The organism is Sporosarcina sp. P1 (assembly GCF_002743155.1).
GTDB classification, from domain to species: Bacteria; Bacillota; Bacilli; order Bacillales_A; family Planococcaceae; genus Sporosarcina; species Sporosarcina ureae_B.
Window position 1 is genome coordinate 1 of the sequence record NZ_PDYS01000010.1, and the last position, 57671, is coordinate 57671.

The window sequence follows — 57671 nt, forward strand, 5'->3', positions numbered from 1 at the left end:
CATCCAGTTTTTTATACAGGTTCGGCAAAACCCATTAAACGTACGGATTTGTATTACCTATCTTCATTATACTGGACGAGCTACCTTTCCGTCATGGCAGAGATTGCGAAGCAATCATATAGTTTTTTATGTGTAATTATACTTGGTTAGCTTGATGCAATTGAGCAAATGTACCATTTTGGCGCAATAAATTTTCATACGTTCCTTGCTCTTCAATACCATCTTCGGTCATCACGATGACTTGATCGGCATTACGAATCGTTGTGAGACGATGCGCGATGATGAGTGTAGTACGATTAACGGCTAATTCTTCCAGTGATTGTTGAATAATGCGTTCCGTTTCGGTATCAAGTGCGGAAGTCGCTTCATCTAGAATGAGAATCGGTGGATTTTTTAAGAACATCCGAGCGATTGCCAGGCGTTGTTTTTGACCACCTGATAGTTTTAATCCACGTTCACCAATTTGCGTGTCATAGCCATTTGGCATACTACTGATCAAGTCAGTAAGATGGGCTTTTTCTGCCGCTTCAAATACTTCCTCGTCTGTCGCATGTAATTTACCGTACGCAATATTATCACGAATCGTTCCTGTAAATAAGAAGACATCTTGTTGCACGATCCCGATTTGACTGCGCAATGATTTCTGCGTCATTTCTCGAATATCTATTCCATCAATTGAAATAGACCCTTCATTGACTTCGTAAAAACGAGGGATGAGTGAACAAATAGTCGTCTTTCCAGCACCCGAAGGACCAACGAACGCAATGGTTTGTCCAGCGTGAATCGTTAAGTCGATATTGCGTAACACAGGTCGCTCGACGTCGTAACCAAATGTCACATCGCGAAATGTAATATCTCCATGTAGCTGATCAACGACTAGTGCATTTTTCACATCTTTAATTTCTGGATCTTGGTTAATTAATGCACGGAAACGACTAAAACCTGCCATCCCTTTTGGATATAACTCCAGCAAGGCACTTATTTTATCGATAGGCTTAATCAAAATATTGCTGAATAAAATAAAGCTGACTAATTCACCGTATGTTAATTTATCATTCACTGTGAACCAAGCACCGACAATTAAAATAACCAGTGTGACAAGGCGCGTGAGCATATACATCGAAGACGTAGCCCACGCCATGACTTTATACGCTTTTAGTTTAGCTAAGCGGAACTGATCATTGTCTTGTTGGAAACGACGTAATTCAAAATCTTCATTTGTAAATGATTTCACAACGCGTGAGCCGGACACAGAATCCTCAACCCGTCCATTGACATCTCCGATATTTTGATACATTTTATGCCACGCTGCATTCATCTTCTTATTAGAGAAGGCGACGACAACTGCAAGCAACGGAACCATTACGATGGCGATTAAAGCAAGCTCAGGGTTGATCGTATACATGATCCCAAACGCACCTAGAATGGTCATGACCGCAATGAACGCATCTTCAGGCCCATGGTGAGCTAATTCACCAATATCGAATAAGTCCGTCGTGATGCGTGTCATAATATGGCCCGTTTTTGTATTATCAAAAAAACGGAAAGATTGTTTCTGTACATGTTCGAACAATTCACGGCGCATATCGGTTTCAATGTTAATTCCGAGTTTATGCCCTAAATAGCTAACAATATAATGAAGAAACGTACTCACTAAATAGACGAGCAATAGTAAAAAGCTGACGGTGATAATTCGATTCCAATCTCCTGACGGCAAGAGTCCATCGATAAACCACTGAACGGCAAGGGGGAAGGCCAGTTCAAGAAGGGCTACGAAAATGGCGCTGAAAAAGTCGATCAAAAACAAGCGCTTATGTGGCTTGTAGTAGGAGAAAAATTGTGTAATCATGTAGTAATTCCTTTCCGTTGATGTATTAGTAGTATAAGAGAAGACTGAAGAAAAATCATCTTAGACGGGTGTCATTAAAGGTGAAATAAATAATTGAAGGAACTTCACACACAGTCAAACGTACTGCCATACGATATATTCTGCTATAGGGGTTATTTGTCCCTGCCCTGGTTTTGAACGGTGTAGCACCCAGTGGCGTGACGTTTTTTAAAAAATATAGTGTGTTAAAAACAATTTGGTGAAACATACTGAAGGGATTGGCTGTTTGCGTAAATGAATAAATCGCCTAACACATGTAGTTGTGATAAATGAACAGTTCTTAAAACAGTTCAGGATGATAAATGAATAGTGCGACATGGGAGGTTTCAGACATGAAAATCAACAGAATAGATCATGTCAGTATAAATGTACATGATCTAGCGAAGGCAAAAACATTTTTTCTCGATTTAGGGCTTGAAGTACATGCGGAATGGGAATTGGATGGGGAGCAGTTAGACAGAATAGTGGGTCTTACTCATGTGAAAACGGCGTGTGTAGCATTGGGGATGCCGGACGGTCAGACGTGGATTGAACTAGTAAAGTTTTATTCGCCGTCAGATGATAAAGGTATACAGAAACCTTCTGCAAATACGCTAGGTATCCGACACATTTGTTTTGCCGTTGAAGATATTGAAAATATTATTGCGAAATTAAAAAAGAGCGGTAAGGAAATCTTTAGTGAAATACAGCAATATGAAGAGAGTTATAAGCTATGCTACATTCGTGGTCCAGAGGGAATTATTTTAGAGCTGGCGGAAAAAATCAACTAAATGTCAAATGAGAAGTTAAATGATCTCGATCTCCAAATTTAAAGAAGTCTTCTAAAAACTATCGTATATCAATGAATAAGCGCAAAGTAGACACTTTGTTGATTGGAGTGGAAGATGGTGACTCCTGCGAGTTCACCGCCCTTGAAACGGAAATCAACGGTTTCTTAAGACTGTTCTGCTATCGGATTGTATTGATGAATTGAATTAGTGACGTAAATCTGCTAATATTCGCAAGAACGTACATTCTTATTTTGAAAGTGAATAGGAGGATTATGATGAAAAAACAAAGGAAGTTAGTATTATTTATTGCTCAAAGTTTAGATGGTTATATCGCAACAAAAGATGACTCACTTGATTGGTTATTTAATGTTGAGGGGGAAGGAGACAATGGCTATTCGGAGTTTTTCGAAAAGATAGATACAGTTTTAATGGGTAAAAGGACATATGATTGGATTATGGAACAAGAAAAAGGACAATTCCCATATTCAAATAAAAATAGTTACGTTTTTTCCAGGTCATCTGTAACGGATACAAAAGATGTTACATTTATAAACGGGGATATTGTTAGCTTTACTAATAATTTGAAAAAAGAAGAAGGTAAAGATATCTGGATAGTTGGTGGTGGAGATATCCTACATACATTTTTAAAAGAGAAGTTAGTCGATGAACTGATCGTAACCGTTGCACCCACAATTATCGGAGAGGGAATTCCTTTATTTAAACCAGACGATTATGAACTCGATCTTTCCCTAAGAGGTACTAGAACTTTCAATCAATTTGTTGAATTACATTATACAGTAAATAGATGAGTACGATTGTTTTACTGTTATCGGATGCAATCTACAACCCATTCAGTAATAGGCGCGTTTAACGTGGAGAACGATGGAGTGTAATTTACTTGATTGGGAGAAATTAGGGCGAATTCTATGAAAGAAAAGTAAGCCTACTTATAGTGGTTATGGTTGTAATTGTGCGTTCGTTAGTAGAATATTTAATTCCTGAAAGAAGCAGTATTGTATTTGGTGTAATCGCTGGATTGTCAGCCTTAATCGGCGGTTTGTTAGGTAATAAACTTTTTCCGATCTTGAAGGTTCACCGCACGCCCTCCAAACGCGTCCGGCTGCAGCGCAGATCAACGGGTTGCAACCATCGTCTCGTTAAAGGGCGCAATTGTAGCACTATGTACATTTTATGTATAAGAACTAGTGTATTAGCAGAAAATTTGATAATAGGACAACTAACACATTTCAGAACAATGCCAGATCGTCTGAATAAGTATGTCACTAAAGTAAATGAAATAGGTGAGCCAATTTGGGAGACGAAAATAGAGAAAATCAAACGATGCAAGTGATGAAAAAAGGAAGTTTAACTGCTTTTCTTAAAGAATCTCTTAAAGGGATATCCCAAATCATTTATATTGAAAACACGGTAACGGGTCTTCTGATTTTATTAGCTATTACGGTATCTTCGTTTTCATTAGGGGTTATTGCAGGTTTATCCGCCATGATTGGCACATTGGTTGCGAAAGTAGGCGGTGCAGATCAAACATGGATCAGTAAAGGTTTGATGAGCTATAATTCTGTGCTTTCCGGATTAGTACTACAAACATTTTTAACGGGACCGAACGCCTGGATTGTGGCATTGGTAGGAGCGGCGATCACCGCGATATTCACAGCGACGTTAATGTATTTCTTAGGCAACTTCGGCATCCCGATCCTGACGTTACCATTTATCTTATCCACATGGTTTATACTGCTTTCATCTTATAAACTCGATAGTATCAAGTTAAATGAGTCACTGGTTCCTCAAAGTGTAGCGAATTGGGAACTGCATGTAGAAGGCGAAATTGATCTGTTCCAAGCAATTTTCAATGGAATCGGTCAAATCTTTTTTCTTACTGAAACCATACCCGGTCTTTTATTATTCATAGCAGTTTTTTGGGCTAGCAGGAAAATGGGCATATACGCGGTCATCGGAAACGTGGTCGCTTGCGCAACAGCTCTTGCTTTAGTCGGAGAACATACGTTGATCATGCTAGGGTTATATGGCTACAACGCTATTTTGACCATTCTAGCCGTATCGGTCGTGTATAACACGAAGGAAAATCGCTATGCACCGATTACAGGTGTGCTGGCGGCATGTATTACAGTTCCTCTCATGGCTAGTGTCAGTATTTGGTTATTACCGTTTGGACTTCCCGCATTGACGATGCCGTTTGTACTGAGCACTTGGTTAATACTAGGGGCTAGAAAAGTTCTACCGAATTTATAATGGCTCCATAGTGAAAAATATAAACCGTTAGACAGGACAAATGCATACGAACATGAAATAATGATAAAATGTGGTAAATCTAGTGAGAAAAAAGGAGAGACTAATGTTTACATTAAATAAGAAAATGCTTGTACTTTTTATGGTACTTGTGTTGATTGTGGCAGGTTGTAGTAAAAAAGAGGATGTTATTAAAGAAGCAACTCCAACTCAAGAGAATCGCCTCATTTATGCTTCTGAAGAAGAGTTCGAAGGGCTAAACCCGATCCTCGAAGAAACGAACTTAGATGCATTATTGTTTCGTGGAGTCATGCGATTTGATGAAAATAATAAAGTAGGTACGGACATCGCAGACTCGTTCGATGTATCAGAGGATAAACTTACGTATACGTTTACGTTAAACGAAGGTATTACATTCCATGATGGGAAAGAACTTACAGCGGAAGATGTAGTGTTCACGATAGAAAGTATTATGGATGATCAAAACGCTTCATTTTTGAAATCTGATTTTGAAGAAGTGGAATCTACCAAAACGCTGGATAAATATACTGTAGAAGTTACATTAAAACAACCATTTACCCCTTTACTAGACAAGTTAACTGTACCCATCCTTCCGAAACATGCTTTTGAAGGAGTCGATATGAGAACGGCGGACTTTAACAGCCATCCGATTGGTGCGGGACCATATAAGTTTGATAATTGGGACCGTGGCAATGCGTTGACACTACAGGCCTATAGCGACTTTTTTGGAACGAAGCCTTCGATTGAAAAAGTGATATTCAAGTTTATTCCGGATAGTAATGTCCGTGCACTTCAGTTGAAGTCGGGTGAAGTGGATGTTGCACTTTTGGATCCTGTACAAGTTGAAAACTTGCAAAAAGAAGAGAACTTGACTATTTACGATATGGAATCGTCCGATTACCGTGGCATTTTGTTCAATATGAATTTGGACTTTTGGAAAGATGTTAATGTGCGTCGTGCGTTTAGTTATGCAACCGATCGAGAACAAATCGTAAAAGGTATTTTAAAAGGACATGGTTCTGTTGCTTATTCACCATTGCAAAACCATGAATTCCATAATGATCAAATAGAAAAGTACACATATGACGTGGAAAAAGCGAATGCGCTGTTAGATGAAGCAGGTTGGATAGAAAAAGAGGACGGTATTCGTTATAAAGACGGAGAAAAACTATCCTTTACGATTACTACACCGGCAAGCGATACTGTTCGTACGAATATGGCAAATTACGTTGCCGAAGGGTTTAAGGACATCGGTGCGGATGTAAAAGTAGCTGCACTTGACTGGAGCGCGATTACGATTGAAGACGCAGATGCGTTCATGGTGGGTTGGGGCAGTCCCTATGACGCGGATCATCATACGCATATATTGTTCCATACGAATGAATCGAGCATAAATAGCTCCGGTTACAACTATGGTAATTATTCGAATGAAAAAGTGGATGAACTACTTACAAAAGGACGTACTACGACGGATCCGGATGAACGGAAAGCCATTTATATGCAGTTCCAAGAAGAATTAGCGAAGGATCCGGCATTCGACTTTATAGCCTACGAAAATGCAGTGTATGGTATAAACAAAAATGTGAGTGGTGTGAAAGAACGAACGCTAGGTCATCATGGATCTGGTTTCCTCTGGAACGTCGAGGAGTGGAAGTGGAATGATCAGTAAATGGGTAGGGAAGCGAATGGTGATGGGGATTGTAGTCCTCTTCATCGTTAGCTTCCTCTCTTTTTTCATTATGCAAGCAGCGCCTGGAGATCCTGCTGCGGCTTTTTATGGAGGCAATGCGCAGACCTTAACCGCAGCCGAAAAAGAACGCATTACCCGTGCGTATGCATTAGACCGTCCGGTAGCCGAGCAGTACGTTGCCTGGCTAGGTGAAACAGTTAAAGGGAATTTTGGGGTTTCTTCCAAAGAAGGTAGACCCGTTTCCGAAATCATCGTGGAACGGCTACCGAATACGTTACTATTATTTAGCGTAACGATGTTTTTTATTGTCATGGGTTCTCTTTGGCTTGGCACCGTGGCGGGTATGAAGGCAGGTTCTATGTGGGATAAAGGACTTTCCACATTTAGTATCGCAACGTCTTCCATACCTGCCTTTTGGCTTGGTATCCTGTTCATCTACTTCTTTGCTGTGAGTCTAGGGGTTCTTCCTTCTTCTGGTTCGGGCGATGTAGATGGTGATGGCGGTGTTATCGATAAAATTCGTCATCTCATCATGCCTGCGGGTGTGCTGATTGTAACGCATGTAGGGATTTATGCACGTTTTCTACAGGAAAGTATCAAGATAGAAAACGGTCAATACTATGTGAAGGTGGCACGCGCAAATGGTGTAATGGAAAGGTTCATTCGAAATGGAATCGTGCGTAACGCCTCCATTCCTTATTTGAATTACATCGCTATGACCATTCCGTCGTTCTTTGGTGGTTCTATTATTGTGGAATCATTGTTTGCTTGGCCTGGATTAGGGCAATTGACGGTCAAAGCAGTCGCAACGAAGGATTACCCATTGTTAATGGGCAGCATTATGGTGACGGGCATCCTAGTCGTGATGACATTATTTATTGTCGATCTCATTATGTACGCTATGGATCCGAAGTTGCGTAAAGGAGGTATCCGGTAAATGAAGTTACGGAAAGCACTTTTATTTTGGTGCAGCCTTCTTGGATTGATTATCTTATTGACGGTATTTTCAACTATACTGGCCCCATACAGTCCGAATGACATGAACATGGATGAAATATATAGTGCCCCGAGTAGTGATCATTGGTTAGGAACAGATCATTTAGGTCGGGACGTTTTTTCGCGGTTATTAGAAGGTGGGAAAGTGACGTTAGCCGTCGCAAGTGGTTCTGTTATTTTGTCGCTAGTGATTGGAATTGTCTATGGCGGTATTAGTGGATATTTTGGCGGTGTGATCGATACCGTTATGATGCGATTATTGGAAGCTCTGATTACCATTCCAGCTCTAATTATCATTTTGGCATTTCAAGCATTTTTGCAAGGCGGTATGTGGGGCATGGCGCTTCTCATTGGGTTGACAGGATGGATTGTTACCGCAAGAATAGTCCGTTCGGAATTCATTCGGCTCAAAGAAGAAGAGTTTGTTAAAATGGCTAGCATGCTAGGGACACCTGTTTGGAAAATTCTATGGGGTCATTTGCTACGCAACAGCCTACCTGCCATTTTTGTCGTGACGTTATTTAATTTTGCGAGCGCGATTTTTATGGAAGTATCACTTAGTTTTCTCGGCATCGGTATACCGCAATCGATTCCATCATGGGGGAATATGTTGTACTACGCGCAAAACGATATTTTAATTGGCGCTTGGTGGATTGCATTATTTCCAGGCATTATGATTTTCTTGACTATTCTCGCGATTAATTTTATCGGAGAGGCGTGGAAAAATCCGGAGCGGAGGCGTGTTCATGATTGAAGTAAGAGACCTCTCTATTACAATGAAAGGTAAGCACATTACGCATCACGTTGAGTTCACTATAGCGCGTGGAAAAATCACGTCGCTGATTGGAGAAAGTGGTAGCGGAAAGAGTATGACGGTATCCGCTGTGCTTGGTATGCTACCAACAGATGCCAAAGTAAGCGGATCCGTCATGTACGAAGGTCGAAACCTATTGGATATATCTGATCAGGAGATGGAAAGCGTGAAGAAGCAAGATATTTTCACGATATTCCAAGACGCATCGAACAGTTTTAATCCGTCCGTGAAAATGAGGCATCAACTGTATGCATTCTCGGGGAAACGTGTTGGCGATACGTTACAAGTATTTGATGAAAAAATGCTTTCAATTTTAGACAAGTTGGGCCTATCCTGGGAAGTTGTCGAGCACTATCCTTTTCAATTATCAGGCGGAATGTTGCAAAGATGTATGATTGCGTGCGCATTTTACGTGGAACCTGCTTTACTCATTGCAGACGAGCCTACATCTGCACTGGATATGGTGTTGCAAAAAGAATTCATTGAATGGCTCATTCGTCTCAATGAAGAACGGGGTACGACGATTCTTCTCATTACTCATGACCTGGACATCGTCGCTGAAGCCGCTCATGAAATGGCCGTTATGCAGCAAGGAAGCATTGTGGAAACGGGGAAGGTGGAAACCGTTTTCTCGAATCCCCGTCATGCCTACACGAAGCGGTTGTTGGAGAGTAGATTTTAGGAGTGGACGCCAGATGTTAGAAGTATCGAATGTTTCTAAGAGTTATTACAATGGACGCCAGACGAAAAAAGCGTTGAATGGAATAGATTTAACTGTGAGTAAAGGGGAAGTTGTAGGTTTAGTAGGAGAGAGCGGTTGTGGAAAGAGTACGCTCGCGCGTGTCGTGATGCAACTTGAATTAGCCGACAGTGGTTCCATTGCATTCAATGGTAAATTGGTTACACGGAAAAGCCGGAAATCATTTTATCAAGCAAACCAATTAATTTTTCAAAATGCATCGGCAGCGCTGAATCCTTCCTGGACTGTGCGCGAAATATTGCTAGAGCCTCTTCGCCTGATGAAAGGAGATCGTGAAGCATATATTCGACGAATGCTTGGAAGAGTCAAATTATCGGAAACGCATTTACATAGATATCCTTCACAATTGAGTGGCGGTGAGCAGCAACGTGTCAACTTGCTTCGTTCATTGTTAGTCGAACCCGATTTGCTCATTTGCGATGAAATCGTATCCAATTTGGATCGATTGACTCAAAGGGAAATCATTGACCTGCTTCTAGAGCTCAACCGAGAAATGGATATGTCGATTTTATTCATTGCGCATGATCTGCAGGCTGTCATGTATGCATGTGATCGAATATATGTGATGAAGGATGGACGAGTGGTGGACGAGAGTGCGAAAACAGATGGAGTATTTCACTTTTCTCATTGCTATGCGAGGCAACTATTCGACTCTGTATTAGGGAATCGAATGAGAGAGTAGAGTACTACACGGATGTACTGTATTTGTTATCTATTGACAGTTTCTCACGTTCCCGCTCATAATAAATGGCATACGGAATGCTTGATAAGCATACCGTTGATGTAGTGAAAGTCAAAGTGTTGGCGGAAAGTGTGGTAAATGAATAATATGGCATTCAACTTACTATGTGGAGGAGGATTTACATAATGGAAATGATTAACCAATATATTAACCAAACGTTCGTATCAACTGATCAAGTTCTCGAGGATGTGCTGTTATCTATCCAAGAAAATGGTATGCGCCCGATCTCGGTTTCTCCAGCTTCGGGCAAAGCGCTGACGATGCTCGTTTCGTTGACTGACGCAAAAAATGTTCTTGAAATTGGTGCGCTTGGCGGATATAGCGGTATATGTCTTGCGAGAGGATTGACGAAGGAAGGGCATTTGACTTCAATGGAACTAGAGGAATCATTCGCAAAGTTAGCCAACTCTAATTTAACGAAGGCAGGCTTTGGCGAACAAGTAACGTATAAAACCGGACCTGCTTTAGACAGCTTAGAAGCGTTGAAAGCAGAAGGAAAAACGTTTGATTTCTTTTTCATTGATGCGGACAAAGAAAATTATCGAAACTATTTAGATCGCTGTTTAGAGCTTGCTGAACCGAATGCGGTGATCGTAGCCGATAACGTGTTGGCGGGTGGTACAGTAGCCGACGCGTCCATACAAGGTAAACACTTTACGGACAATATGCGGGAGTTCAATGAATACACAGCACGGCATCCTCGTTTGACGTCAGTATTGTTGCCAATCGGTGATGGATTGACGATATCGCAAGTTAAACGGCTCCGGTCGTAGAAAAGTCCAAGTATATAGCTAGCCTGAAGACGGAACTTTACCATCTTCAGGCTAGCTTTTTTCATTTGATATATACGTGAGCACTCATTGTAATGGTCGGAGTAGAAAACTATACTATTTTAAAACGACATGTTAATATAACGAGGACAATGATTATCCACGATTACGAAGAATAGATGTATCGAATAAAAAGAGTAAGAAAAGGTGATGATATCATGCATATGAAAACCGGAGTGGAACAATCTTTGTATGCCATTCTTATCTTAAACATGTTGCCGCAACGAGCCGTATTACCAGGAGAAGCCATTAGTCAACAACTTAACGCATCGCCAACTTATACCCAAAAGATCTTACGGAAATTAGTCAGCGCGGACTTGATTACTTCTGTCCCTGGAGTGAAAGGTGGATTCAAGTTAAGAAGAAAGCCTGAAGAGATTCGTGTCTATGATATATATCTAGCGATTGAAGGGAAACAATCACTCTATTCTTCAACTGGTGTTTTTCATGACTTGCTGGATTTAGAAGAAGATCGTGACTGCGCATTAACGGCTTTGATGGCAGAGGCTGAAAATTCATGGAAATCGATTTTAAAACGCGAAACGGTGGCGTCACTTTATGAAAAAATAAATACAGAATACAATCCGAAAGTACAAGCACTGCAAGAATGGCTAAAAGAAAAAATGGTGTGACAAGTTAGTAGGATTGCGAGATAGGTGGAGTTACGATGAATACATTTCAAACGCATCAAGGGTTCGCTCGAACATTTTCGGAAAATAAGCTCACACTAGGCCTTACATTTCCTATGGATCGAGCAACCGATTATCGGATGCCGATGGATATAGCTGAGCAGATACAGCTCGCCAAACAAGCAGAAGAAGCAGGATTTGCGGCATTATACGTGAGAGATTCACCGCTTTACGATCCAGACTTCGGAGATACTGGCGTGAAGCACGATCCTTTTCAACTTCTCGCATACGTAAGTGCGCATACAAGTAAAATAGCGCTAGGAACCGCAAGTGTCGTCACAACGTTGCGGCATCCGCTTCACTTGGCTAAGTCAGCTGCTTCATTGGATGATCTATCCAAACAGCGCTTCTTACTAGGCGTTGCAACGGGTGATCGCCCGATCGAATTCCCTGCGTTTAAAGTGAATCGAGATCGACGTGATGAATTGTTTAGAGAATCTATAAATGTAATGAAAACCGTTTGGAAAGAATCATTCCCTACGATTCAGTCTGAACGTGTAGGATTGGAAGCAGGCGATGTGATTCCGAAACCAATATTGTCGAACATTCCTATTTTAGGTACAGGATATTCTGGACAATCGCTAGAGTGGTTGGCTGAGAATACAGACGGTTGGATATTTTACGCCCAAGAAGCAAATCGTCAGCAAGAACTAATCAAGCGTTGGCGTCAAGCGACAACCGAGTTTAAACCATTCATACAGCCATTAACGATTAATATATCGAAGAAACCGAATACGTCGCCTAGACCCATTCCAATAAAAGTTGGTTTTACATCCGGTCATCAGTTTTTAATCGATTATCTGTATGCATTGCAAGATATCGGAGTAAACCATGTCGTTCTGGCGATTCGAAATGAAGATCGTCCAATAACAGACGTGATACAGGAGTTGCAAGAGTTTGTCGTTCCGCACTTTAAGGCACATACTACACATTTATGCGTATAGAAAATGAAAAGGAGCATTATCAAATGATTAATCAACTAGGTCGTATCAATGAATTAGCAAAAAAACAGCGTGAGGAAGGCTTAACAAACGCGGAAGTAGTCGAGCAGACTGTATTGCGTCAAGATTACTTGCGCGAAATCCGCGGACAAGTCATCGGTACATTTTCAGGTTTAACAGTCATCGATCCACTTGGCAATGATGTAACACCCGAAAAATTACGAGAAACAAAGCTTAACTAAACGTTTGGGGTTATAGGAAGGGTGAATAGAGTGAATGATTATTTAGTAAAAGCAGTCGCTTATCAAAATCAAGTACGTGCTTACGCCGTGAATTCAACTACAACAGTAGCGGAAGCACAGCGACGACATGCGGCTTGGCCAACAGCTGCAGATGCCCTCGGACGTTCCATAACGGCTGGTGTAATTCTTGGCGCTATGTTAAAAGGAGACGAGAAATTATCGGTTAAAATCAATGGTGGCGGCCCACTCGGTACCATTATCGTGGATTCCAATGCGAAAGGTGAAGTGCGCGGCTACGTCTCGAATCCTCAAACCGACTTTGAAATGAACGAAGTGGGAAAGGCAGTCGGGACGAATGGGTTGCTAACCGTCTCAAAAGACGTCGGGCTGATGCATCCGTTCGTAGGACAAATCCCTCTCATTTCCGGGGAAATTGGAGAAGACTATACATCGTATCTATCTAAATCTGAACAAACGGCATCTGCTGTCAGAGTAGGCGTATTAGTAAATTCTGATTATACCGTAAAAGCTGCGGGTGGTTTTATTATTCAACTTATGCCGGGCGCAGATGAAGACGTGATGAAGATCATTGAAGAACGAGTGAAAGTAATTGCACCACTTTCTTCGATGATCGCGAAAGGAACTACTCCAGAACAAATACTTGAGCACATATTAGGTTCGGATCATGTCACTGTGTTAGAAAGTATGCCCGTTCAATTTCAGTGTCAATGCTCTATGGACCGGATCTCTAATGCGATTATCAGCTTAGGCAGTGAAGAAATCCAAGACATGATTCAAACCGACGGACACGCCGAAGCGAATTGCCACTTTTGCAATGAAACCTATCACTTTGATACGGAACATTTAGAAGCACTGAAAAGAGCAGCTTTATAAAGGGATGAATAATGAGTACCTGTCTGAGAAAAGGTCATGTGTGCGTAGTCATTCATGAACATTCTTATACAGGTGCTTTTTCGATTGAGTTAAGGAAGATACTGCGTGTTTGATATAGATGTACTTACTATTTAGAGCTAGGATAATAATTGAACTTTTATCTCAACACAAAAAATCACCAATCGAACTAGTAAGTGATGGTATGAAACCTTTAAAACATTCATTCGTATGTAAAGTAAGTTCATAAACATGAACATCTTATTAAGGTAATAGACGTATGGAGTATTCTACAGGAAAAGAGGTAGGGAGATGGAGTACTGGGATATAACGGAAAACCCTTCAGAAGAAATCTATAGAAAACTGATCAACGCACTCTGCGATCATTCGGATACATTTTATTTCATCACACGGAAAGAACTGACCTATAATCAGGATATATTGGAGCAATTCAAACCGTACACGTTGGAAACTTATAAAACAAAAGAGTGGGCCAATACCATAACAAAAGGTCCAGCTGCAACTGTTTTTGTTGTAGAATCAAACGACAAAACATGCAAGTTATTAAAACGCCACGCGCATACGTTGTACGACTGGGTGGCACCTGATTTACCTGAAGATCTAACCTTTATGAAGAATAACTTTGCTTGGTTTTCCTGCACGACACATGAAGAATTTAGCAGTTTTTCAATCCGATCCGACCACTACAAAAAAATCATGCATAACATTGAAGGTTTGAAAATACAAAAGTCCGAATAACTCGAAGTGGAATGCGAAAAAATACCTGTACTACAAAACCGACATGAATGTGAACCGATTCATGAAAGTTTCGTGTACAGGTACTTTTTTATTGCGCGATTTGCGTGGTCTTTTTCTGTGAAAATCCACCAAGGAATAGCTTTCCGTGCGGCAGAAATTTGTGTATGATAATCGAAATGAAGATGGGAATGAATATACCGAATGCGGTGAACCCCACAATACCATACGTAAAGTAATCATTTAATAAAATATCCGTGAAGATATGTAAATACATAATGGTTAAGGAATGCTTTTCAATTTTTTGTAGCCAATTCAACGATAATTTAGCTGCTATGAGTTGGAACACACCAACTAACACGAGTGTGAAAGAAAGCGGGATGATCAAGTCTAAGAAGAAATGGTCATAGCGTAAAAATTTCATACTCAAGTGATAGTCAATGACATGATAATGATCAAGAGTTATAGCCGTTATACTAACGAGCAATCCTGCGAGTAACCATTTTTTCGGAATGTTCATCCAAAAACTTTTCAAATAATATCCGATTGAGAAATAGACGACTGCCATAAGTGCAACATCGATGTTCCAAATCATCGGGATCGTTTGCGCCGCAGTAGATGGAGCACCACCAATGACACGCATCGCGAACAGGCTTTCAAAGTGGGCGATACTATAAAAAATAGCTAAAATAATCAGTTGTTTCGTACGGCTAAAGTTTTTAGTCATCCATAAGAAAAACAAATACGTAAAGAATAGGGTAGTAACAAACCAAAATACACCATAAGCCCCACGTGCAAAACGTCCGCCGACAACAAGTGTCCACATATCATGTAAATACCATGATAAGTCGGAATTCCCCGAACCAATCTCTATCCCATAACGAATCAGTGTAATGCTTACTAAGAAAAACAAATAGGGGACAATTAACTGCATAAACCGTTTTTGAATCGAGAGTTTTAGTAAGCCTTTTTCCACTACGGGCTTAAAAAATAATCCGCTTAAAATGAAGAAGGCCGGCATATGAAACCAGTAGATATACTTAACAAGTGGAAAATCCAACTGTCCAGGATAATGTCCAATGACCACAAGAATCATTAAAAAACCTTTGGTGACATCTACCCAAGATAAACGTTTCTTATTCATAATCAAGCTCCTCAAGAAAACTAACGTATATCCATTGTACAGCTTTTCGACAACTTTGAAGCGAATGTAACAAAATTGACTTGAGAATGTAAGCTAATTGGAAATACATTGAAGTATTGTAATGGTTGAGTATGGATGCTTAAATAACATGGAAATATAGATAAAGTACCTGCGCTTGAAACTACGTGAAATGTATCCCCGCAAGCATTTCGAACGCAGGTCCTTTTTCAATTCTCTTGTTCTCTAGCAAACTCCATAAACATCCGTAATTTCGTGGCTGCTTTTCCGTAGACGGTTTCTTTGTCATAATTTCCTTGATCATCGGGATGTCCTGCTGGTGTACCAGTTAAAATTTCTATTCCTTCTTCAATCGTTCGCACTTTATAAATATGGAACTGTCCATTGCGAACAGATTCAATGACTTCATCATTTAGCATCAAGTTTTTCACATTTTGATGGGGGATGAGTACACCTTGTTTTCCTGTTAATCCTCTACTTTTACATACATTATAAAACCCTTCAATTTTCTCATTCACGCCGCCAATCGGCTGAATTTCTCCGTTTTGATTGACAGAGCCAGTGACGGCTAATCCTTGATTGATAGGAATTTCTGACAGGCTAGAAAGAATGGCATACAATTCTGTGCTTGAAGCGCTGTCACCGTCAACACCGCCATAGGATTGTTCAAAAGCGATATGTGCGGTCAGTACCATTGGATACTTCTGCGCGAACTTTTGCCCTAAATATCCTCCTAATATATACACACCTTTATTATGCGTGTTCCCGCTCATTTGACTTTCTCTTTCAATATTGACAAAACCTTTCTTCCCCATAAACGTTGTAGCGGTAATGCGGGATGGTTTGCCGAAATGATATTGACCTAAATCATAGACCGCCAAGCCATTTACTTGTCCAATTTTCTCTCCTGTTGTATCAATCAGAATACTTCCTTCTTCAATACTCGCTTGGATTTTTTCTTCATATAAATTTGAGCGATATTTCTTTTCCTGAATAGCTTTTTCGATATGCTTCGCTGAAACGAGGTCGTCTCCCATAATACTTGCCCATGCATCCGCTTCGTATAGTAATTCTACTTGTAAATTAAAACGAGTGGATAATTTATTTTGATCACCGGCGATACGTGAGCTGTATTCAATGACTTTGGCAACAGCTGTCGGATCAAAATGCCGAAGCCCATGTTTTTTGCAATGTGTATGAATGAAACTAACTAACCCCGCAATATTATCTTGGTTGTATTTCATTTCTACATCAAAGTCTACGCGAATTTTGAATAATTTACGAAAATCTTCATCATGGTGATAGAGGGCTTGATATATGTCCATATTCCCAATAATAATGACTTTTACATTGAGATGAATCGGATCTGGATTGACTGATGCGGTAGCGATAATACTGGCATGTTCGCCTATATTCTCAATTTGTAATTTATGGATTAATAAGGCTCTTTTTAACCCTTCCCATGCTTGGCTTTTCGAAAAAATATCTTTTGCTTGAATGAGAAGATACCCGCCATTTGCATCATGTAGGTAGCCAGGTTTTATTTTCGTGAAATCAGTACTCATGACGCCCATTCGATTTTCGTATTCTACTTTGCCCATCAAGTTATAAAAAGTAGGATTATCTGCAGATATGACGGGCATGCCTTTCGTTTCGCTATTATCAACTAGCACATTTATCGTATATTTTTTTAGTGCTTGATTTTCGTCTTTGAACAGACTGCCAAGCTGCTTTTCGTCCTTTTTAGAAGCAGTGGATAAAAATGCCTGAAAATTATTCACGAGATCTTTTCGCACCGTTTTAATATAGTGCATTACTTCAGGACAGTCTTTGTAGTTCTTTCTTAATTCCTCAATATGAAAATCAATTGTCGTAATGGCTGTTTGATGGTCAAAGCCGGCCAATGATTTCTTCAAGTCCTGTTCGAAACGGAGTATGGTTTTCGTCGCTTCCAATATAATTTCTTGTAATTTGGCAGAGTTACTTTCGATAGCCGCTCGTTGTTCTTCGTTCAATACATGATAAGCTTCTTCACTTAAAGGATTCCCATCTTCACCAATAGGAATGGTAGCAATCGTAGAATCGGACTGCTTAAGTACAAAGCCGTTTTCGGTAGCTATTTCATTGGTCCGTTTATACACTTCGTCCACTTGGTCTTTATATTTTCGAATGATCGAGGAACGGTTCTTTAGCCGGTTTTCTTCATTAAAGGCAGTAGGGATATCTGCTTTTAAATCTTGCAACAGGTCTTCCATCGACTTTTGAAGTTGCTTACCCAATCCAACAGGAAGTTTTAGCACTTTAGGTTTGTACTCATCTTCAAAGTTATTTACATAACACCAGTCAAACAGGGTAGCTTCTTTTTCCGAAAAGTCATTAACGACGGTCGTGACAAAAGAAGTTTTACCGACGCCTTCTATTCCAGCGACGTATAGATTGTATCCGGGTTTATCCACATGTAGGCCGAAGTTCATCACGGACCGTGCACGTTGTTGTCCCACAATATTTGTAAGCTTGGCTACTTGTTCTGTTGATTCGAATGAAAACCTGGAGTAGTCCACCGCTTTTTTTAATTCTTCCGGATGTAACTCTGCTTGCCGTTTTATGGAGTCTTCATTGAAATTTTCCAATTAACTCACCTCACTCATTATTTTGCCGTTATGTTGTACATACCCTTAATGAGGTAATTACACGCAATAATCACATGAAAAACTCATTAATTTTTTTTGACTCTCGATGTATGATATTTCGAAAACTGCTCATTCTATTGTCAGAAGGAGGTGGACAACATGCCAAACAGCAATAACAACAGCAATTCAAACCAGCTTTTAGTTCCAGGTGTACAACAGGCGATCAACCAGATGAAGGAAGAGATCGCGAACGAATTCGGTGTAAACCTTGGACCAGACTCCACATCGCGTGCCAACGGATCCGTCGGCGGAGAAATTACAAAGCGATTAGTGCGTCAGGCTCAATCACAAATGAACGGTTATACGAAGTAATCGGTTCTATCCATCCAGATTAGCATGTGAAAAATCAATGTCACTATACGCTTTGATTTCTCAAAAAAGAAAAGACGACAATTCATTCGAATGTGAATGATTGTCGTCTTTTTGTATTGAAAGAAGTACTTTGATAAATAAAATTAAGCTTGTTTTAGAATCATTGCGATTTACATCTGCATTTCGGATATACTTTATTGCTCGGATGATCAAGCTAGATATTCATCTATTGAATAGTAATGAAGTATCTTAGTCTGCAAACATTTACATAGGTGAAACTATATACAGTTGAATAAAAATAATAATGAAAAGTATTATCAAAATAGATTAATTATTCAGTAAATGGTATACTAAATATAAAACACTTGGAGGGATGTACAAATGAAACACTGGATACGATTTGTTGTCGTTGTCCTGTTTATTGGTCTGCTATTCCCCAATGTACTAGTATCAAAAGCAAGTGCGCTAGATGATGTTAAAGGCGATCACCATTTTGTAAATAGTTTTACTGCTAAAGACGGAAGTAATTACTATGTAAACAGAGGACATCTCGAGGAATTAGCGGTTGGGATATATAAGGTAAGTAATGATATGAAAAAGTTCCGATTGATCAAGCAAGGGAACTACACGAATATTCAACTATATAAAGATACGATCGTCGTATTCAATGATGATCTAAATAAACTACAACGGTTTTCGTTTGATGGTACACTCATCAGGGAGTATCCGCAAGTGACCAGCAGTAATTTCTTGATTGATCGGGATAAAATGTATTATCACACGGGTAAAAACGTATATGAAATCAATATCAATGGACAAGGAAATAAGTACCTATATACGTCAGAAGGCACGATTCAAGAGTTCACCGTTCACAATGGCTGGCTCTATTACGCATACTTAATACCCGCTGTTCCTCCTCCATATGACTATTCAATGAGTTTTGCACGATTCAAACTATCCAATCCACAACAAGTCGTGCCGATCATTAGTAAAGTGAATTCGATTGATTCAATTATTGTAAGAGACGGCTATATTTATTCAGTTATCGATCCACAATCTACTATGAATGCTAGGTATTTGTATCGCACGGATTATAGTGGTAATAGGTTAAAACGCATCTCCAATGTCGATTCAACTGCAGTATTTATTGGCACAAAATATATCTATTTTGTAGATAATACTGGAACTTATAAACAGTATTTCTATCGAATGGATAAAGACGGGAAGAATGCTGTGAAAGTGGGGGATTTAACAGGTTCCAAGCTTAGCGCAGAGTATCATAATGGAGCATTTTATTTTGAAATTCAAAATGTTCAACAAAATACTTTTTTTCTTCGTAGAATACTACAGACGCGCTGAAGTGCCAATTTTTATATAAGTAAAACGACTAAAACCTCCTTACCAAAGTAGGGAGGTTTTGTGGTGTTGCATGTTATTTCAGTTGAAAATCATATTTTTCACCATAACCTAATACGACTACTTCAGTGCGGTCATAATCCCTTAGTAATTTTTCGAATTCTTGATCTCTATCTACCATATTTTGGACCACGGGGAAAGCTTGTAGTAATTGTTCGTAACTCTCTTTTGATACCGCAGTATCCGCAGTAGGGAAGGTATGACTTGGAATGACCACATCTACATTTAGAAAATTACGAATCGCATAAGCTGCTTCTCTTGGTCCCATTGTAAATTGACCGGAAGAGGATAGTATAGCGACGTGGGGCTTGTATAGCTCATCAATTAGTTTCAAATCATAGCTTAGTGCGGTGTCTCCTGAATGATACAGTGTGGGTCCATCTGTGAACTCAAATACATAACCGGAAGCTTCGCCTGCATAAATAGGAGTGCCTTCGGTTTCGCCGAATGAAGAACTATGTTTTGCGGGTACCATCGTGACATTCACATCTTCTAGTGGAATTGAGCCACCTAAATTAAGTGGGAAAATATTTTGAAATCCTTTTTGCAACAGAATCATTGCCAATTCATAGGGAGCAACGACTAAAAGTTGTGGATTTACATCCATCATTTTCTGAAGTCCACTTGTATGATCAAAATGTCCGTGAGTTAAGAAAACCGCATCAATAGTGTGAAAAAACTCTTCGGTAATGAATTCTTTTGGGCAACCAGGATTTAAATCAAAGAAAGGATCAATCAGATAGTTCTTATTCATCCGGCTGGATAGTAAGTACATCGCATGACCAAGTCTAGTAACTTTGATTTCCTTCACCTCCGGGGTATTCTGAATATACTGATATTATAATGAGTTTTATGATTGAAGTCAATATCGGATAAATGAAACGCTTTACATTCAGCATACAAATTCTATACAACAGTTTAATGAAATAGATCGGTCTCACGTGATTTCGCTAAAAGATGATTAGTTGCTTTATTCATTCTTTCCTTGAATACGAAACCGAAAGTAATGAAGACTATTCCAACGATTGCTAAAAACAGCACACCCTTAATGGCTCGCGCCCAGACAATTCCGCCTACTGCCTCTCTCATCAAGTCAATTGCATACGTGAAAGGTAAGAAAGGATTGATCCACTGGAAAAATGAAGGTAGTAACATGATCGGATACGTACCACCAGATCCTGCAATTTGCAGCACAAGCAAGACAATAGCCATCGCTTTACCAACGTCGCCGAACACTGAAACAAGCGTATAGACAATCGACATGAACACTACGCTGATCAATATCCCAAATAAGAAAAATGCTATCGGCTCTTTGACAGTGACACCAAGCAGCACGATATCGCCGGTCGTCACGATCAGCGTTTGAATACATCCAATCAAACCGAATGTAAATAGCCGACCTACATAAATTTGTCTAGATGTGAATACACCTTCTCGGCTAATGTCTGTCGCTAGTAAGGAAATGAGTAATAAACAACCGACCCAAATCGAAAGTACGGTATAAAAAGGGGTCATCCCGGTACCATAGTTTTTGATCGGGAAAAGCTTCGTTTCATTCAATAGTATCGGTTCCTCAAAGAAGCTGCGCTCTGCTTGCGGGTTATTTTGTAGCAAATCAATGATTTCATTAATATCTGTTGAGCCTTGAATATCCTTGATACGATTTGCCAGCTGGTTCACTTTATCGTAAACGTATGGGTATTGGTTTAAAGCGTTCTCGACTTGCTGTTTACCTTGTGATAAGTGTTTGTCTGCACTAAGTAATGTTTGTTGCACTTCAGGGAAAGTATGTTGTACTTCTATTAACAACGCTTTGGCACTAGTAAGAGTCTTCAATGCTTGCGTTATTTCTTTGCGGACAAAAGGTTCTATCGTGTCTGTATATTCTTTTAAGAATGAATTGGCTTGGATAGAAGTGTTCTCAGCAATCTTTTGCAAATCATTAATACTATTGTGCAATCGTTCTTCTTCACCTTGCACAAGTGCGTTCATCGTATGAGCATTTTGTTGAATTTCAGACAGTAGTTGGTGAAGATTGGTGACTTTTATTAACGCGGCATCGATCGGCTGGGACAGAGTGGCATCTGTTTGTTCACCGTTCAACCCCTCGGTTATCTTTTTAATATTCAGAAGGTCTTGCTCAAGTCCGCCCAGTTTTTCCATACTGCTGGTTACTCGGTCGTCAACCTCTTGTTTTACACGATCCCATTCAGTGAAGTCAGGTGATATTTGCTGAATCTTTTTAAGGAACTCATTCGTTTCATTCGTAATAGCCGCTATTTTTTCCAAATCCGCTTTTATACGTGGTGCAGCGGCTTCTAATCGATTTTGCGCAGTTGTTAGCTGATCAATCGTATCATTGATCGTTTGTAAGCCTGCGTTAGTAGTCCGTTTCGCTTCAGGCAATAGCTGTTGCGCTTTGTTGATAATCTGTTTGGCGGAGTTCGCATCGGTTACGATTCCTTCCAAAGTCCGCTGAATCGTCGGTAATTGCTTCTGAACATCGAATATATATTGTTCGAATTTCTTAATATCAGGCAAGTCATTCTCAATTTCTATTCCAAGTTCATTAAACATATCGAGTACTACGCCATTGACAGTAGAAATAAAACGATTGCTTACTTTGTCGACAATGACAGAAGCACCTTTTTCCGTGATTTTTGGTGCAATTGAATTCAGCTTTTCATTGACGAAATAATTGATTTCTGCTTTTTCAGGTTCTCCTGAAGTGACCGTTGCAAGTTTGCTGGAGAAGTCTTTTGGAATAAAAATCGCCGCAAAATAATCACCATATTCTACTCCATCCATCGCTTCCTGGCTTGTGGTAAAAGTCCAATCCATCTCTTTATTATCTTGTAACGTTTTTATTAGTTCTTTCCCAACATCAATCTGTTTGTCACGTACCATCGCACCTTCATCTTCATTGACAATCGCAACGGGTAATTGGTCGGTGTGGGCATAAGGATCCCATGTCGCGTAAATATTCAGCCATGCATACAAAGAGGGTAAAAAGGTCAGACCGCCAATCAATAGGGCAACTACCCAGTTTTTACTAATATGCTTCAAATCCAATTTAAATATATTCCAACTTGTTTTCACCATCTTACCTCTTTTCCAATAACACTTTTATTAGCTATTATGCCCATAACACCGGAATTCAACTGATTTCTTTTGTGATTGTTTGAAAACCCAAAAAAAATACAGAACTGCAGAGGTTTTTTTTACATGACGGATGTTCCATTAAAAAAAGCACCTTATCCCTAGCTGATTTAGCAGGGGATAAGATGCTTTTTCTATAATAGTGGGTAATTCATTGACTCACACCAATTGCGGCGCCATTACGGCTGGAATCAGCAACACCTTTATATACGCCTTCCTTTTGATCGATAAGAATACTTTGTACGTTCCCAATCGTTGTCGGCTTGTCGCCAAATTGATGACCGAGTACACGCAAGTAATTCATTGATTCTAGTGGAATATCGCTTTCATAACGGTAGGATGATGTGCTGTTCGTATAGATTCTTGGTTCTTCTACAGCGGCTTTTAATTCCATGCCATAATCAATGGAGTGAATAATCGTTTGCAGGACGGATGTGATGATGGTCGGTCCACCAGGTGACCCAACGGATAGAACAGGCTGGCCATCTTCAAATACAATAGTTGGCGTCATGCTACTGAGAGGACGTTTATTTGGTTCCACTTGATTCGCTCCGCCTGGTACTGCGTCGAAGTCTGTTAGTTCATTATTTAACACAATTCCATAACCTGGTACCATGATTCCGCTACCGAATAGTTGTTCAATTGTCGTCGTGTTCGACACGACATTGCCCCATTGATCGGTTACGGAATAGTGCGTCGTCTCGCCGAGTTTATCAGGTTCAGGTTGAACAGTAGCTACAGTTGCATTCGGTTTATTTTCGTACTTCCAAGGATCTCCGGCTTTCGGATTTTTGTTCATGCGTTCCAAACTGATCAAGTTCGTCCGTTCTTGGATATACTGTGGGTTCAAAAGTCCTTTTAGCGGAACGTCCACAAAGTCAGGATCTCCAGCGTACATAGCACGGTCAGCGTATGCGAGGTGCATCGTTTCCGCAAGCAAGTGATATTTCTGCCAAGACTTTACGTTGTATTGAGATAGATTGTAGTGATCAAGAATACCAAGCATTTGAAGAAGGAATACACCACCGGAGCTAGGAGGTGGCATACTAGCAATCTGATAGCCTTTGTAATCGCCCCAAATTGGATCATCCATCGTAATTGCGTATGTACGTAAATCTTCAGATGTCATAGTGCCGCCATATTGTTGTACTGCGCTTGCGATAGCTTGTGCGATTTCCCCTTCATAGAATACGTCCGTTCCTTCGTTTTTAATTAATTCAAACGTCTTCGCTAGATCTTGCTGTATTAATATATCGCCTTCACGCATAGGCTTGCCATCAGGTACAAAAATCTTCCCTGACTCTTTAAAAGCGAGTTTCAGCTTATTCTCTTCAATGGCTTCCGCAAGCACGGAATCGATTGGAAAACCGTTTCGTGCTAAGTCAATTGCCGGTTCAATTAATTCGGACATTGGCAGCGTCCCAAAGCGTGAAAGGGCTTCCTCTAATCCTTTTAACGTTCCCGGTACACCCACTGAATTCCCACCTTCTACTCGCTTCGAGAAGGGGAGGGGTTCACCTTTTTCATCCAAAAACATATCGGGAGTAGCTCCTGCTGGTGCACGTTCCCGACTGTTAATGATCTGTGTTTTGTCAGTATTGGCATCATAATACATGAGGAATCCTCCGCCGCCAATGCCAGACATCATGGGCTCTGTAACATTTAGCGCAAATTGAATAGCTACCGCTGCATCAATCGCATTCCCACCATTCGCCAATACGTCAGCACCGACTTTTGATGCTAATGGATGTGCTGTTGTTACCATCCCATCAAGTCCAGTGGCTACTTGACGATAATTTGAATAATCCGTATCCCAGTCGCTAGCAAGTATGGTTCCTGGTAATGTACTGAATAAAAGCAAAAAACTCAATGGAAGTACTAAAATCCAATTCAATCGTTTCTTCAATCACTTCACCCTTTCAGAAATGTTTTTCCTTTACTCCAACAGTAGCACTCCTTTCCAATTAAGTTAGACTATCGCAATTTAATAGTGCGATAGCCTGAATAATTTGATTATAGCAAACGCTTACATATATAAGTAGATTATATTTCGGATTTCGAAATTCAGTTCTAAAGTAGTTAGCGAGCGAAGAAGTTTCTAGTAATAAATAACCCACTAGCAGTCTTCCGATTTTTTACTAGTCAAACTAAATGAAACCTTTTCACTAAGAGTAGTGCACGTTTTTCACATTAAAAAGTCCTTTTATATTTTTCATACAATCTTAAGAAGCGTCCACTACCATTCTTCATACTTCTACTTCATAATGAATAGTATAGGCGGGTGTATACATGAAGAAATTACTACTGGTGTTACTCATCTGTTTGGGAATCTATGCAGTCGTTACCCAATGGAATGATGTGCAAGTGATAGAAGAGAATTGGAGTGTCTCGTCAAAGGCCATGATTCTCTTGAATGCACATACAGGTGAAGTGCTGTATGAGAAAAACAGCAAAAAACCATTACCGATTGCTAGCATGACAAAATTAATGACGCAATATATCGTGTTGAACACGATTAAAAATGGCACGATTTCCTGGGAAACTACCTATCAGCCAAGTTCCACTGTCCTCGATATGGCACAATTTGCGAGTGCTTCAAAACTCGGCATGAAAGCGAATGAAAGCTATACAGTACGCGAATTATTCACCGCGATGACGGTTATTTCAGCAAATGATGCGGCCCTTGCATTGGCTGAAATAGTAGGAGGGACGGAAGAGGAGTTCGTTGAGATCATGAATGAACAAGCACGTGCGTTTAAGTTAAAGAAAACCGTTTTCTATAATCCACATGGCTTGGATGGCAATTATTTAGGACGAGGTGAGGGGAAAGACAACTTGGCATCCGCCAAAGATATGGCTATCATTGCGGATCAACTTATTAAAACACATCCCCAAGTATTGGAGTTTACCAGCATGACACACTTCATGTCTAAACAAGGAATGAAGATGTGGAATACGAATTTATTGTTACCGGGTATGCGTATGCAAATGGATGGCGTGGATGGGTTAAAGACAGGATATACTGACGCTGCCGGTTCTTGTTTTACGGGGAGTGCAGTCTTCAATGGAGAACGTGTGATTTCCGTACTGATTGGGGTAGAGGAAGTAGACGGCGATACAATAGAACCGCGTTTTAATGTAACACGGGAAATGATGGAGCGCCATGCCAAGTGATAGGTAACTACTATCAGTGTATGGATGCAAAAATGACTAAGACTTCCGATTTCATAATAAATGATAAACATAAAATAGTAATTGGAAAAAGACTGCGCTAGAAACCATGGTTTCTAGCGCAGTCTTTTCTATAAAATGTGTAGTTATTGCTGGACACTACCCACATCTACTAATTCTTCCGTCGCTGCTAGTATTCCGGACTTCATAAGATTCACCATTTCCGCTAACTGTTCATGTGAAGTAGCCAGTGGTGGCATCAGGACAATGACATCACCGAGCGGCCTAGTCAGCAAACCAAGCTCTCTCATTTTAAGCGTAGCGCGGTAAGCGACACGTCTTTCTACCGGGAACGACTCTTTAGTGCGCTTGTCTTTGACGATTTCAATTCCGCACATCAAGCCACATTGTCTAACATCTCCCACATGCGGAAGTTGCTGTACATCCACTAGTAATTCTTTAAGAAACGCAGCTTTTTCCTCTGCTTGCTTTACCAGTTGCTCTTTCTCAAAAATCTCCAAGTTCGCTAATGCTACTGCACACCCAAGCTGATTTCCCGTGTAGGAGTGTCCGTGGAAGAAAGTCTTCATTTCCTCATATTCTCCGTAAAACGCATTATAAATTTCTTCGGTCGCGAACGTAGCGGCGACTGGCAAATAGCCCCCTGTAAGTCCTTTTGCTACAGTCATCAGATCGGGTTCTACTCCTTCATGCTCGACAGCGAACATTTTCCCAGTACGTCCGAAACCGGTGGCTACTTCGTCGACAATCAGTAGTACGTTAAATTCTTTGCATAGCTTCTCAACACCCTTTAAATAACCTGCAGGCATCGTATTCATTCCGCCAGCTCCTTGAATCATCGGCTCAAGCACCATTCCTGCGATTTCTTCATGACGTTCTTCAAATAGCAAGCGCAGTTCATGTAGGCTCTCATCCCGTACAGTATTGTCATCACCTGAAGGGTGACGGTAAACTGACGGGAAGGGAATGACAAGCGCATCAAACAATAGGGAAGTATAGACTTTGTGATACAGTTCAATTGAACCGACACTCATCGTACCGACCGTATCTCCATGATAGCCATTGCTGACGGTCACAAAACGTGTTTTTTTCTCAATACCTTTATTCTGCCAATACTGATACGCCATCTTCACCGCTATTTCAACAGACGTTGCGCCACTGTCGGAGTAAAATACACGCGTCAATTTTTCGGGAACTAATTCCACTAATTTCTCAGCCAGCAGAATCGAGGGTATATTTGCAGCACCGAGTAACGTCGAATGTGCAATGGATTGCAGTTGTGTTTGAATCGCCTCGTCCAGCTCCTTTTTTCGGTGACCGTGTACATTTAGCCACAAAGAAGAATAGCCGTCCAAATACGTCTTGCCATGTATATCCGTCACGGTCACGCCTTCTCCGCTTGCAATGATAAGCGGATCTTTTTCATAATCCGACATCTGTGTAAATGGTAACCACATATGTTGCTTACTTTTCTTGAGCAACTGATTTGCATCCACTTAGTAACGCCTCCTCTAAAATTGAATAATCCCATTCTTCATAGCATGTCTTTTTCTTGCCCGAACTGGTCAACGTTTCTCGCATGTCTTTCTGGTAAGGAATGATCCCAATCACAGGGACACCGCTCATCTTATAGATCATTTCCACATTATCTTTGATGATAGTGGAGGAATCTTTCGCCAAATCATTGAATAAAATACCAGCGATTCGAATACCTCTTGCTTTCATTGCTTCAATAGAAAGAAGTGTATGGTTAATCGTCCCCACACCGGCTCGTGCTACTAATATGACAGGAGCCTTTAATTCTTCCATCCAGTCGATCATGCAATAGCCTTCTGAGGTGAGCGGAACATAGAGTCCGCCAGCTCCTTCTATTACCATTCCGTCAAAAATTTCGCTGAGTTTCTTCACAGTTTGAGTCAATCTGTTTGTATCGATTTGGATATCTTCCCATCTGGCAGCCAAATGAGGAGAGCAAGGTGTAGGAAATAAATAGTCGGAGATAGGTTGTTCTCTACCGGACGCCAGTTCATACGTCATAATATCTGGCGCGGTTAAGCGTTCATTATGTAACACCGCTCCCGTTTGGATAGGTTTGAACGGTACAAATTGCTGACCGTTTTCAGACAAAAAGTCACTGAGTAACACGGTGGCTACGGTTTTTCCTACATCGGTATCTGTTCCGGTAATGAATAATATCGACACGTTAAACTCTCCTTTTAAAAATATGTGTTAACTAATTACTAAATTATGTTAACATATATTTGTAAAGACAACAATAGAAAGTAGGAGGATCAGAAAATGAAACCAAAGGAAATTGTGTTTTGCGCATTATTTGCAGCATTGATGGGGGTAGGAGCGAATATTGCGCCACTGTTGACGATCGGAGGTGTGCCCGTCACACTTCAATTACTGTTTGCTATATTGGCAGGGGGATTACTAGGCAGCCGATTGGGTGCCTTGTCTATGTTCGCTTATTTATTTATCGGATTGGCAGGTGCACCGATATTTGCGCAATTTAAAGGAGGACTCGGCAGTTTCATCAGCCCGACGTTCGGGTACATTATTTCTTTTATCTTCGTAGCGTATATCGTAGGAAAGTTCTTTGAGCGTAAACAATCGTGGATCAGTTACGCAGGGGCAGGTTTTCTTGCCATAGCCGTTAACTACATAATCGGTACAAATTATATGTATTTTGCTTATGTATACTGGGTAGAAGCGCCTGCAGGATTCAGTTACGCACTTGCGTGGTCCTGGATGGTTGCGTATTTACCTCTAGATATCGGCGTCACGATTCTGTCTATCATATTGATTCCAAGACTCCAGAAAGCTGTCAAATACAAGCCTATAGGCAAGCGTTTAGCGTAAAAAATATACCTGTGCGAGAACGATCGGGAAGCTCTCACGCAGGTATATCTGCAAATTAAACCATCAAAAATCCGCCACTCACACTTATGCATTCTCCATTCACAAAACTCGAGTCATCAGAAGACAAGAACGCAACAACCGAAGCAACTTCCGAAGGGTCACCCATACGACCGGCAGGCGTTAACATCGTTGCCATTTTCTTCACGTCTTGTGGCAAATCCTTTGTCATATCGGTATTGATCTGACCAGGTGCTACCGCATTGACTGTAATGTGCTTACTGCCGTTTTCTTTAGCAAGCGTTCTCGTCAATCCAAGCACACCCGCTTTCGACGCGCTGTAATTTGCCTGTCCCATATTGCCCCAACTAGAAGAAGAAGAGACATTAACGATCTTGCCGTACTGTTGCTTTCGCATCTGTGGAATGACTGCTTGGCACGTGTAGAACATACTATGGAGATTGACGTCCAGTACAGAATGCCATTGTTCGGTCGTCATTTTATGGAAAAATGCATCTCTCGTAATACCTGCATTATTAATCAAAATATCAATCTTGTCGAACTTCCCGTAAATAGTGGAGAACGTTTTCGACACATCTTCCAGATCGGCTACGTTGCACTTCATTGCGCAAACCTTTTCACCTGAAGCATCTAACGCAGAAGCTGTTGTTTCCAACTTTTCCATGTTTACGTCCAAAATAATTACCGAAGCACCATCCAGAAGTAAACGCTCCGCTATCTTCTCTCCAATTCCTTGCGCTGCACCTGTTACGACTGCAATTTTACCTACTAGTTTCCCCATTACTCACACTCCTCATCATGTTCATAGAATAGTAAGATAACTTTATCATAAATGAATGATGATTCATATAGGGGAGTGCTGGCCAAAAAATAGGAGCAACTACACTATTCCGTCATTCGCCAATTCAAACAGGTGAAATAATTCTCTCTATCCTTTACTATTGAAATAAGTACGACATAAAACCTGTAACAAAACGAAAGGCGGAGATATTCAAATGAACGCTTATGATGAGTACATGCGCGGAATCGTTACACCGATGCGCGAAGAACTAACGACTGCAGGATTTACGGAACTCACAACGTCTGAAGAAGTGAATGATACGCTAAAAGACTTGGAAGGTTCAGCTATTATTGTGATCAACTCTGTCTGTGGCTGTGCAGCAGGTTTGGCACGTCCGGCAGTACGCGAGGCGATAGAAGAAGTAAAGCCGGATCACTTGTTTACCGTGTTTGCCGGACAAGATAAAGAAGCGACAGAAACATTCCGTTCGTACTTCCCGGAAATCCCACCAAGTTCACCGTCCATTGCGATTTGGAATGAAGGTAAAGTGGTATACTTTATTCCACGTGAACAAATCGAGAACTTCCAAAAAGATCAAATTAAAGATCATCTCGTCGACGTCTTAACTAAAGTCGTCGCTCAGTGAACGTGATTATTACGACAGCAGGACGACCTGATGAACACTCCGAGGCACTTCTGCAGCAAGCAGCGGACGCGTTACAGGCACCTGTCGTCGAACGAAATAAGCGGTCCATTCCTAAACTGAAGAACATCTATCAAGCGGGTGTTCTAGTAGCGGGGAAGGACCGCTATTCGTTTTACCAAAAAGGTAGTGACGAACCGTTCTTCTTTCATCCGAACTCTGCGACCTATCGCTTGAAACGCATACTAAAAGGCGAAGCAGATCCGCTCGTGGCGGCAGCTGACCTCAGGCTAGGAGACTCTTTCCTCGACTGCACACTCGGTCTCGGATCGGATGCCATCATTGCGGCGAGCGCAGTGGGTGAAAAAGGAACAGTTGAAGGGATTGAAGCGGACCCAATTATCGCGTTTCTCACAAAGGTTGGATTACACAACTTTTCTATCGACTTTCCACTACTGCAAGAAGCGATGAAGCGAGTGCAAGTCATTCATGCGGAAGCCGTAGATTTCTTGAAAACTTGCGAAACGAACTCACGCGACATCGTTTTCCTTGATCCGATGTTCACGACACCAATCGAAGAATCTTCCAATTTTGAAGTGCTACGGGAAATTGGCGTGACTGATATTGTTACGGAAGAATGGGTAGCAGAAGCTTTGCGGGTATGTAGACGGCGTGTTGTACTAAAAGACCACTACCAATCACCAATGTTTGAACGCTTTGGTTTTATTCAGCAAATTCGCCCGTATACGAAAGTGCATTATGGTGTTCTGGAGAAATGTGATAGGCTGTAGCGTGTTCACTTTATTTATTGGCTTAACAACTAACATAGAAAAGACTGTATAGCTTATTATTAAGCCATACAGTCTTTTTTGTGTTTTAACATAACGGCGTTCTTCGCTTTTGGTTTCATCTAGCTACGAACGCCAGCCTCTCGGGTCACTTCAGGCAGATCGTAAAGGTGAAAGTACGCACCTTTACAATCCGGCTTCCAGCGCCTGTCGAGGCTAGATGGCGTTCTTCGCTTTTGGATTAGTGAGTGAAATTAAGGGAGCTCAAGTACAAAGTCAATACAAGCATACCAATACCTAGTAGTAAGTTAACATCCATTGTTGCGACCTCCTTTATATGTAGCGCGTTGATTGAAATCCGCTTAACTTGCAATCAGAGAACATTTTGTGAAAATTGATGATTGAAGTTTGACTTTATTGTACAATGAAATAGTAAAAGATGAAACCTTTTGTGACGCTTTTCGTATGAGTTATGTAGATGTATGACGGAATGTTGAAGGAGTGATGGAAATGAAGCAATGGTTACAGCGGCTGATGATCGCATCTGTCGCCGTGTTAACACTGGGCATCATTACACCCAATCATGAAATTTGGATAAACTTTCAAGACAAGCATGAACCGAATGAATCCGGAACCCACGCAGAAGGCATGGAGTATTCCCTTGAACTGCAAGAAAATCGAAATGACTTACTGACACTTGACAGTTACACCGAAGAACAGCAATTGGTCGCGCACGCACGTCTATTGACCTATGAAAAGTTTGGACAGCGTATCGGGCCCGTCATCCAGAATGAATTCGATCACGAGATTTTTCCACGAATCGAAGCGGTGATCCAAACAACCGTACATAACGCAGCAGATCGCCGTCTCGCCATTACCGAGCAACCTTCAGGAGATTATGCGGAAAAGATTTTCCACGTTTATGACAAAACAGCGGAACAGGACCTTATTAAGTTCCACGTTCGTACGGAAAAACGACCAAGTGACGGCTACTTCTATAATTTCCATTACCATACAGCGGATGATGGATTTGTCGCACACCACTCAGTCGGTGATATTTACTGGTCCAAAAACACACCACCGAAATGGCTAACCTAAAAAATATCGAACACTCGTCTTCATGACGGGTGTTTTTTATCGTCTACATTTTTATAGTTATACAAGAGTGGGGTAGATGGATTGAAGTACATTGGGATTCGAAAATAGCGGCAGATTAGATTGATAGACTTTCCGAAATTTAAACAACTTAGATAGAGTGGACAAAGTGAAAAAAGGGATCTTTTTTGACCCCCCTAAAACATCTACCCATTCATGAACTTTTATCCATTTTCGCAATTTGTTTACTTAGTTGATCAATTTGCTTTTGCATTTTTTTCATTTCTTCAGATAGCTGATCTTGGGGATCTTGTCGGTTTGAGTTTTCTAGTTCTTGAAGTGCAATACCTGCTGCGATGGTCTGAATTCCGTCCCCCAATGTAGAAATTGCAGCCCCCAACAATGCAAGCTTGGCAGCAAACACTTCAGGAGAGTCAGTATTTTTCCCAAACTGTTGTTTGTTTGAGTTGTACATAACCATGCCTCCTCTTTCACCACTAGCTATGATTTAAAAAATATAAGAACCAAACAGCGTGGTTTTGTTCATCGGCTGATGCTTGAGTAAAAGAAGACCTAACCATTGGGATTTGCGTTTCACGTGCAGCAGTATGATAAAAGTCGACGGTCGTTTGCTCATCCATAAAAGCTGATTTCACGCCACTCATATACTCTTTCTCACAGTTTTCTGTGAAGTTAAGTACGGGTTCCTTACCGGTCAATTGGAAATAGAGAGACCAAAAGCTTTGGTAGTGCCTCATTTCGTCATTTCTTATTTCTAGTATTTTATCTTTAATCTCTTGAGTTGGCGCTTGATTAGCTAAAATTCCATAACAATATATCGCATGATACTCTCCATTAATAGCTTTTAATAAATTATTAATAGTTTGTGTATGGGCATTACTGTATGTCTGACTCGTGTTTAACAATGAACTCACTCCTTTCATAATAAACAGCATTCCTATTTATTTTATGCGCTGGTTCCAAATGTGTGAATGAAAAAAGGTCACTGAACTAGTTCAGTGACCTCATACACTCACCATGTAGTGTACTGACAGTGTAGGCGAGTAGTGTGATTAATAAACGTGGTAAATTTTGGGTCGGTCGCTTTTTTCCAATCATAGAGAGATGTTTATTTTTTTAGCCGATATACACTAGCTAACAGAATTACGTCTTTTTCAGCATCGTCGAAATATTATCGTGCATCAGGAAATACGCGTTTCATTGCTTCTAAAAACTCATCGAAGAATCCTTCTACTGGCTCGCCCGCGTTAATTTTCTCCCTATAACCGGTCATTCTATCTACGAAGTCTGGATTAAGGGAAACGTAGACATTTTCAATAGCCGAATTAGAAGAACGAACTTTTTCCGCGATTTTATCTTCCAGCTCTTTTGTCGCTTCTTTCATTGCCGTATCTTTTGAGACAACCGCAACATACGCGTTATGATCCGTAACCAATACAGTGGCACTATCCACTTCTGTCAGTTCAGTAATTTTGTCTGCCGCTTCATCAGCCAACTCTACCTTGGTCTCATGGGTACTAGGAGTTGAAACGTTTTCGTCAACAGTCTCATTGGGTGTTTCATTTGTAGTAGTGTTTTCGTCAACGGGCGCCGTGTTATCATTTTTTGTTCCGCAACCCATCACGACCAGTGCAGCTAAAAGAACCATCATGAACCATGTTGTTTTTTTCATGTATTTTCCTCCTTATGATTACTTCACATCTAGTGTGTTCATAAAGGGGAATTTTCATGCAACCAATACATACTCAAATGAAAAACGATGACCCTTTAATTCCCGGCATGGAAGGTTGAAAAGATTTTTTAATCATTTATTGCTGATCTATAGAAAGCCACTGTATCCTACTGAGCGCAGAAGAATTTTCGTGTATGCTACACGCTATAGGCAAAGGCGACATTTGAAAAAATAACCCTATACGACGAGCAGTGAATACCGGTCGAAAAACACACCACGGAACGGGCTTTTTTAATCAGCCCTTTCGTGGTGTGTTTTGTCGTCTTAATGTTATAATGAGTGTAATTTCAGAAGAGGGAGCTTGAAGCATGAAGCAATATTTAGATCTATGTCAACATATTCTGGATACAGGAACGAAAAAGGGAGATCGTACGGGTACGGGGACATACAGTGTCTTCGGTTATCAGATGCGTTTTGATTTAGCGCAAGGATTTCCTTTAGTCACGACAAAAAAGACGGCGTTTCGTTTGATTGTCTCAGAATTACTATGGTTTATTAAAGGAGATACCAATATCCGTACGTTGATACAGGAACGTAATGGAATTTGGGATGAGTGGGCATTTGAACGGTATGTAGAAAGTGCGGCGTATACAGGAGAGGATATGACCGATTTTGGTCGCCGTGTACTACAAGATGAAGAGTTCGCGAAGGTTTACAAAGCGGAACTCGCTTTATTTAAAGAGAAAATTTTAGCAGATGAAGAATTTGCGAAGCAGCACGGTGATCTCGGGCCCGTCTACGGCAAGCAATGGCGAGCGTGGGACAGCGAGAGCGGAGTCATCGATCAGCTGGCACAAGTAATCGACAGCATCAAAAATAATCCTGACTCGCGTCGTCACATTGTCACAGCGTGGAACCCAGCAGAAGTCGACGAGATGGCACTGCCGCCATGCCACTTACTGTTTCAGTTCTACGTGGCGGACGGCAAGTTATCATGCCAACTCTATCAACGCAGTGCGGACGTCTTCCTAGGTGTTCCGTTCAATATCGCGTCTTATGCATTACTCATTCATTTAATTGCGCATGAATGTGGTTTAGAAGTAGGCGAATTCGTCCATACATTAGGTGACGCACACTTGTATCAGAACCATATTGATCAAGTGCACGAGCAATTAGCGAGAGAGCCGAAAGAATTACCGACATTACATGTGAATTACGACGGTCGATCGATCTTTGATTTGACGGTAGAGGATATTTCGATTGAAGGCTATGATCCACATCCGAGAATTAAAGCACCGATCGCAGTATAAGGAGGGCATACAATGATTTCATTATTGGTGGCACATGATCTGGGCCGAGTCATCGGCAAGGACAATGAGATGCCATGGTATATTCCGGAAGAACTTCAATACTTTAAAGAGAAAACGATGGGCAAGGCGATCGTTATGGGACGCAAAACGTTCGAATCGATTGGTCGTCCGTTAAAAGGTCGATTAAATATTGTCATCACGCGCAATACAGACTATCAAGCAGACGGCGTCACGGTCGTTCATGATATGGATAGCGCCGTGAAACTTGCAAAAGACTATGCGGACGAAGTGATGGTCATCGGCGGTGCGGAGATTTTCAAGATGTCGATGGAAGATGATGCAGACAGATTGTATGTTACCGTCATCGAGAAACATTACCCTGGTGACACATTCTTTCCAGCATACGAAGAAGACTACGCATTGATAAGCAAGTCGGAGCCACATTATGCAGAAGACGGCACCGCCTATACCTACCAAATTTGGGATAAAAAATAACGTTCTCCCCTATACATAGAGAAGAACGCTAAAGAATATCGATGTGCTGCCCGCCATAACGAACAGGTGCCAGATTGCGTGATTGTACGGTACACGGCGTGACATGAAGAAGTACGCTCCTGCTGTATAGAACAACCCACCAATCACGAGCAACCATAGCCCTTGTGGCGGCAGTGCGTTATATAACGGTTTAATCGCTAACACGATGAGCCAGCCCATAATGAGATAGAGGGCGAGTGATAGTTTGGCGAAGCGGTGAATATAAAAGATCTTGAACAATATGCCGAACAAGGTCATTCCCCAGATGATGCCGAATAACGTCCAGCCGAGTGCACCTTTTAAGGTGACGAGCAAAAACGGCGTATAGGTTCCGGCGATCAGTACATAGATAGCGGAATGGTCAAGAATCGCAAAAAACGATTTCAATTTCACAGGCATACTATGTAGTAGCGTACTGGCGAGGAACAATAACAACATGGACACGCCGAAGATGGTAAAGCTCGTTATAGCGATTCCCGTGCCTTGTTTCACGCCTTTTAAGATCAGCAAGACTAATGCAGGTATGCTGAGTAAGAACCCGATGGCATGCGTAATTGCATTCCAGCGTTCTTCATGCAGATTTTTGTAATCGAATGCTTCTTCCATTCTTGCAGCACCTCCTGCAATACACTATATCAAACACAGCGAAAAAAATCGCAGAAAGCCACACGCGAAGGAGATAGAAATCATGAAAAAAATTCATATCGTCACGGATTCCACTGCAGAACTATCGGATGAACTGATTGCTCAATACAATATCCATGTTGTACCTCTAACACTGACCATCAATGACAAGTCTTATATTGACGGCGTAGAAATCCAACCGGAAGAATTTCTCGACTTAATGCGCGATGCAAAAGAATTACCGAAAAGTTCACAGCCGGCAGTCGGCGTATTCCAGAACCTGTATGATGAACTGGGAGCGGATGGATCACAAATTATTTCGATCCATATGACGGGTGGCATGAGCGGGACGGTGAAATCTGCGGAAACGGCAGCTCATGCGTCAAACGCAGACGTTACGGTCATCGACTCAATGTATATTTCACACGCCCTGTCTTTCCAAGTGCTTGAAGCATGCCGACTGGCCGAAGAAGGCAAGTCGGTAGCAGAAATCGTGGAGGAACTTGATAGTGTACGAAAACGTTCCTCTTTATACGTCGTGGTGGATGTTCTCGATAATATGGTGAAAGGCGGACGAATTGGCAAAGGGAAAGCGATGTTTGGCTCCCTTATGAACATCAAGCCTATCGCGTCACTGAAGGACGGGGTGTATACGCCGGTCGCGAAGGTGCGCAGCCATAAACAAGTAGTCTCTTATTTGTTTGACGAGTTTAAGAAAGAAACAGCAGGGAAAGTAATTCGTAGTGTCGGAATCGCCCATGCAAACGGTCTGGCAATGGCGGAACCGCTAAAAAGTAAGATCGAAGAGATGGGCATTCAAGTGATGCTGACATTTACGACTCCGATCGTCAGTACCCATACTGGAGAAGGCGCGATCGGATTCATGTATTACACCGAGTGATACTAACTATAAAGGATATGAGATTATGAGAAGAATGCTAGTGCTGAGTCTCGTCTTCTCATTGTTCTTAGCAGGGTGCCAGGTCCCATTCAGCAAAAAAGAGACGACGTTTGCGGAACGTGAAAACGTTGCGTTCGATCCGTTTATTGTGCCGGAATCATTCATCCCTAAACGTATAAACGTGTTAGGGCTAGGTGATTCATTAACCCAAGGAGTCGGGGATGAACGGAAAGAAGGCGGATATTTTGGCCGTTTGACGTCGGACATGGAACAATGGAAAGGCATTATGGAAGTGGACGCCATAAATTTAGCAAAACGCGGACGGCGAAGCGACCAGTTTTTAAAGCAATTGCAAGATGAAGAAGTGCAAGAAGCGGTCATTCAGGCAGATTATATTGTCTTTACGATTGGTGGCAATGACATCATGAAAGTCGTCAAAGGTAATTTCATGCAGATGAAAATGTCTGATTTTTATAAGGCGCTGGGTAAATTCGAAACAAGAATTGAAGAACTGTTTGAGATTTTGCGCCTCTATAACCCGGATGCACCGATCATCGTGGCGGGTCTCTACAATCCTTTCTCCGTCGTGACAGACGAAGTACAGGAGTTTGAAGACATTATCGCAGACTGGAACCGCTCGATAGAAGAACAAGTGGAACAAGACGGCATGGCCTGCTTTGTTCCGGTAAAAGATTTATTTGATTCGAATGAAAACCTGGTTTATCACACAGACTTCTTCCATCCGAACAGTAAAGGGTATGATTTGATGGAAGAGCGATTTGTAAGAGAAATTAAAGGCTGTTCAGCGGTTGACCTGGAAGTGGAGTGAAGTACAAGATGAATAGTTGGAAAATAGCATTTTTCGGTCTGGCAGGAATAGTTGCGGCGGGGTTCGTGGGGCTTATCATCCTCATCAGTGGCACCACCGCTTCTCCAGCTCTTCCGAAAGACCAAGCAGTAGAAGAGAAAGGCTATACGATGGCACTGAATACAACGAAAGACAATTTTGAAGGCATTGCGAACACGTATATTAGAAAAGCCGTTAAAGGTACGTTGCCAGTAGAACTAGAAATGCGTGACGATGTATTGTTGACGTCCGAACTCACGGTATTCTCGCATACATTACCGCTCGCGATGCATTTTGACCCAGTCGTACGAGAAGACGGAAACTTAATCCTTAAACAATCGTCTATGGAATTAGGACAGTTGAATATCCCGCCTTCCACGGTACTGAAATTACTGAAGAATTCAGTGGAGCTTCCGTCATGGATGGTCGTGCGACCGAAAGAAGAAGAAATTTTCATCAATTTGAAGGACTTGCCGCTCTCGGGTGACTTCCAAGTGAAGGCAAAAGAAGTGAATTTAGCGCAAGATGAGATTATATTAGAAGTATTGATACCGAAAAACTAAGGAGGGCAACGACTATGGCAACACAACATGCAACTTTCGCAGGTGGGTGCTTCTGGTGTATGGTCAAACCATTTGACCAATACGATGGAGTGCATTCGGTTACGAGTGGTTATACGGGCGGGCATACTGTCAATCCAACATACAAAGAAGTTTGTTCCAATACAACCGGTCACAGAGAAGCTGTAGAGATCGAATTCGACGATAGTGTCATTAGTTACGAAGAATTATTGAATGTTTTCTGGCAAGTGATTGATCCTACTGATGCAGGCGGCCAGTTCCATGACCGTGGCGAATCGTATAAATCAGCGATCTATACACACTCTAACGAGCAACAGCAAGCAGCACAACGTTCCAAGCAAGCTTTACAAGATAGCGGCAAGTTTAGTGCGCCTATCGTGACGGATATTTTCCCTGCGGAAATATTCTATCCCGCCGAAGACTATCACCAGCAGTATTATGAAAAGAACCCAGACCACTATGCACGTTACACTGTCGGATCAGGACGCGCAGGATTTATCGAAAAGAATTGGGGGAATCGTTGATGAAAGAAGACTTACGTTCTGAATTAACAGAGATGCAGTATCATGTGACGCAAGAAAATGGCACGGAACCACCATTTCGTAATGAATATGACGCGCACTTTGAAGAGGGAATCTATGTAGACATCGTGTCAGGTAAGCCGTTATTCAGTTCAAACGATAAATACGACGCGGGCTGTGGATGGCCAAGCTTCACGAAGCCGATCGAAGCCGTGGAAGTTACAGAGCATTTCGATACAGCTCACGGCATGCGCCGCACAGAAGTACGTAGTAAGACAGCGGATTCTCACTTAGGACATGTCTTCCCAGACGGACCACCAGAACAAGGCGGCTTGCGCTATTGCATCAACTCCGCCGCATTACGTTTCGTTCCGGTGAGTGATCTAGAAAAAGAAGGCTATGAAGAATACAAAGGGTTATTTGAATGAAGGAAGGTGACGACGATGGATCGATCCTTTTACCATTTCGCACTACGTTATCGTGGCGGTGAAAAAGACGATGTCAAGGCATTGTTTGCAGAGAGGATGTTTCTCGATGCCGGTTTCCCAAAAGATGAAGAGGATTTCGATTCATTGTCGCGTTACGTAGAGGACATGGCGGATGATCATTTACGTTCTACTACGTTTGATGAAATATACGCCATCTATCAAGAGCTTTGCAGCAGATAAATGGCGAGGGTTTCATTGCATCTCGCCATTATTCACTGTATGATAATAACAAATTAGTGAAATGAGGCTGAAAAAAGATGAGTATACATATTGATGCAAAACCAGGCGATATCGCGGAAACGGTTCTTCTTCCAGGAGATCCATTACGCGCGAAGTATATCGCAGAAACATTTTTAGAAGACGTTGTACAGTACAACGAGGTACGGAACATGTTTGGCTTTACGGGAACATATAAAGGCAAACGTATTTCCGTACAAGGTACTGGCATGGGCGTGCCGTCTATTTCTATCTACGTAACAGAGTTAATGCAAGAGTTTGGCGTCCAGAAATTGATCCGCGTTGGCACATGTGGCGCGATTCAGAAAGACGTAAAAGTACGTGACGTCATCCTTGCACAAGGCGCGACAACAAACTCATCACTAAACGACGTAACATTCGGTCCGATTCGCTTTGCGCCGATCGCAAACTTTGATTTATTGATGAAAGCGTATAATGCAGGGAAAGAAAAAGGCTTGCATTTACAAGTAGGAAACGTCTACACAGAAGACTTCTTCTATAATGAAGACGCTCAGCATGAAAAATTAGCGCGTCATGGAGTATTGGCGGTCGAAATGGAAGCCGCAGCCCTATATACGCTAGCAGCTCGTTATGGCCGTCAAGCACTCGCTGTTCTGACAGTAAGTGACCACATCTTAACAGGAGAAATTACCACGCCTGAAGAGCGTCAAACGACATTCAACGAAATGATCGAAGTCGCGCTAGACGCAGCCATTGCTGAATAATAGAATAGATAGAAACTTGCAAAAGACCGCTCTTGGCAGCGGTCTTTTGCAGGGATATGGAAAGTAGGGAGACCATGAACGAAAACGATTCGCATGAGAACGGGAAACCACAACCGGAAGCGCCGAAACCTGCTCGCTATATTCGGATCAAACCGTTTTCTCTGATCATGCTCATTTTTTTCCTTGTGCTGGCGACAGCCGCCGTTACCTTCGTGGCACTGACAGTCGGAGACGAAAAAGTAGTAGAAGTCGTCAAACCGAATCAAGTAGGTATGGAACGAAAAGAGTTCAAGAAACTGTATGAGGCATATGATCAACTGAAAGAAAGTTATTTTGACGATGTAGATGATCAAGTCGTCATTGACGGCGCGATCAACGGAATGGTCGATTCCTTGGGTGATCCGTACTCTGATTATCTAAATGAAAAAGAAGCCAAGCAATTGAATGAAAGCATTTCTTCGAGTTTTGAAGGAATCGGTGCAGAAATTCAAGAGTCCAACGGCTATATTAGTATCGTTTCACCGATAAAAAACTCTCCTGCTGAAAAGGCAGGTTTATTACCGAATGATACCGTACTGTCGGTCGATGGCGAAAGCATACAAGGTTTGTCTTCATCGGAAGCGGTATTGCTCATCCGTGGAGAAAAAGGGTCGACGGTGACATTATCTGTACGACGCGGCGAAAAATCGGATCCCTTTGACGTCAAGATTGTTCGTGACGTGATTCCGATCAATACGGTATACGCTGAAATGCTCGACGACAACATCGCTCATATTAATATCACATCGTTTTCAGAACATACGTATGAAGAATTGCTCGAAGCGCTGAATGAAATGACCGATAAAGGAATGGAAGGCGTACTGATTGACGTGCGTCAAAATCCAGGCGGCATCTTAAGCGGTGCTATCGATATTTCCGATTTGTTCGTTCCGGACGGCAAAATCTTATTCCAAACGGAAGAAAAAGGTAAGACGCCGGAAGCGTATCCTTCTTCTAACGGACAGAAAGTAACGGTCCCAGTCGCATTGATTGTAGATGAGGGCAGTGCGTCCGCGTCTGAGATCTTAGCGGGTGCGTTAAAAGAAGCTGCAGGTATTCCGATTGTCGGCGTCAAGACGTTTGGTAAAGGGACGGTTCAAACACCTACCCAATTACCGGATGGCTCCAACTTGAAATTGACGACAGCGAAATGGTTAACTCCAGACGGCAACTGGATCCATAAAAAAGGGATCGAGCCTGATGTTAAAGTGCCTTACCCTTCTTATGCGTCACTACCTTTCCTTGATTCGTCTGAAGAGATGGACGAAGGTACCGTTTCTCCTTCCGTACAAGCGGCAGAAGAAATGCTAGAAGCTGTAGGATATGACCCAGGGGAAGCAGATGGTCTTTATGACGCGGATACAGCAGAAGCTGTTAAAACATTGCAGAAAGATTTATCACAAGAACCGACAGGCATCTTGACTGGTGATACAACGGTTGGCTTAATGCAGAAATTGCGGGATAAGATGAAAGAAGATGACCCGCAATTACTGAAAGCGAAAGAAGTCGTGTTAAAAGAAATCAACTCATAATCACAGATCCACGCGTCCAGCAATCGTTGGGCGCGTGTTCTCTATGGAAAAGGATGATAGTTAAATGATTGATGTATATTTACTCAGCGGCTTTCTCGGAAGCGGCAAGACGTCGTTACTCGTAAATTTGGTCGACCAAGTAAAGGAATCCGGTAGACAACCCGCTGTATTGATGAATGAATTTGGCGAACTGAATATCGACAGTCAAATCGTCGAGGAGGCGGGAGAAGTTCCGTTAAAAGAATTACTAAACGGCTGTATTTGTTGTACGGGTGCGGAATCTACAGAAGCCCAATTACAAGGCTTGCTAGCGGATTATCCGGAAATTGACGTGTTGTTCATTGAAACGACGGGTGCAGCTCATCCCGTAGAAGCGCTAGACGCGGTCTATTCACCGTTGTTCGCGGAGAAGCTAGACGTCAAGGGAATCGTTACTGTAGTCGATGCCAAGCGCTGGATCGACCGTGACAAGCTGTCGCCGAGGATTCAGTCTTTATTCCTCGAACAAGTTCGCCACGCACACTTCATGGTACTCAATAAAACGGATTTGCTGACAGATAATCAATTGGCCTTCGTAACAATGCAAGTGACACAATTTAATCGTTACGCACCGCTCGTGCAGACAGTGAACGCGAAAGTCGACTTCCGCTACATCGAGAAAATGGTCAATGTGGCGGTACCGAAACAGCCAGTCTCTACAGGGGGTGGTTTGCCACTCGCTTCAAAAGTGTTGTCGTTTGATGCACCGATCAACCAAGAACATTTTGAAGACTGGGTGCGGACAGTACCGGATAGCGTCTATCGTATGAAAGGCTATATCCAACTAGAAGGTTCCCGGTACTCCCATTTATTCCAATATGCATATGGTATGGTCAACTGGATACCGGAATATATGCAATTGCCGTCCAAGTTGGTGATCATCGGGGAACAACTTACTGACATCGAGTACTCGCCCAAAAACTAGTTGTCAATAGCGATTTATTGTTAATAGTGTTCTCCATTGGATAGGCTTGCCAATTACATCACTCTTAAACTCTCATTCCATAGCTTTGTAGAGTTCATTGGACAAATTGGTAGGAATGACCAAAATCTCTCCTATTCTTCTACGTTATGCTAGGTCACGTAGAAAAGGAGGGACCAAGATGAAAAAACCTTTATCACTCATCTTATTAAGCTCAGCTATTTTATTGCCTACTCATGCAGCAGAGGCAAGCACGACCAATCAGGTGCAAACAAAGACGTATAATTGTGCCGTCGCAAATCAGCAGGTGTACTCGTATTACTGGAGTAACTATCAGAAGCCACAACAATCGACTAAATCGGTAGCACAACCAACACCACAACAACCAACACAATCAAACGAAGCAGTGAAAAAGCCACAAACAGCCAAGCCGACACAACAAACTGTGAATGTGTCCGCTACAGAGCAAGCCGTACTCGATTTGACGAATGCGGAACGTACGAAGGCAGGACTCAAGCCGTTGCAGATCGATGCAGCCTTGCAGAAATCCGCAAAGCAGAAATCAGCGGATATGGCAACAAACAACTATTTCTCTCATACAAGCCCGACATACGGTTCACCGTTTGATCAAATGAAGCAAAACGGCGTTACATACCGCTCGGCAGCCGAGAATATCGCAATGGGTCAGCGTAGCGCACAAGATGTCGTGACAGCTTGGATGAATTCAGCTGGACACCGTCAAAATATCTTGACGCCTAGCTTCACGCATATCGGTATTGGCTATGATGCGAACGGCCATTATTGGACGCAGCAGTTTATACAGAAATAAAAATGTGAAGGTCGATGGATGTATGTCCATTGACCTTTTTTTAATGGAGAGAGTTTGAGACTTTGTTTTTTTTCGTAGTGTGAGTTCGAGAGATGGATGAAGATTACTAGAGATGCTTTTGATAGGAGTAATGAGCGGTTACAAGTCATTATAGAGCGCTTACCGCATAGTGTAGAGCGGCTGCGGACTTTGATAGAGCGGTTGGCAGTGACGATAGAGCGGATGCGCATGAACTATGAGCGCCTGGACGAATGAATGAGCGAAACTCGCACGGTCCTCACTAGTTCCCGTAATTACACTGTATACTACAACAAAAAAGACCAATGGAATAAAAACTCCATCGGTCTCTTATTATTTATTCATGATGTAACTTCACGGTACTTATTCTGTATAAAGCGTAATCTAAACGAAAGAATCAATGCGCCCACTGCCAAACCGACAATGAGGCCAACCCAGTAGCCATATGCGCCTAGCTCGCTATAGCGGGCGAGTGCGAATCCAGTAGGCAACCCAATGAGCCAGAACGACACGACACCGACTAAGAACGTCATCGTTACGTCTTTATAACCACGCAGTGCACCTTGGATCGGCGCCTGCACAGCATCCGATAACTGGAAAAGTGCAGCGTAGATGAAGAAATGTACGGCCAGTGTAATAATTGCTGGGTCCGTCGTATACATAGAAGCAATCGACTCACGAAACATCAGTAAAATGAATATGGATAAGAAACTAAATGCAACCGCGAACGCTATGCCGAGATATGTATATTCCCGTGCGTCTTTCGCTTTTTTCGCACCAATCGACTGCCCGACTAATATCGTTGTACCCATTGAGACGCTTAACGGCACCATATACAGAAGAGACGTGAAATTAAGCGCGATCTGGTGAGCCGAGATGACGTGTGCGGTATAGCTACTCATCAATAACGTCACGACGGAGAAGATACTCGTCTCGACGAAAATGGATAGACCGATCGGCACTCCGATCAGTAAAATTTCTTTCCACTTGCGCAAAGAGATTCTTTGCCAACTCCTAAACAGCGTATATTCCTTAAAGTGGCGAGATGACCAGGCGATGAGCACCGCGATGATGAATACGAGCCAGTACGTAAAGCCGGACGCATATCCTGCACCCGCACCACCCAGTTCGGGAAAACCGAAATTACCGAAAATCAATAAATAGTTCAGTACAATATTGATCGGTGCGGATAACAGAATGATAAACATGGAAACACGGGTTGCGCCAAGTGCGTCAAAGAATGAGCGTAATACAGTATAGGCCATGAGTGGAACTAATCCGATGCTCATGCCGGTCAAGTAGGCGGATGCTACTTCAATAACCGGCAAATCGAGTGGCATTCTTGTAATGGCGGGTAACACGACCCAATGGATCAATACGAAAATGATTGCCGAAAGCGCGAGAGATACGTATAATGCTTGCTGGACAGTAGGACGGACATCCTGTTTATTCTTCGCACCGATTTGCTGTGCGATAATAGGGGTTAGGCCCATGAGAATTCCAGAAAGGCCGGTATAGACCGGTATCCAGAAGGAACTGCCGATGGTCACGCCCGCTAAGTGAAACGTATCATAGCGTCCCGTCATGAGGATATCGAAGAACGACATCAGATAAAGTGCGACTTGCGTGATGACAATGGGAATCATGATCTTAATGAAAATGGATGTTTTTTGTTGCAAAGATTTCGTTACAGTAGTCATAGTTTTGATTTCCTCTACTAATTTTTTTACTTTGACTATTGTAGCATGAAATATAGTAGACAACGCGAAAGGATGGAATGAATGAAACAACCGGTAGTCGTATTAACAGGTGGCGGTACAGCAGGACACGTATCTGTCAATCAGGCGTTAATTCCCGTTTTTTTGGGTAAAGGGTATAGTGTGCATTATATTGGCTCGCACGAAGGGATCGAAAAGGAACTGATCGCGGATGGCCATCCTGAAGTGGTCTATCATGCGATTCAAAGTGGAAAGTTACGGCGCTATTTCTCACTGAAGAATTTCACGGATCCATTCCGTGTGGGTGCCGGGACACTACAGGCGCTGGCTATACTTCGCAAAGTGAAGCCGGAAATTATTTTCTCTAAAGGTGGGTTCGTTTCAGTACCCGTCGTCATGGCAGCTAAGCTTGCGAACGTGCCAGTCGTCATACATGAGTCGGATGTCACGCCAGGTCTTGCGAATAAATTGGCATTGCCGTTTGCTTCGCACATCTTTACAGTCTTCGAACAGACGTTGCAGTACGTGCCTGCAGCGAAATCGATGTGTACGGGTCCGATTATTCGTCCTGAGCTATTTAAGGGAGATCGGCAAGAGGGCTTGCGCAAGACGGGACTGAATTCCAAAAAACCGGTATTCATTATTATGGGAGGCAGTCAAGGTTCTGCCGTGTTGAATGAAGCGGTGCGCAAAGAATTGCCTGCGTTACTTAAGAAGTATCAGATCATTCATTTATGTGGTAAAGGGAATGTGGTCGAAGGACTTTCAGTGGCGGGGTACGTACAGTATGAATATGTCACCGATACATTGCCTGATCTGCTTGCAGCTGCTGATTATGCGGTTTCGCGTGCGGGTTCAAATGCAATATTCGAATTATTGGCGATCCATAAACCGATGTTGCTTGTTCCGCTTGCAGCGTCAAAAAGCCGTGGCGATCAACTATTGAATGCGGAGTACTTCGCTTCTAAAGGGCTAGCATTACAAATAGAAGAAGAACAATTCGAAGTGCAGTCCGTTATAGACCAATTTGATGAACTTGTGAAGGAAAAATCTCGATTGTTGTCGAATATTGAAAAGACGACAGAACCGAAGACACCTGAAAAGATGGCGGAATTGATTTTGTCGTTCCAAAAATGAGAATGTATGCGAAGTACTTATCTGACGTCGTTTTCTGCAATTTTCATTGGATTTTCAAGTACTTTGCAGAAAACTACGCATATTAGGATTAATCCCTTTCAGTTCTAATGTTTGCGTGCTATTATTGTATAGAAGTAGTGAAAATAAACACAACAAGCCAATAGGCAAATGTGGAGGTTATATTACATGTCGAACAATGTGGATTCCCATCGTTCCCCGTATTCTAATTTTTCGGGTCCAAACCTTGGGTATGTAATGGAAATGTACGATCTGTTTAAAACAGATCAAGATGCAGTAGATCCTGATTTAGCAGAGCTATTCAGGAATTTTGGTGCGCCTCAGATGGATGAGTCAGGTAAAGAGGCAGTCGTAGCGCAAGGTTCTCAAACGGATTTGCGTAAAGTGCTTGCCGTTTATTCTTTACTTGAAGCTATTCGTTCTTATGGACATCTTGCAGCAGACATTTATCCATTAAACGATCGACCTAAAGATACGTCCCGTCTTGAACTGTCATATCATGGATTGACAGAAAGCGATCTGGTCGGATTGCCAGCAACTTTGTTCTTGAAAAATGTTCCAGCGACAGTTGAAAATGGATTAGATGCAATGAATTACTTGAAGTCCCTTTATACGGGTCCCATTGCATACGAATTTTCTCACTTGATCGATGAAACAGAGCGTAACTGGATTCAATCAAAAATTGAAAACGGTGACGTACAGTCAAAACTGCAAGGAGACGAGAAAAAACAACTTCTTAAGCGTTTGACAGAAATTGAAGGATTTGAAAAATTCATTCACCGTACATTTGTTGGAGCAAAACGTTTCTCTATCGAAGGGGTGGACACATTAGTCGTCTTAATCGATGAATTAATGCGTCGTTCTGAAGAAGCGAAAATGGAAAAAGTGCTAATCGGCATGGCTCACCGTGGACGTCTGAATGTATTGACACACAACTTAAATAAACCATACGAAATGATGTTTGCAGAATTCGCTGGCGTACCGGCTTCACCGTTCTTGCCAAAAGACGGATCTCTTGAAGTAACTCGCGGTTGGTTCGGCGACGTGAAATACCATATGGGCGCACTTCATAAAGGGAAATCTGGGATGAATCGCTTCCTTGCGTACAACCCGTCTCACCTAGAAGTGGTAAACCCAGTGATTACTGGTCAGACACGTGCTGCACAGGAAAACACAGATAACCCAGGTATTCCACAACAAGATACAAATAAAGCATATGCGATTTTAGTACACGGTGATGCTGCGTTCCCAGGACAAGGTATCGTTCCGGAATCATTCAACTATTCACGCGTTCGCGGTTTCAGAACAGGCGGATCGGTTCACGTTATCGCCAACAACACGATTGGCTTCACGACGGAATTTTATGATTCCCGTTCTACACACTATGCATCCGATCCAGCAAAAGGCTTTGAAGTGCCTGTATTCCACGTGAATGCAGATCACCCAGAAGAAGTACTTGCTGTGGCAAAACTGGCATTTGAATATCGCCAGGCATTCGGTAAAGACGTATTGATCGACTTGATCGGATACCGTCGTTACGGACATAACGAAATGGATGAGCCACTCGTGACGAATCCAGTGATGTACCACGAAATCCATAAACACCCAACAGTTCGTGAAATTTACGGACAGCGTCTAGTTGAGCAAAAGCTTCTGACAGACGACGAAGTGAAAGAAATGGACAAGTCGGTCATCGCAACTATGCAACAAGCGTATGATCACGTAAAAGAAAAATCAGTAGACGCACCGGAAATTTCCAACGCAACGCCAGACGTCGTACAAGCTGGACTTCCACGTGATCTCGAAACTGGAGTAGCGGAAGATCGTCTTCGCCAAATGAATGAAGAGTTGTTGACATATCCAGCTGAATTTACAGTGTTCAACAAATTGGATAAAATCTTGAAGCGTCGCCTGGAGCCATTTAATGGTAAAGGTAAAATCGACTGGGCACATGCTGAGCAATTGGCATTCGGTTCAATTATTCAAGACGGTAAGCCAATCCGTATGTCTGGACAAGATATCCAGCGCGGAACATTTGCACAGCGTCACTTAGTATTACATGATGAAAAAACAGGTGAAGAACTTGTTCCATTGCATCATATTAGCGGATCTAACGCATCATTCGTGGCATATAACAGCCCATTGTCTGAAGCAGGTATCGTAGGCTATGAATTCGGTTATAACTTAGAAGAAGACAAAACGATGTCTATTTGGGAAGCGCAATACGGTGACTTCTCCAACATGGCACAAGTCATGTTCGATCAGTTCGTTTCTTCAAGTTATTCGAAGTGGGGTCAGCAATCCGGCCTCGTACTATTGTTGCCACACGCATTTGAAGGACAAGGTCCAGAACACTCCAGTTCACGTATCGAACGTTACCTGCAACTTTGTGGTGAAAATAACTGGACAGTCGCGAATATCTCCAGTGCAGCAAACTACTTCCACGTATTGCGTCGTCAGTCGAAGATTCTTGGCAGCGAAGCAGAACGTCCGTTAGTTATTGCTACACCGAAGTCATTGCTTCGTCATCCACTAGTTGGAGCGGACGTTGAAGACTTAACGGAAGGTCACTTCAAGACCGTTCTTGAACAACCTGGTACAGGAACAAAACCTGAAAAAGTGAAAAAAATCTTGTTCGCAAGCGGGAAGATGGCAATTGATTTAGCTGAGAAGATTAAAGACGGCGAAGGATTCGACTACTTGCACGTTATACGTGTAGAGCAGCTATACCCATTCCCATCGGACAAAATCAAAGAAATCGTTGCACGTTACCCGAAAGTAAAAGATTTAGTATGGGTTCAAGAAGAGCCGAAGAACATGGGTACATGGTCATTCGCGTATCCATTCCTAGAAAAACTAGCTGACGGTAAGGACATTTCTTATGTAGGACGTATTAAGCGTTCAAGTCCTTCTGAAGGTGATGGTGCATCTCATAAAAAAGAACAAACCCGCATCATTGAAGAAGCTTTGAAAAAGTGATATAACAAGTACGTGAGCTTTACAATTAAATTTAAAACTACTTATATAAAGTAGCTTATCCGTTAGAAAACGGTATACCTACGAGGAGGAATTTATTGTGGCAGAGATCAGAGTACCTGAACTAGCAGAATCAATTACAGAAGGTACAATTGCAAAATGGTTAAAACAACCCGGTGAAAACGTGGAAAAAGGTGAATTCATCGTTGAATTGGAAACAGATAAAGTGAACGTTGAAGTCATTTCAGAAGAAGCAGGCGTTTTGTCTGAATTATTGGCTGCAGAAGGCGACACTGTTGAAGTTGGCCAAGTAATCGCGATTGTAGGCGAAGGTTCAGGTGCACCGGCACAACCAGCTCCACAAGCAACTGAAGCAGCATCTGCTCCAGCGCAAAAAGAAGAAACACCAGCTCCAGCAGCGGCTGTAACGGAAGAAACATCTTCAGCAGACCGCACGATTGCAAGCCCAGCAGCACGCAAGCTGGCTCGTGAAAAAGGTATTAATCTTGCAGATGTATCACCTGTTGATCCAATGGGACGCGTACGCGCGCAAGACGTATCTGCTCACAACAACGCTCCAGCACCTAAAGCTCCAGCGGCACCAGCTGCTAAAGCAGAAGCAAAAGATGACGGTCGTATTACGCGTCAGAAAATGACTCGTCGTCGTCAAACGATCGCGAAGCGTTTGCTTGAAGTAAAACAATCAACAGCGATGTTGACGACTTTCAACGAAATTGATATGTCGAAAATGATGGAGCTTCGTTCACGCAAAAAAGATCAGTTCTTCGAGCAAAACGATGTACGTCTAGGCTTCATGTCATTCTTCACGAAAGCAGTAGTTGCAGCATTGAAGAAATATCCATACGTTAACGCTGAAATCGATGGCGATGAAATTCTATTGAAGAACTACTTCGATATCGGTATCGCAGTATCTACTGACGGCGGACTAGTTGTACCAAACGTTGTGGATGCAGACCGTAAGAGCTTTGCTGAAATCGAAGCATCTATCGGAGAACTTGCGAAAAAAGCACGCGACAACAAGTTGACAATGGCTGATATGACAGGCGGTTCATTCACGATTACAAATGGTGGAGTATTTGGTTCACTATTGTCTACTCCAATCCTTAACGGTACACAAGTAGGAATCTTAGGTATGCATACTATTCAGAAGCGTCCAGTAGCTATTGGGGACAATATCGAAATTCGTCCGATGATGTATGTTGCACTTTCTTATGATCACCGCGTAATTGATGGTAAAGATTCAGTAGGATTCTTGAAGATGGTTAAAGAGTTGCTTGAAAACCCTGAAGACCTTCTACTAGGTTCTTAATCAGCACAAGCCAAGCGACCCGCTAATCAGCGGGTCGTTTTTATTTAAGGAAGGAGAGATTTCATGTCATATTTACAATGGTTGGATGAACCTACGTTAAAGACAGTGACGTGCACACATACCGATGCAGCAAAGTATTTGGTTAGCAATATGCTGACGGTGGGGAAGTCCTATGAAGTGAAGAATGAGACGGAAGAGTTTATCTTTGTGGTAGACAATTCTGGTAAGGTCGGCGGGTATTATAAGACGTATTTTGAGTAATTGATTGGTGAATAAATAGTAGGGTACTTAGAGACGATTCTTCATTGAATCGTCTTTTTTATATGTGAGGGTGATAGGATGGGAAGAAAGATGGATTTTATCATGGAAAGCCCGTGAGAGAAGTACGCGTTTCGCTCATTAATTCGTCTAAGCGCTCAAAGTTTATGCGTATCCGCTCAATCGTCGCTGTCGACCGCTCTATCAAGGTCCAGAAGCGCTCATACTTTACGTTAAGCGCTCTATCGTAGCTCGTATCCGCTCATTGCCCACGGTGTAACGATCCAGTCTTGTACATATAAAACGAAATCAAGTTTCCAGTATTTTTCCCCCAAAAAAACCGTCTCTCTTATGAGGGACGGTTTTGTGACTCTTCATATACAGCGAGTAAACGAGTCTTAAGGTCTTGTTCCATTCTAGCGATTTCAGTCTCAGCGGCTTTGCGTTTAGCACGGCCATCTGCTTGGATCAGCAAGGTTTCTTCGATCGTCTGGATTAAGTTCTCTTGTGTCGTTTTCAACGTATCGATCTCAATAATACCTTTTTCATTTTCTTTGGCTGTCTCAATACTATTCACTTTTAACATTTCGGAGTTACGAAGCAACAAATCGTTCGTTGTCTTTGTGACGAGCTTTTGTGATTCCACAGCCTTTTGCTGACGGTTTAGTGTTAGCGCAATCGCAATTTGATTCTTCCACAGAGGGATCGCTGTCATAATAGACGCTTGGATCTTCTCAGCTAACGTTTGGTTCGTTTGTTGGATCATACGGATCTGTGGAGCACTCTGAATGGTGATTTGACGGGATAGTTGCAAATCGTACAGGCGTTTTTCTAAACGGTCAACAAATTGTGCCATATCGTTAACTTCTTGAACCATCATTTGATCATCCGATTGCTGTGCTTTTTTATGCAGTTCCGGAATGATGGTGCTATTGATTTCATCAATCTTTAATTCCGCAGCTGCGATATAGACGTTCAATGCTTGGAAGTACGTTTTGTTTTGTTCATATAAACTGTCCAACATGCGGACGTCTTCCATTAAACCACGTTTGGAATGCTCTAGTTGAACGCTTATTTTATCGACTTGTGTGCCAAGCTTTTCGTATTTCGTCATAATTTCTTTGATAGGGCGAGTAGCCTTGTTGAATAAACGGCTAAGACCCGATTTCTTTTTATCTGATAGATCATCTGTATCGATTTCGGATAGTTTGGCCATTAATTCATTCAGTACATCGCCGACAGGTCCAATGTCTTTGCCTTGGACGTGATCGAGCATTTTATGAGAGAAGTTAGATAGTTCATTCTGTGCATTGGCACCGTAGGAAATGACGGCTTCGTAATTACCGACAGGGATCTGTGAAGCCAATTGTCTTGCCTTATCTTGTTCTTCAGGTGTTAATCGGTCGATCAATTTAGCAGGTGCGGCTGTGTCAGACAGCGAATTCTCCATTTCTTTTGGAAGCAGGCTAGCATCCATATCGAATGGATTGCCGAGCAAGTCGTCCACCGATTTTTCTTGTAGTACGTTTTTATCTGTCATTAGAATGTTCCCCTTTCGATTCGAGCAACGGTTTGTCTCTCTTAAGTGTAATATCGACGTAATCAATTTCCATTCGGAGCTGTTCCAAATCAGTTGATACAGCGTTACGTAGATCTCGTTCCATTTCGAGACTCAAATCAGATAACGTTTCGCGGGTATGTTGTAGTGCGACTTTGATATCTTGGTCTTTTAATGGCTGATTAACGAGCAGGCTGTACTTCGATGTTAATTCTACAACGGAATCAAGATGGGCGTAGAAAAAACTTTCGACTTGGTAGAACTTTCTCGGGTTGGACTGGACGATCTTAATGATGCGTCGAGCCATAGAAGACATATCGTATACTTGTCTGAATGCTTGGATGGAACGGACTTGTCCGTACATATTACCGAGCTGTTTTAGCTTTCGTTTTGATTCATTCAGTTGTTGTTCAATATGTTTATATTCAGAGCGTGCCATCCCGAATTTTTTTAATGTGGAGCGTAACTGTAGTTCTTTAATCGCTACGTTGCCTCCTGCATACAGTGCGATTCCGATAGCGGAGCCTAGGAAAAAGTTCATGCTCGTACCGCCGATGAGGATCACCCACGTCAGGAAACTAGTCGGAGCCAATATGACATGTCGTGTGAAGAAGTTTTTTATAGTATTCATGTTGATTCAGGCCGCCTTCCATTCTGACTCTATATAATACTTACGGATTAACAACGAAAAGGTTTCATTTATCGTGCAGACAGTAAGGTTACTGGAGCCTATCTCAATTATAGCCGAAAATGGACGAAAACTCATATATTACGCAACATGAATCAATTTACTTTGATTAGCGAGTCGAATTTGCTAGAATGAATATCATTCCTGCATAGCGCAAGGTAAAGGAGTGCTTACTGAATGTATGAAGTGGTATACATGAAGGCGGACTTTGAGCCGTGGTGGATGTTTGAAGAGTGGAGAGACTATAGTGTCTCATCCAAAACATTTACGAATAAAATGGACACAGAATCATATATTAAAGAACTGGTCGGGAAGATGAAGCCGCATTTTGAGCATTACGAAGTTCGTAAAGGCTGCTTCCATGCATTTTGGTCCACATCGGAAAAATACTATTGCAATGGCTGCGAAGGAGATTTGCAGTTGTATCACGGTCTCATCGTATTGATAGACGGGGAACCAAACATATCGTAAGAACATTCAGTAAAAGCGTTTATTATTAATTGACAAAGAAGCCCAATATGTTATACTAAATGTAAGTAAATTAATCGAACGATCGTATGCTAAGTGATTCACGTATTACAAAAGGGATCGGCGACGTCGGCAACTTTTGTAATACGTGAATTTTTTTGTATGCTAAGGTTCGTGTATTAAAGTATTTATATTTTTTTGGAGGTAATCGAATGAAACAAGGTACAGTGAAATGGTTTAACTCAGAAAAGGGCTTCGGTTTTATCGAAGTTGACGGAGAAGAAGACATCTTTGTACACTTCTCAGCAATCCAAGGCGACGGATTCAAATCTCTTGACGAAGGTCAGCAAGTTGAATTTGAAGTTGTCGAAGGTAACCGTGGTCTACAAGCAGCTAACGTTGTTAAAATCTAAACCACTTGAAAAGGCGCCCATTGCGGCGCCTTTTTGTTTGCAGAAAATTACGGTTGTGTCACCGTTTCTAGACTAGAAGTAACGACAAATTCTTCTTCGCCTTCCATCTTCATCACCGATTCACGTTTTACTTCCCCAAAATCCTTCACGAGATAGATCCTGTTCACAAAGTCTTTACCCACTTGCTCCATTACGACTGCATCTTCAAATTGCTGATAAGGAGTTTCCACTGACGCATTCATCTCCACAATCTTCCAGTCATCAAAAGTTGTACCTACTTCAATAGGACCTTTCAAATAGGTTCGGATCGGTTTCATGGACTCCAGCTCTTCCGTCGGTGGAACGCCAGCGTCCAACTCGATATGTTCTTCCTGCAATACTTGGATTTTATCTCCATCCACTTTATACACTTTTTGAACGAATGCACCACCGTTATTTTCGTGAATCACGACATAGTCTTGCGCAGGTCTTGCCACGGTAATGTCTAGCTCAGCAAATTCATTACCGACACCTTTATAATGCGCGCTGGAACCGTCCGGAAGAAAGTAATCAAGTAAAGCCACATCGGTCAGATTCGCATCTTTGTTGTCATGTTGTTGTGACTTGTCATCGTTCGTTCCTTCTTGATTGGTCGAAGAGTCAGTCTTACCGTCAATGGACGTAGCAGGCTTGTTTGAGCATCCTGCGAGCATGAGAAGCATTGCAGCCAGTAGAAACCAAAGATTGCGTTTCATAATGAAAAACCTCCTTTTACTTTGTGTTATTCCCTTAATAGTGGAAGCTATTCATAGAAAATAAAAATAAGACAGTGTGTAGATTACTGGATTGCGTGTAGTTGGGCACTCAAATATCTTGTACATTTAATTCAATTTCTAAACTGAAAATCATTTTTAGTAGGGAAGTCTCTTTTTCTTATAAATATTTATTTTGAAATAGCAATCGAAAAAATCTCCAAGTATACGAATTACTGATAACTATCGAAATACATCCGTCTATAAACATATTGAATAGTTCTATCAAAACCTGGTTCCAAATAATCCTTATTACTATAATAATACTCGCATCTCATTATTTGGTATACTATACATAATGCACGTACAGCAACCAAGGAGGGAAGAGCAATGAAGAGTACATTCGTAATTCGTCAAAGAGCCTTTTTAAAGCTCTATATGCTCAATAAGGCAGAAGAAGGGAACTTGTATGGCTTACAAATATTAGATGACCTTATAGATCATTTCAGGGACCTTGGGTATCGACCAACTAAGTCTGAAGTATACAAGTCTCTACATGATTTACTCAATGATGGTCTGATCGTCAGACACCCGGTTCATAAGCAGGGGACAGAAATGCAGACACTTTACATCTACCGTATTGGCGATAAGGAGAAAGTAAAAGCTTATAAAGATACTATAAAGTTCGAGATTGATCGATCCATCTCATTACTTACTAGAGCACTGCAAGACAATTACTCGCAAAAGAGACAATAAAAAATGAAGTAGCGATGTCTCTTGTTTTTAGCGGTTCTAGATTGTCTCACAGGCAATTAACGGTTACACTACATCACTTAAATTTAACACTTGGTAACACCAAGCGCAAAAGACTCCCCTAGAAGTTTTTCCTTCAAGGGGAGTCTCTATATTAACTACTAATTAAGCTTTCTTACCTTTCCATTCCAAATACTCATCATAAGTCATCATTTTATCAAAGATTGTTCCATCATCATTGATTTCGATTACACGATTAGCAATTGTTTGGATGAACTGATGGTCATGAGATGTGAAGATCATCGCACCCTTGAACGCGATCAAACCATTGTTAAGTGCTTGGATAGATTCCAGGTCCAAGTGGTTTGTTGGCTCATCAAGAAGAAGAACGTTTGAGCTTGTTAGCATCATTTTTGATAACATACAGCGAACTTTTTCTCCATCTGATAAAACGTTCGGCTTTTTCTTCACTTCTTCACCTGAGAACAACATACGTCCAAGGAATCCACGCAAGAATGTTTCCGTTTCATCTTCAGGAGAGTATTGACGAAGCCAATCAACTAATGTCGGTTCGGATCCTTCAAAATACTTCGAGTTATCCATAGGGAAGTAGGCACGAGTTGTCGTTACGCCCCATTTGATCACTCCTGTATCCGGCTCTGTTTCTTCAGCTAGCATATCGAGCAAAGCGGATTTTGCAAGTGGATTACCAATCAATACTACTTTATCCTCTTTATTGAGTGTAAAGGTCGCATCTTTGATAAACGTTTTACCATCCACCGTTTTGGTGACATCTTTAATCGTCAAGACGTCGTTACCGATTTCGCGGCCAATTGTAAAGTTAACGAAAGGATAACGGCGTGAAGAAGGCTTAATATCATCCAACTCGATTTTATCCAATGTCTTTTTACGAGATGTAGCTTGTTTGGATTTCGATGCGTTGGCACTGAAACGTGCGATAAACGCTTGTAATTCTTTTACTTTTTCTTCTTTTTTCTTGTTTGATTCTTGGGATAGTTTCAAAGCCAATTGACTTGATTCGTACCAGAAATCATAGTTACCCGCGTAGATCTGAATTTTACCAAAGTCAAGATCGGCGATATGTGTACATACTTTATTCAAGAAATGACGGTCGTGGGAAACGACTACGACAGTGTTTTCAAAGTTGATCAAGAATTCTTCAAGCCATTGAATTGCTTTTAGATCCAAGTTATTTGTCGGCTCATCTAGTAGTAATACGTCAGGTTTACCAAACAAAGCTTGTGCAAGCAATACTTTTACTTTGCTTGATCCGTCAAGCTCCGCCATTGTCACGTGATGCATACTTTCAGGAACGCCAAGGCCTTGAAGGAGTACAGAAGCTT

Annotated in this window: 59 protein-coding genes (1 of these 59 running past the window's edge); 41 read left to right on the top strand and 18 right to left on the bottom strand. The window is 41.8% G+C overall.

From position 1 onward, the window contains the following. Nucleotides 1–136 precede the first annotated feature (136 nt). Nucleotides 137–1849 (bottom strand): ABC transporter ATP-binding protein, encoded by a 1713-nt coding sequence (locus tag CSV73_RS10710; protein ID WP_099627554.1) that lies wholly within the window; start codon nucleotides 1847–1849, stop codon nucleotides 137–139. A gap of 371 nt (nucleotides 1850–2220) precedes the next feature. Here CSV73_RS10710 and CSV73_RS10715 point away from each other — a divergent pair, with 371 nt between their 5' ends. The 14 genes from CSV73_RS10715 (at nucleotide 2221) to CSV73_RS10785 (ending at nucleotide 14301) form a co-directional block, all read left to right on the top strand. After that, complete coding sequence (locus CSV73_RS10715; RefSeq protein WP_099627555.1) at nucleotides 2221–2658, top strand: VOC family protein; 438 nt, start codon at nucleotides 2221–2223, stop codon at nucleotides 2656–2658. 275 nt (nucleotides 2659–2933) lie between these two features. Next, a complete protein-coding gene (locus tag CSV73_RS10720) occupies nucleotides 2934–3467 on the top strand; it encodes a dihydrofolate reductase family protein (RefSeq protein WP_099627556.1) in 534 nt (177 codons plus the stop codon). A gap of 502 nt (nucleotides 3468–3969) precedes the next feature. Further along, nucleotides 3970–4929, top strand: coding sequence for an urea transporter (locus CSV73_RS10730; protein WP_233202884.1), 960 nt, complete (start codon nucleotides 3970–3972; stop codon nucleotides 4927–4929). A gap of 103 nt (nucleotides 4930–5032) precedes the next feature. Next, a complete protein-coding gene (locus CSV73_RS10735; RefSeq protein WP_233202885.1) occupies nucleotides 5033–6616 on the top strand; it encodes an ABC transporter substrate-binding protein in 1584 nt (527 codons plus the stop codon). Beyond that, complete coding sequence (locus CSV73_RS10740; RefSeq protein WP_099627558.1) at nucleotides 6606–7574, top strand: ABC transporter permease; 969 nt, start codon at nucleotides 6606–6608, stop codon at nucleotides 7572–7574. The genes CSV73_RS10735 and CSV73_RS10740 overlap by 11 nt, the downstream gene beginning before the upstream one ends. Next, complete coding sequence (locus tag CSV73_RS10745; RefSeq protein ID WP_099627559.1) at nucleotides 7575–8387, top strand: ABC transporter permease; 813 nt, start codon at nucleotides 7575–7577, stop codon at nucleotides 8385–8387. After that, nucleotides 8380–9129 carry an ATP-binding cassette domain-containing protein gene (locus CSV73_RS10750; RefSeq protein WP_099627560.1) on the top strand — a complete coding sequence of 250 codons (750 nt, stop codon included), beginning with the start codon at nucleotides 8380–8382 and terminating at the stop codon, nucleotides 9127–9129. The genes CSV73_RS10745 and CSV73_RS10750 overlap by 8 nt, the downstream gene beginning before the upstream one ends. A gap of 13 nt (nucleotides 9130–9142) precedes the next feature. Then, nucleotides 9143–9889, top strand: a complete 747-nt coding sequence (locus CSV73_RS10755; RefSeq protein WP_099627561.1) for an ABC transporter ATP-binding protein — start codon at nucleotides 9143–9145, stop codon at nucleotides 9887–9889. A gap of 185 nt (nucleotides 9890–10074) precedes the next feature. Beyond that, the gene (locus CSV73_RS10760) at nucleotides 10075–10722 is read left to right on the top strand and encodes an O-methyltransferase (protein WP_099627562.1); all 648 of its coding nucleotides are present in this window, start codon (nucleotides 10075–10077) and stop codon (nucleotides 10720–10722) included. A gap of 215 nt (nucleotides 10723–10937) precedes the next feature. Beyond that, on the top strand, nucleotides 10938–11411 hold the full coding sequence (locus CSV73_RS10765; RefSeq protein ID WP_099627563.1) for an RrF2 family transcriptional regulator: 474 nt from the start codon (nucleotides 10938–10940) through the stop codon (nucleotides 11409–11411). A 35-nt stretch (nucleotides 11412–11446) separates the two neighbouring features. After that, a complete protein-coding gene (locus CSV73_RS10770; RefSeq protein ID WP_099627564.1) occupies nucleotides 11447–12412 on the top strand; it encodes an LLM class oxidoreductase in 966 nt (321 codons plus the stop codon). Between the two features lie 23 nt (nucleotides 12413–12435). After that, entirely contained in the window at nucleotides 12436–12651 is a 216-nt protein-coding gene (locus tag CSV73_RS10775) for a DUF896 domain-containing protein (protein ID WP_085130816.1), read from the top strand. A 30-nt stretch (nucleotides 12652–12681) separates the two neighbouring features. After that, a complete protein-coding gene (hslO, locus tag CSV73_RS10780) occupies nucleotides 12682–13545 on the top strand; it encodes an Hsp33 family molecular chaperone HslO (RefSeq protein WP_099627565.1) in 864 nt (287 codons plus the stop codon). A 309-nt stretch (nucleotides 13546–13854) separates the two neighbouring features. After that, nucleotides 13855–14301 carry a hypothetical protein gene (locus CSV73_RS10785; protein ID WP_099627566.1) on the top strand — a complete coding sequence of 149 codons (447 nt, stop codon included), beginning with the start codon at nucleotides 13855–13857 and terminating at the stop codon, nucleotides 14299–14301. Nucleotides 14302–14389: 88 nt separating this feature from the next. Here CSV73_RS10785 and CSV73_RS10790 read toward each other — a convergent pair whose 3' ends face one another. After that, nucleotides 14390–15442: an acyltransferase family protein gene (locus tag CSV73_RS10790; protein WP_099627567.1), complete on the bottom strand. Its 1053-nt coding sequence runs from the start codon at nucleotides 15440–15442 to the stop codon at nucleotides 14390–14392. Nucleotides 15443–15669: 227 nt separating this feature from the next. After that, nucleotides 15670–18090 carry a Lon protease family protein gene (locus tag CSV73_RS10795; RefSeq protein WP_085130806.1) on the bottom strand — a complete coding sequence of 807 codons (2421 nt, stop codon included), beginning with the start codon at nucleotides 18088–18090 and terminating at the stop codon, nucleotides 15670–15672. A 159-nt stretch (nucleotides 18091–18249) separates the two neighbouring features. Here CSV73_RS10795 and CSV73_RS10800 point away from each other — a divergent pair, with 159 nt between their 5' ends. Both CSV73_RS10800 and CSV73_RS10805 read left to right on the top strand, forming a co-directional pair. Further along, the gene (locus CSV73_RS10800) at nucleotides 18250–18462 is read left to right on the top strand and encodes an alpha/beta-type small acid-soluble spore protein (RefSeq protein WP_085130804.1); all 213 of its coding nucleotides are present in this window, start codon (nucleotides 18250–18252) and stop codon (nucleotides 18460–18462) included. Nucleotides 18463–18843: 381 nt separating this feature from the next. Further along, nucleotides 18844–19821, top strand: a complete 978-nt coding sequence (locus tag CSV73_RS10805) for a DUF5050 domain-containing protein (RefSeq protein WP_099627568.1) — start codon at nucleotides 18844–18846, stop codon at nucleotides 19819–19821. 73 nt (nucleotides 19822–19894) lie between these two features. Here CSV73_RS10805 and CSV73_RS10810 read toward each other — a convergent pair whose 3' ends face one another. The 3 genes from CSV73_RS10810 to ggt form a co-directional block, all read right to left on the bottom strand. Then, on the bottom strand, nucleotides 19895–20689 hold the full coding sequence (locus CSV73_RS10810) for a metal-dependent hydrolase (RefSeq protein ID WP_143560957.1): 795 nt from the start codon (nucleotides 20687–20689) through the stop codon (nucleotides 19895–19897). Between the two features lie 107 nt (nucleotides 20690–20796). After that, the gene (locus CSV73_RS10815; protein ID WP_199093079.1) at nucleotides 20797–22977 is read right to left on the bottom strand and encodes a YhgE/Pip domain-containing protein; all 2181 of its coding nucleotides are present in this window, start codon (nucleotides 22975–22977) and stop codon (nucleotides 20797–20799) included. A 211-nt stretch (nucleotides 22978–23188) separates the two neighbouring features. After that, nucleotides 23189–24943, bottom strand: coding sequence for a gamma-glutamyltransferase (gene ggt, locus CSV73_RS10820; protein ID WP_199093081.1), 1755 nt, complete (start codon nucleotides 24941–24943; stop codon nucleotides 23189–23191). 383 nt (nucleotides 24944–25326) lie between these two features. On the opposite strand from ggt, the gene CSV73_RS10825 reads away from it, so the two are divergent. Continuing rightward, a complete protein-coding gene (locus CSV73_RS10825) occupies nucleotides 25327–26211 on the top strand; it encodes a D-alanyl-D-alanine carboxypeptidase family protein (RefSeq protein ID WP_099627571.1) in 885 nt (294 codons plus the stop codon). A 143-nt stretch (nucleotides 26212–26354) separates the two neighbouring features. Here CSV73_RS10825 and bioA read toward each other — a convergent pair whose 3' ends face one another. Beyond that, entirely contained in the window at nucleotides 26355–27686 is a 1332-nt protein-coding gene (bioA, locus tag CSV73_RS10830) for an adenosylmethionine--8-amino-7-oxononanoate transaminase (protein WP_233191800.1), read from the bottom strand. A 7-nt stretch (nucleotides 27687–27693) separates the two neighbouring features. Beyond that, nucleotides 27694–28431 (bottom strand): dethiobiotin synthase, encoded by a 738-nt coding sequence (gene bioD, locus CSV73_RS10835; RefSeq protein ID WP_158232346.1) that lies wholly within the window; start codon nucleotides 28429–28431, stop codon nucleotides 27694–27696. Nucleotides 28432–28527: 96 nt separating this feature from the next. Between bioD and CSV73_RS10840 the strand changes: the two genes are divergently transcribed. Continuing rightward, nucleotides 28528–29094 (top strand): biotin transporter BioY, encoded by a 567-nt coding sequence (locus tag CSV73_RS10840; protein ID WP_099627574.1) that lies wholly within the window; start codon nucleotides 28528–28530, stop codon nucleotides 29092–29094. 55 nt (nucleotides 29095–29149) lie between these two features. Here CSV73_RS10840 and fabG read toward each other — a convergent pair whose 3' ends face one another. Next, a complete protein-coding gene (gene fabG / locus CSV73_RS10845; protein WP_099627575.1) occupies nucleotides 29150–29893 on the bottom strand; it encodes a 3-oxoacyl-ACP reductase FabG in 744 nt (247 codons plus the stop codon). A gap of 214 nt (nucleotides 29894–30107) precedes the next feature. Here fabG and CSV73_RS10850 point away from each other — a divergent pair, with 214 nt between their 5' ends. The 3 genes from CSV73_RS10850 (at nucleotide 30108) to CSV73_RS10860 (ending at nucleotide 32422) form a co-directional block, all read left to right on the top strand. Continuing rightward, nucleotides 30108–30539, top strand: a complete 432-nt coding sequence (locus CSV73_RS10850) for a BrxA/BrxB family bacilliredoxin (protein ID WP_085130784.1) — start codon at nucleotides 30108–30110, stop codon at nucleotides 30537–30539. After that, nucleotides 30536–31327: a class I SAM-dependent methyltransferase gene (locus CSV73_RS10855; RefSeq protein WP_099627576.1), complete on the top strand. Its 792-nt coding sequence runs from the start codon at nucleotides 30536–30538 to the stop codon at nucleotides 31325–31327. The genes CSV73_RS10850 and CSV73_RS10855 overlap by 4 nt, the downstream gene beginning before the upstream one ends. A gap of 507 nt (nucleotides 31328–31834) precedes the next feature. Continuing rightward, complete coding sequence (locus CSV73_RS10860) at nucleotides 31835–32422, top strand: YpjP family protein (RefSeq protein ID WP_099627577.1); 588 nt, start codon at nucleotides 31835–31837, stop codon at nucleotides 32420–32422. Nucleotides 32423–32633: 211 nt separating this feature from the next. Here the strand turns inward: CSV73_RS10860 and CSV73_RS10865 are convergent, their stop codons facing one another. The 3 genes from CSV73_RS10865 to CSV73_RS10875 form a co-directional block, all read right to left on the bottom strand. Continuing rightward, the gene (locus CSV73_RS10865) at nucleotides 32634–32894 is read right to left on the bottom strand and encodes a hypothetical protein (RefSeq protein ID WP_085130778.1); all 261 of its coding nucleotides are present in this window, start codon (nucleotides 32892–32894) and stop codon (nucleotides 32634–32636) included. 22 nt (nucleotides 32895–32916) lie between these two features. Next, nucleotides 32917–33345, bottom strand: a complete 429-nt coding sequence (locus CSV73_RS10870) for a ferritin-like domain-containing protein (RefSeq protein WP_233202886.1) — start codon at nucleotides 33343–33345, stop codon at nucleotides 32917–32919. A gap of 266 nt (nucleotides 33346–33611) precedes the next feature. Beyond that, nucleotides 33612–34112 (bottom strand): YhcN/YlaJ family sporulation lipoprotein, encoded by a 501-nt coding sequence (locus CSV73_RS10875; protein WP_099627578.1) that lies wholly within the window; start codon nucleotides 34110–34112, stop codon nucleotides 33612–33614. Between the two features lie 368 nt (nucleotides 34113–34480). Here CSV73_RS10875 and CSV73_RS10880 point away from each other — a divergent pair, with 368 nt between their 5' ends. Next, nucleotides 34481–35422, top strand: a complete 942-nt coding sequence (locus CSV73_RS10880; RefSeq protein ID WP_099627579.1) for a thymidylate synthase — start codon at nucleotides 34481–34483, stop codon at nucleotides 35420–35422. Nucleotides 35423–35434: 12 nt separating this feature from the next. After that, on the top strand, nucleotides 35435–35917 hold the full coding sequence (locus CSV73_RS10885; protein ID WP_099627580.1) for a dihydrofolate reductase: 483 nt from the start codon (nucleotides 35435–35437) through the stop codon (nucleotides 35915–35917). A 9-nt stretch (nucleotides 35918–35926) separates the two neighbouring features. On the opposite strand, the gene trhA is transcribed toward CSV73_RS10885, so the two are convergent. Then, the gene (gene trhA, locus CSV73_RS10890) at nucleotides 35927–36562 is read right to left on the bottom strand and encodes a PAQR family membrane homeostasis protein TrhA (RefSeq protein WP_085130768.1); all 636 of its coding nucleotides are present in this window, start codon (nucleotides 36560–36562) and stop codon (nucleotides 35927–35929) included. An 82-nt stretch (nucleotides 36563–36644) separates the two neighbouring features. On the opposite strand from trhA, the gene CSV73_RS10895 reads away from it, so the two are divergent. The 11 genes from CSV73_RS10895 (at nucleotide 36645) to CSV73_RS16505 (ending at nucleotide 44496) form a co-directional block, all read left to right on the top strand. Next, on the top strand, nucleotides 36645–37481 hold the full coding sequence (locus CSV73_RS10895; protein WP_085130766.1) for a DegV family protein: 837 nt from the start codon (nucleotides 36645–36647) through the stop codon (nucleotides 37479–37481). Between the two features lie 25 nt (nucleotides 37482–37506). Then, nucleotides 37507–38310, top strand: a complete 804-nt coding sequence (locus CSV73_RS10900; protein WP_085130764.1) for a GDSL-type esterase/lipase family protein — start codon at nucleotides 37507–37509, stop codon at nucleotides 38308–38310. 8 nt (nucleotides 38311–38318) lie between these two features. Next, nucleotides 38319–38891 carry a YpmS family protein gene (locus CSV73_RS10905; RefSeq protein WP_085130762.1) on the top strand — a complete coding sequence of 191 codons (573 nt, stop codon included), beginning with the start codon at nucleotides 38319–38321 and terminating at the stop codon, nucleotides 38889–38891. Between the two features lie 14 nt (nucleotides 38892–38905). Beyond that, the gene (gene msrA, locus CSV73_RS10910) at nucleotides 38906–39433 is read left to right on the top strand and encodes a peptide-methionine (S)-S-oxide reductase MsrA (RefSeq protein WP_099627581.1); all 528 of its coding nucleotides are present in this window, start codon (nucleotides 38906–38908) and stop codon (nucleotides 39431–39433) included. Then, a complete protein-coding gene (gene msrB, locus CSV73_RS10915; RefSeq protein ID WP_099627582.1) occupies nucleotides 39433–39858 on the top strand; it encodes a peptide-methionine (R)-S-oxide reductase MsrB in 426 nt (141 codons plus the stop codon). Before msrA ends, msrB begins: the two co-directional genes overlap by 1 nt. A gap of 15 nt (nucleotides 39859–39873) precedes the next feature. Beyond that, entirely contained in the window at nucleotides 39874–40098 is a 225-nt protein-coding gene (locus CSV73_RS10920; RefSeq protein WP_085130757.1) for a YozE family protein, read from the top strand. Between the two features lie 77 nt (nucleotides 40099–40175). Beyond that, entirely contained in the window at nucleotides 40176–40880 is a 705-nt protein-coding gene (gene deoD / locus CSV73_RS10925) for a purine-nucleoside phosphorylase (protein WP_085130755.1), read from the top strand. A gap of 74 nt (nucleotides 40881–40954) precedes the next feature. Beyond that, nucleotides 40955–42451, top strand: coding sequence for a lmo1851 family serine protease (locus CSV73_RS10930; RefSeq protein WP_099627583.1), 1497 nt, complete (start codon nucleotides 40955–40957; stop codon nucleotides 42449–42451). 64 nt (nucleotides 42452–42515) lie between these two features. After that, complete coding sequence (locus tag CSV73_RS10935; RefSeq protein WP_099627584.1) at nucleotides 42516–43415, top strand: CobW family GTP-binding protein; 900 nt, start codon at nucleotides 42516–42518, stop codon at nucleotides 43413–43415. Between the two features lie 178 nt (nucleotides 43416–43593). Then, nucleotides 43594–44241 carry a CAP domain-containing protein gene (locus CSV73_RS10940; RefSeq protein ID WP_099627585.1) on the top strand — a complete coding sequence of 216 codons (648 nt, stop codon included), beginning with the start codon at nucleotides 43594–43596 and terminating at the stop codon, nucleotides 44239–44241. 96 nt (nucleotides 44242–44337) lie between these two features. Next, entirely contained in the window at nucleotides 44338–44496 is a 159-nt protein-coding gene (locus CSV73_RS16505; protein ID WP_158232347.1) for a hypothetical protein, read from the top strand. Nucleotides 44497–44600: 104 nt separating this feature from the next. Here the strand turns inward: CSV73_RS16505 and CSV73_RS10945 are convergent, their stop codons facing one another. Continuing rightward, nucleotides 44601–45959, bottom strand: coding sequence for an MATE family efflux transporter (locus CSV73_RS10945; RefSeq protein ID WP_099627586.1), 1359 nt, complete (start codon nucleotides 45957–45959; stop codon nucleotides 44601–44603). An 81-nt stretch (nucleotides 45960–46040) separates the two neighbouring features. Here CSV73_RS10945 and CSV73_RS10950 point away from each other — a divergent pair, with 81 nt between their 5' ends. From CSV73_RS10950 to CSV73_RS10965, 4 genes are all read left to right on the top strand, one after another. Beyond that, nucleotides 46041–47114 carry an undecaprenyldiphospho-muramoylpentapeptide beta-N-acetylglucosaminyltransferase gene (locus CSV73_RS10950; RefSeq protein ID WP_099627587.1) on the top strand — a complete coding sequence of 358 codons (1074 nt, stop codon included), beginning with the start codon at nucleotides 46041–46043 and terminating at the stop codon, nucleotides 47112–47114. A gap of 186 nt (nucleotides 47115–47300) precedes the next feature. Continuing rightward, the gene (locus tag CSV73_RS10955) at nucleotides 47301–50111 is read left to right on the top strand and encodes a 2-oxoglutarate dehydrogenase E1 component (protein ID WP_099627588.1); all 2811 of its coding nucleotides are present in this window, start codon (nucleotides 47301–47303) and stop codon (nucleotides 50109–50111) included. Between the two features lie 97 nt (nucleotides 50112–50208). Continuing rightward, complete coding sequence (odhB, locus tag CSV73_RS10960; RefSeq protein ID WP_099627589.1) at nucleotides 50209–51438, top strand: 2-oxoglutarate dehydrogenase complex dihydrolipoyllysine-residue succinyltransferase; 1230 nt, start codon at nucleotides 50209–50211, stop codon at nucleotides 51436–51438. A 63-nt stretch (nucleotides 51439–51501) separates the two neighbouring features. Further along, on the top strand, nucleotides 51502–51699 hold the full coding sequence (locus tag CSV73_RS10965) for a DUF6501 family protein (protein ID WP_085130738.1): 198 nt from the start codon (nucleotides 51502–51504) through the stop codon (nucleotides 51697–51699). Between the two features lie 346 nt (nucleotides 51700–52045). Here CSV73_RS10965 and CSV73_RS10970 read toward each other — a convergent pair whose 3' ends face one another. Together CSV73_RS10970 and CSV73_RS10975 are read right to left on the bottom strand one after the other, a co-directional pair. Beyond that, nucleotides 52046–53236 carry a toxic anion resistance protein gene (locus tag CSV73_RS10970; protein ID WP_085130736.1) on the bottom strand — a complete coding sequence of 397 codons (1191 nt, stop codon included), beginning with the start codon at nucleotides 53234–53236 and terminating at the stop codon, nucleotides 52046–52048. Further along, nucleotides 53226–53885 (bottom strand): 5-bromo-4-chloroindolyl phosphate hydrolysis family protein, encoded by a 660-nt coding sequence (locus CSV73_RS10975; protein WP_085130734.1) that lies wholly within the window; start codon nucleotides 53883–53885, stop codon nucleotides 53226–53228. Before CSV73_RS10975 ends, CSV73_RS10970 begins: the two co-directional genes overlap by 11 nt. A 234-nt stretch (nucleotides 53886–54119) precedes the next feature. On the opposite strand from CSV73_RS10975, the gene CSV73_RS10980 reads away from it, so the two are divergent. Next, nucleotides 54120–54413 carry a DUF1033 family protein gene (locus CSV73_RS10980; RefSeq protein ID WP_099627590.1) on the top strand — a complete coding sequence of 98 codons (294 nt, stop codon included), beginning with the start codon at nucleotides 54120–54122 and terminating at the stop codon, nucleotides 54411–54413. 209 nt (nucleotides 54414–54622) lie between these two features. Further along, complete coding sequence (locus tag CSV73_RS10985; protein ID WP_085130730.1) at nucleotides 54623–54823, top strand: cold-shock protein; 201 nt, start codon at nucleotides 54623–54625, stop codon at nucleotides 54821–54823. A 47-nt stretch (nucleotides 54824–54870) separates the two neighbouring features. Here the strand turns inward: CSV73_RS10985 and CSV73_RS10990 are convergent, their stop codons facing one another. Further along, nucleotides 54871–55557, bottom strand: a complete 687-nt coding sequence (locus tag CSV73_RS10990) for a hypothetical protein (protein WP_099627591.1) — start codon at nucleotides 55555–55557, stop codon at nucleotides 54871–54873. A 387-nt stretch (nucleotides 55558–55944) separates the two neighbouring features. Between CSV73_RS10990 and CSV73_RS10995 the strand changes: the two genes are divergently transcribed. After that, on the top strand, nucleotides 55945–56310 hold the full coding sequence (locus CSV73_RS10995) for a helix-turn-helix domain-containing protein (RefSeq protein ID WP_099627592.1): 366 nt from the start codon (nucleotides 55945–55947) through the stop codon (nucleotides 56308–56310). A 162-nt stretch (nucleotides 56311–56472) separates the two neighbouring features. On the opposite strand, the gene CSV73_RS11000 is transcribed toward CSV73_RS10995, so the two are convergent. After that, nucleotides 56473–57671, bottom strand: the 3' portion of a protein-coding gene (locus CSV73_RS11000) for an ABC-F family ATP-binding cassette domain-containing protein (RefSeq protein ID WP_099627593.1). It continues 400 nt past the right edge of the window; only the last 1199 of its 1599 coding nucleotides appear in the window; the start codon falls outside the window, past its right edge; the stop codon is at nucleotides 56473–56475.

Bases quoted from the DNA above. Each gene is read 5' to 3' on its own strand.
- CSV73_RS10710 (WP_099627554.1), bottom strand. From the start codon at position 1,849: ATGATTACACAATTTTTCTCCTACTACAAGCCACATAAGCGCTTGTTT.
- CSV73_RS10715 (WP_099627555.1), top strand. From the start codon at position 2,221: ATGAAAATCAACAGAATAGATCATGTCAGTATAAATGTACATGATCTA.
- CSV73_RS10720 (WP_099627556.1), top strand. From the start codon at position 2,934: ATGAAAAAACAAAGGAAGTTAGTATTATTTATTGCTCAAAGTTTAGAT.
- CSV73_RS10735 (WP_233202885.1), top strand. From the start codon at position 5,033: ATGTTTACATTAAATAAGAAAATGCTTGTACTTTTTATGGTACTTGTG.
- CSV73_RS10740 (WP_099627558.1), top strand. From the start codon at position 6,606: ATGATCAGTAAATGGGTAGGGAAGCGAATGGTGATGGGGATTGTAGTC.
- CSV73_RS10745 (WP_099627559.1), top strand. From the start codon at position 7,575: ATGAAGTTACGGAAAGCACTTTTATTTTGGTGCAGCCTTCTTGGATTG.
- CSV73_RS10750 (WP_099627560.1), top strand. From the start codon at position 8,380: ATGATTGAAGTAAGAGACCTCTCTATTACAATGAAAGGTAAGCACATT.
- CSV73_RS10755 (WP_099627561.1), top strand. From the start codon at position 9,143: ATGTTAGAAGTATCGAATGTTTCTAAGAGTTATTACAATGGACGCCAG.
- CSV73_RS10760 (WP_099627562.1), top strand. From the start codon at position 10,075: ATGGAAATGATTAACCAATATATTAACCAAACGTTCGTATCAACTGAT.
- CSV73_RS10765 (WP_099627563.1), top strand. From the start codon at position 10,938: ATGCATATGAAAACCGGAGTGGAACAATCTTTGTATGCCATTCTTATC.
- CSV73_RS10770 (WP_099627564.1), top strand. From the start codon at position 11,447: ATGAATACATTTCAAACGCATCAAGGGTTCGCTCGAACATTTTCGGAA.
- CSV73_RS10775 (WP_085130816.1), top strand. From the start codon at position 12,436: ATGATTAATCAACTAGGTCGTATCAATGAATTAGCAAAAAAACAGCGT.
- CSV73_RS10785 (WP_099627566.1), top strand. From the start codon at position 13,855: ATGGAGTACTGGGATATAACGGAAAACCCTTCAGAAGAAATCTATAGA.
- CSV73_RS10790 (WP_099627567.1), bottom strand. From the start codon at position 15,442: ATGAATAAGAAACGTTTATCTTGGGTAGATGTCACCAAAGGTTTTTTA.
- CSV73_RS10800 (WP_085130804.1), top strand. From the start codon at position 18,250: ATGCCAAACAGCAATAACAACAGCAATTCAAACCAGCTTTTAGTTCCA.
- CSV73_RS10805 (WP_099627568.1), top strand. From the start codon at position 18,844: ATGAAACACTGGATACGATTTGTTGTCGTTGTCCTGTTTATTGGTCTG.
- CSV73_RS10825 (WP_099627571.1), top strand. From the start codon at position 25,327: ATGAAGAAATTACTACTGGTGTTACTCATCTGTTTGGGAATCTATGCA.
- bioA (WP_233191800.1), bottom strand. From the start codon at position 27,686: ATGTGGTTACCATTTACACAGATGTCGGATTATGAAAAAGATCCGCTT.
- CSV73_RS10840 (WP_099627574.1), top strand. From the start codon at position 28,528: ATGAAACCAAAGGAAATTGTGTTTTGCGCATTATTTGCAGCATTGATG.
- fabG (WP_099627575.1), bottom strand. From the start codon at position 29,893: ATGGGGAAACTAGTAGGTAAAATTGCAGTCGTAACAGGTGCAGCGCAA.
- CSV73_RS10850 (WP_085130784.1), top strand. From the start codon at position 30,108: ATGAACGCTTATGATGAGTACATGCGCGGAATCGTTACACCGATGCGC.
- CSV73_RS10860 (WP_099627577.1), top strand. From the start codon at position 31,835: ATGAAGCAATGGTTACAGCGGCTGATGATCGCATCTGTCGCCGTGTTA.
- CSV73_RS10865 (WP_085130778.1), bottom strand. From the start codon at position 32,894: ATGTACAACTCAAACAAACAACAGTTTGGGAAAAATACTGACTCTCCT.
- CSV73_RS10875 (WP_099627578.1), bottom strand. From the start codon at position 34,112: ATGAAAAAAACAACATGGTTCATGATGGTTCTTTTAGCTGCACTGGTC.
- CSV73_RS10880 (WP_099627579.1), top strand. From the start codon at position 34,481: ATGAAGCAATATTTAGATCTATGTCAACATATTCTGGATACAGGAACG.
- CSV73_RS10885 (WP_099627580.1), top strand. From the start codon at position 35,435: ATGATTTCATTATTGGTGGCACATGATCTGGGCCGAGTCATCGGCAAG.
- trhA (WP_085130768.1), bottom strand. From the start codon at position 36,562: ATGGAAGAAGCATTCGATTACAAAAATCTGCATGAAGAACGCTGGAAT.
- CSV73_RS10895 (WP_085130766.1), top strand. From the start codon at position 36,645: ATGAAAAAAATTCATATCGTCACGGATTCCACTGCAGAACTATCGGAT.
- CSV73_RS10900 (WP_085130764.1), top strand. From the start codon at position 37,507: ATGAGAAGAATGCTAGTGCTGAGTCTCGTCTTCTCATTGTTCTTAGCA.
- CSV73_RS10905 (WP_085130762.1), top strand. From the start codon at position 38,319: ATGAATAGTTGGAAAATAGCATTTTTCGGTCTGGCAGGAATAGTTGCG.
- msrA (WP_099627581.1), top strand. From the start codon at position 38,906: ATGGCAACACAACATGCAACTTTCGCAGGTGGGTGCTTCTGGTGTATG.
- msrB (WP_099627582.1), top strand. From the start codon at position 39,433: ATGAAAGAAGACTTACGTTCTGAATTAACAGAGATGCAGTATCATGTG.
- CSV73_RS10920 (WP_085130757.1), top strand. From the start codon at position 39,874: ATGGATCGATCCTTTTACCATTTCGCACTACGTTATCGTGGCGGTGAA.
- deoD (WP_085130755.1), top strand. From the start codon at position 40,176: ATGAGTATACATATTGATGCAAAACCAGGCGATATCGCGGAAACGGTT.
- CSV73_RS10930 (WP_099627583.1), top strand. From the start codon at position 40,955: ATGAACGAAAACGATTCGCATGAGAACGGGAAACCACAACCGGAAGCG.
- CSV73_RS10935 (WP_099627584.1), top strand. From the start codon at position 42,516: ATGATTGATGTATATTTACTCAGCGGCTTTCTCGGAAGCGGCAAGACG.
- CSV73_RS10940 (WP_099627585.1), top strand. From the start codon at position 43,594: ATGAAAAAACCTTTATCACTCATCTTATTAAGCTCAGCTATTTTATTG.
- CSV73_RS16505 (WP_158232347.1), top strand. From the start codon at position 44,338: ATGAAGATTACTAGAGATGCTTTTGATAGGAGTAATGAGCGGTTACAA.
- CSV73_RS10945 (WP_099627586.1), bottom strand. From the start codon at position 45,959: ATGACTACTGTAACGAAATCTTTGCAACAAAAAACATCCATTTTCATT.
- CSV73_RS10950 (WP_099627587.1), top strand. From the start codon at position 46,041: ATGAAACAACCGGTAGTCGTATTAACAGGTGGCGGTACAGCAGGACAC.
- CSV73_RS10955 (WP_099627588.1), top strand. From the start codon at position 47,301: ATGTCGAACAATGTGGATTCCCATCGTTCCCCGTATTCTAATTTTTCG.
- CSV73_RS10965 (WP_085130738.1), top strand. From the start codon at position 51,502: ATGTCATATTTACAATGGTTGGATGAACCTACGTTAAAGACAGTGACG.
- CSV73_RS10970 (WP_085130736.1), bottom strand. From the start codon at position 53,236: ATGACAGATAAAAACGTACTACAAGAAAAATCGGTGGACGACTTGCTC.
- CSV73_RS10975 (WP_085130734.1), bottom strand. From the start codon at position 53,885: ATGAATACTATAAAAAACTTCTTCACACGACATGTCATATTGGCTCCG.
- CSV73_RS10980 (WP_099627590.1), top strand. From the start codon at position 54,120: ATGTATGAAGTGGTATACATGAAGGCGGACTTTGAGCCGTGGTGGATG.
- CSV73_RS10985 (WP_085130730.1), top strand. From the start codon at position 54,623: ATGAAACAAGGTACAGTGAAATGGTTTAACTCAGAAAAGGGCTTCGGT.
- CSV73_RS10990 (WP_099627591.1), bottom strand. From the start codon at position 55,557: ATGAAACGCAATCTTTGGTTTCTACTGGCTGCAATGCTTCTCATGCTC.
- CSV73_RS10995 (WP_099627592.1), top strand. From the start codon at position 55,945: ATGAAGAGTACATTCGTAATTCGTCAAAGAGCCTTTTTAAAGCTCTAT.